Raw genomic sequence first — 55,922 nt, forward strand, 5'->3', positions numbered from 1 at the left:
CTACACGGCCAACTGGGCTGAAAATGAGGACGGCAGCCGCGACTTCGCCATGGCGATGCAGAAGGTCGAAGCCGCGCTTGCCGAAAAAGGAGCCGCGACATCCGCCGACCGGACCGCCCGTTTCGTCTCGGTCCTCTGCCTTGCCTGGCCGGACGGACACACAGAGATGTTTCGCGGCGAGATCGAAGGCACTGTCGTCTGGCCGCCGCGTGGCGAACAGGGCTTTGGCTACGACCCGGTGTTTCAACCGGAGAACCATGGCGTCACCTTCGGCGAGATGAGCGCGGAGGAAAAGCACGGCTGGAAGCCAGGAGACACGGAGGCGCTTTCGCACCGCGCCCGCGCCTTCAAGCGCTTCGTCGAAACCTGCCTGGAGGCGTGAGCCACTCATGACGGCGGTCACCGCGTTCGTACCGAAACAACCGATTGCCACTGATCCTTTGGATCCCGGCTTCGGCGTCTACGTGCACTGGCCCTTCTGTGCCGCCAAATGCCCCTATTGCGACTTCAACAGCCACGTGCGCCATCAGCCAGTGGACCAGGAGCGCTTCGTTTCGGCCTTCCTGAAGGAGATGGCCACAATGCGGGGGCTTTCGGGCTCACGCACCGTGACCAGCATCTTCATGGGCGGCGGCACGCCGTCCCTGATGACGCCGGCCACCGTCGACGCGATCCTCTCCGGCATCGCCCGCCACTGGCATGTGCCTGACGGCATCGAGATCACCATGGAGGCCAACCCCTCCAGCGTCGAGGCCGAGCGCTTCCGCGGCTATCGGGCTGCCGGCGTCAATCGTGTCTCGCTTGGTGTCCAGGCTCTGAATGACCGGGACCTGAAATTCTTAGGGCGGCTGCACGACGTCGACGATGCACTGAAGGCGATCCGCCTTGCCCGCGAGATCTTCCCGCGCATGTCCTTCGACCTGATCTATGCGCGGCCGAACCAGACCGTCGCCGACTGGGACGCCGAACTGAAGCAGGCCGTCTCCTACGCCGTCGACCACCTGTCGCTCTACCAGCTGACCCTTGAGGAAGGCACGCCCTTCTACGGCCTGCACAAGGCCGGCAAGCTCGTCGTTCCCGATGGCGAGCAGTCGGCCATCCTCTACGAGGCAACGCAGGAGATCACCGCACGCGAGGGCCTGCCGGCCTACGAGGTTTCCAACCACGCCCGCCCTGGCGCTGAGAGCCGGCACAATCTCACCTACTGGCGCTACGGCGACTATGCCGGTATTGGTCCGGGCGCGCATGGCCGTCTTTCGACGCAAGGGGTAAAGATCGCCACCGCCACGGAACGACATCCGGAAACCTGGCTGTCACTGGTCGAGGGAAATGGCCACGGCATGGTCGACCAGGAAGTGCTCGAGCGTTCGGAGCAGGCCGACGAGTTGCTGCTGATGGGCCTGCGCCTGACGGAAGGTGTTGACCTCGCCCGCTGGCAAGCTCTCTCCGGCCGCGACCCCGATCCTGACCGCGAGCAGTTTTTGATCGATCACGGCTTCATCGAGCGGCTCGGAAATTCGCGGCTGCGCTGCACACCCGCCGGCATGCTGATCCTCGATGCGGTGGTGGCGGATCTGGCCTGCTGAGGCAGTTCAGGCTTCTCGGTAATGATTGCTGACCCAGATTGCGGCCCCAATCAGCAATTCACTTCAAGTGCTTTGCCAGCACGAACTGCGCAAACATGAAGATCGAGACGACCACCAGGTAGTAGACCAGTGCCGCGCAGTACCATTCGACAAAGCGGAACGATGCGGCGATCGCATCATTCACGACGGCCATGATTTCCCGAAGCGAGATGACATAGGCAAGCGATGTCACTTTCAGGACATTGATGAACTCGTTTACTAGCGGAGGCAGCGCGATGCGCATGGCCTGTGGCAGGATGACGAGGCGGAAGCTCTGGATGCGCGACAACCCCAGTGCCCATCCCGCTTCGCTCTGGCCTTTCGGGATGGAGCGAAGCGCGCTCTTCATGATCTCCGCCATATAGGCGATCGTGACCAGCGTGAAGGAAACTGCGGCAGCAAAGAACGGCGTGAACCAGCCAGCCTTCAACAACGAGGGCAGCAGCTGGGGTGTCCCGTTCCAGACGATCAATAGAACCAGGATCATCGGCGCGGCCCTGAACACCCAGACATAGGCGAGCGCCGCCGTCCTACGGCCACGCCGATCCGAGTTCAGGCAAAGCGCCATCGGCAAGCAGCCGAGAAAGGAGGCCGCGAAGACGACAATCGAGAGCACCATCGCGATCAGCGCGCCGATCAGCATGGCCGGGGCGATCAGCGCGCTTAGGAAGAGGCTGAAGTCGAAGCTCATCGTCTCGCAGCCTCGCCGTCAGGCGTCATGGTCCACGTCGAACACGGAAGGATCCAGTCCGTACTTTTTCGCAAGCGCTTCGAAGAAGCCTTCCTGCCTCAGTTCCTTCAGAGCTTTGCGAACCGCACCCAGATCGTCGGCGCTGCGGCGCATGTAGATCCCGTAGGTGAAATCCGACTGCCAGGTGTAGGCAATCTTGAACTGGTTCTCCGTCGTAGCAACCCGGTAGGCACCTTCTGCCTCTTCCGTCAGGGTCGCGTCCGCACGGCCGACGAGAACCTGCTGATAGGCGGCTTGCTGGGTGGGATAGTCCTGGACCGACACTTCGGCACGGCCACCTGCCACAAACTCTTCGTTGAGCGGCTTGACGCGATCTTCCTTGTAGTAGGCCCCTGATTCCAGGGCGATCGTTCGCCCGCTCAGGTTCTCCGGCGTCGCGATTTCCGCATTGTCCGCCTTTGTTACCAAGACGGTCGCCGACTTCATGTAGCGGGCGCCGTCGTAGGTCTTGCGGCGTTCATCATTGATATAGATCCCGCTGATGATCAGACCGCACCGCCCACTCCCAAGCGTCGGCAAGAGGCCGGCGAAATCCGTCGTCGTGTAGGTTGTGGAAGCGTTCCACTTTTTTGCCAGTGCCTCGGCAATATCGATATCGATGCCGACCGGTATGGCATCACCGGCCTGCTGCTTGAAGGTCAACGGAGGAAAGGCCGCCGTCGTGCAGACACCGACGGTCCCGTCGGCCACGAAGCTCGGAGCTTCCGCAAGGGCGGGGTCGGCGAGAGCCAGCATCGACAAACTGAGGACGACAGGTACGGCTTTGCTCATTGTTGTTTCCCTCTTTGATTTTTCATTGAACGCGTTTGACGATCTCACCCCACATTCCGGCACTGAATGCCGGAAGGATCAGGGGCTCGACATGGCCATCACGACGTGCAGTCATGACGTACTGCATCATCGCCTCGTTGCTCGGCATCTCGAAAACCTGCACGAAATCGTAAGGCCCCATGACGGCAAAGAAGGCGATCGAACGCCCTCCAAGGGCTGCAACGCGTGCCTCGCTTATCTCCCGCCGCTTGGCACTGTCACCGAGTTCTGCAAGTCCCTTCTGCGTCAACTTCATCAGCGAGACGTAGGTTTGAGGCTCCACCGCCTCATGCGCATCCAGCCTGCTCATCGCCGGGTGATCCGCGCAATTGCGTCGAGCACGGCTGTGGAATCCGACAGGGTACCGAAAACGCCGTTCTCCACTGTCACCATGTGCAGGGCGGCTTCGTGCGCATACTGATCACCGCTTGCGCAGGCGTCTGTGATCGTCAGGCATTGAAAATTGCGGTCACAGGCCTCCCTCAACGTCGTGTGGACGCACACGTCGGTCGTGACACCGGTGAAGAGAAGATGCGTGATCCCTTGCGCCCGAAGAACATGCTCGAAGTCTGTGTAAGTGAAGGCACCGTTGCACGTCTTGTCGACGATGATGTCCTCTGCACGCACATCGATCTCGGGGACGATCTCAAATCCCGGGCTGGAGCGCAGCAGCACGTCCGTTCCCTCGAGACCCGAACGCTTGCGCCGCCATTTCTCATAAGGCGTCATGTCGGCCAGGTCCGCCCGATAGCCCTGACGCGTGTGGACGATCCGGATGCCCGCCGTGCGGCACCCGTCAATGAGCTTCGAAACAGTCGGCAGGATCGCCCGCAGCGGTGAAGGGTCGTATCCCTGCCGGGCGAAGTATCCGTCCGTTGACAGAAAATCCCGCTGCATGTCGATCACGATCAGTGCGGTTGTCGCCGGATCCAGTTTTCCGTCATACGGAAAGTCGAATGGTTGTGCCTTGATCATAGCTTCTTCCCTTTTCCTGCTGTCAGATAGCAGTTGCAAAGCTTGAAGAATATCGATTTGTTTTGACAACAATTGTTCGATACTGCTCAACGATCCGCTGGAGGCCGGCTTGGCGCGCACCTTGGCATTCCTGCACTACCTGCCAGCCTTCGAGGCGGTCTCCCGGCATGAAAGCGTGCGAGGTGCGGCGGAGGAGTTGAACCTCAGCCCCAGCGCCGTTTCGCTGCAAATGAAGAAACTGTCGGATGCGACCGGCATCAAGCTGTTCGAGAAGAATGGCAGAAACCTCACGCTCACAAGGGCGGGAAGCGACTTTGCCCAGGCCGTGATGGTATCGCTCGGCCAGATCGAAACCGCGACGAGGGCGGCCAAGGACGGCGGCAGCTCTGGGCAGCTGGATGCGCTGACCGTGTCAGTTCCAACCGCGCTTGGTGTCGCATGGCTCAGCGCAACCACCGTGGAATTTGCGGAAATGCGCGGAATTCCCAACCTGACCATAAAAGAGGCAGTCGCGGCGATCGATGTCGACTGGGACACATGCGATATTGCCGTGGTTTATGACAATCCGCCGTTCGCCGGTTACTATTGGCGCTCCTTGAGTGAAGTGCGGCTAAGGACGGTTTGTTCGCCGATCCTGTTCCCAAGGCTCGACCTTCAGCACCGGGAGCGAAAACTGAACGGCCTCACGCTGCTCCATGAGGACGATGGAAGGGAATGGACAAACTGGGCGATCGCCGCCCGCGTCAGCCTCGAGGGCAGTGCACGGGTTCGCGTGACCTCCGTCGCCCAGGCCATTGCCTCTGCCGTTCAGGGGCGTGGCATGGCACTGGTCTCGGACGTTCTGACCCGAACCTATTTGGCGGAAGGACGGCTTATTCAGCCCTTCGCAACGTCCATCAATGCAGGTCGCGCCTATTACATCCTCTGTCGGGAAGAGCGCTCCCGAGAGCCAGTGCTAGAGTCTTTCGTCGACCATATCATCGATCAACTGCGCTCACGCTAAAGACAGCGGAGCAGAGCCCGTCCCATAGCTTGTGAAGATTGGTAGCACCCCGACAGTAGCGCACGTCGGCAAGGAAGCGATAGCACCCGCGCCGGATGATCCGCAATGAGAATAACGGCTAATTTAGTCGGCATCGGCGGTCACCCTCACGACCGGGAAAGCTGCTTCCACGGCTGTGGTGACGGTGCGCACGCAGAGGCAGAATCTAATCGAGATCTCCTTTCAGTGAAAGACGACCACATAGATCCCGACAGCCTTTCGTCGCACCAATAGCCAGCTAGGCAACCAGAAGATAAAAAGAAGCCCGGGGCCTCGTATTCCCCGGGCTTAAGGGCCGCACCCCCAGGCGTGTTCGCCCTGTCTATTCGTTGATCAGGCGCTTTAGAAGCTCTACTTCATGGCTGAGCTTGGTATCGGAGGCGATCAAGTCCTCGATCTTGCGCACGGCGTGCAGCACAGTTGTGTGGTCACGTCCGCCGAAGCGCCGGCCGATTTCCGGGAAGGAGCGCGGAGTCAGCGTCTTTGACAGATACATGGCGATCTGGCGCGGCATCACCACAACACGCGTGCGCCGGCTCGATACCAGCTCCTGGCGCGAGACGTTGTAATGCTTGGCGACGACGCGCTGGATGTCCTCGATGCGCACACGGCGCGGCTCGCCGGCAGCTACCAGATGGGCCAGCAGCTCGTCCACCCGCTCGACCGACAGCTGCGGCTCGAAGGTGCGGCGGAAGAGCAGCTGGTTGAAGGCGCCCTCGAGTTCACGGCCGCTTGCCGTGATGTTGCGGGCGACATGGCTGAGAATCTCGGCCGGAATGTCGAGCGTGGCGTCCTCCTGGCGAGCGACGTCAAGGCGGCGCTTGAGGATATCGAGACGCATCTCGTAGTCCGGCGCTTCCATTTCGATGGCGACGCCACCCTGAAGGCGGGAGCGTACGCGCGGATCGAGGGATTCCAGCTCCCAGGGCGCGCGGTCAGCCGCGACGACAACCTGCTTGGCAGAGTCGAGCAGCATGTTGAGCAGGTGACAGAACTCGTTCTGGATCGAGTTCCCCTGCAGGAACTGCATGTCATCGATGACAAGGAGATCGATGTTGCGCAGCGTCTCCTTCAGCGACAGCGCATCGTTGTCGCGGATCGCGGTGGCAAAGCGCCACATGAAGTATTCGGCGGTCAGGTAGACGACGCGCGGGCTGCGGGAGCTCGAAAGCGCCGCGTTGGCGATCGCCTGCAGAAGATGCGTCTTGCCGAGGCCGACGCTGGAATGGATGAACAGCGGATTGAAACGCACAGCACCGGCGCCGGCTTCGGCGATCGTCTTGGCGGCGGCAAGCGCCACCCGGTTCGACGAACCCTCGACGAAACTCTCGAACGTGTAACGCTGGTCAAGCGGCGAACCGAAAAGCGTGCTTCCCTGCGCCGGCTGGCGCTGCGGGGCCGCCTGTGGTGCAAGACCTGCCGCGGCCTGCGCGATCTGCTGCGGGCCCAAGGAACGGCGAGGCTGGGCCGCCGGCGCGGTTTCGGTGGTGGCCGCCATTTCCTCGATGCTGCCGGGGCGGGCGCCGCGGGTCGCGGTACGCACCAGGATCTCCACCTTCAGGATTTCCGCATCTTCCTGCTGGAAGAGCGACGTAATGAGGTCGAGATAGCGGTTATTGATCCAGGATTTCAGGAAGGTCGTCGGCACGGACAGCCGCACGACGCTCTTGGACTGGGAGTGGAGCTTCAGCCGGCCGAACCAGCTTGCATAGACGTCTTGGCCGACTTGCGCCTTTAGACGCGCACTGACCCGCTCGAAGAGCGCGTCGTGCTTGATCTCGGTTTTGTCCCCCGGCTTCTCACTTCCTTCTGCGATCGCATTGAGTGCATGATCCCCATTCCCGAATGCACTTACAGACGTGGCCGTGTTCGTTTGCATTTTGCCGCCTTTCAAGTTCAGTCGACGCACCGGCATGTCATGCCGGCACCGTTCAGTTCTATCCGCCACCGCAATCTGCCGGAGCCATCGGCAGTGCGGTCTCGGTGCTGCCGGTCGCCTTCGTCCCCACTGCCGAACGCAACCAACATATTTGAGGCAAATCCAACGATCGCGGCCATCCGCCGCGCCGTCGTCCTGCCCCTTCCGTTCAACGCGCGAACTCCTCGTACAGATCGCGCGCCATTCCCCCATCTGGCCTCCTCGTGGCTGCCGTCCTCGCGGCAACACCGGGTGCGGCTGTTAACGGCACAAAAATACCGTTCCGGCTCACCTCATGTGCGGCGGCCAGTCAGCTTGATCCGGTGTCAGATGAGACGGAGCTATGCACTCCGCTACAGGGTCGAACCGTCTCCCACCACTCACCCGAGCAGTGTTTGGCGTTTCATATACGCTTGCGTGTGCGCCCCCTGTGGAAGGCATTTAGGCAGGATCAATCGGCAAGATCAATGCCCTATTTTACGCAAAATTAAGCGGCGGCCGTTGACTCCAGTCGAGCAATTTGACTCGGGAAACGGCCGTTTGAGAAGAATCTGTTATGAATCAATGGCTTTGTTTTTTTTGTCATTTCAACGAGCGCGCGAATCAAAAAAAATAATAATTTTCTTGACTCTCAAGCCGCCCCAATTGCCCCCACCCAAGGCGGCGCCCCTGCAAACATCCTCGCACAACGCATTGTTTCTAAAGGATATTTTCTGTCACAGGCCTGACATGCGGCAGCTTTGCACGTTAACCATAGCGGCGACAAAAAGGCAAAGAAAAAGCCCGGCGAAATCGCCGGGCTCCCTCAAAAATGCATAGCTCGCGATGCGATATCAGGCAGAGAGTGCCTTCACGCGGCTGGCGAGTCGCGAAACTTTGCGCGAGGCGGTGTTGGCATGAACCACACCCTTCGTGGCGGCGCGCATCAGTTCCGGCTGGGCTGCCTTCAATGCTGCAGCGGCTGCGGCCTGGTCACCGGAGGCGATTGCCTCTTCGACCTGACGAATGAAGGTGCGGACACGCGAACGGCGAGCCTTGTTGATTGCAGTGCGGCGAGCGATCTTGCGGGTCGCCTTTTTTGCCGAAGTCGTATTGGCCATGGATGCCTCTCTTCAGAAACCAGACACAAACTCCGCCTTCGCCGTGCCGGGTCACTGCGACCTGTCATCCAAGCAATTCGGGAGCAATATCGGAAAACCTTGAAGGGGCTTTCCAAACTGTGGGCCGGCGTATAGCGGGAATTGGCAGGCGCGTCAACGCGCAAATTGAAGAAATGCCACGCCGAATTTGGTTCGAACCGATTCAGAATGCGGGCTTTTCGCCCTTTCGGTCGAAAGGGCTAACTTGCCCCCGACGACCGCCTTCTTCTCGTTAGCGTGGCCCGATGCTTTCTGTCCTAGGCGCCCTACAGCCCCGCTTCTCCATGCACCGACATCGCCGCCTATTTCTGGCAGGCCGTGCATTGGAAGGTGGAGCGCCCGCCCTGGACGATGCGGCCGATGGTGCCGCCGCAGCCGGGCGTGCGGCAGGCCTGCCCTTCCCGATCATAAACTGAAAACGAATGCTGGAAATAACCCAGCGATCCATCGGCGCGAATGTGGTCGCGCAGCGTCGAACCGCCCGCCTCGATCGCCTCGGCGATCACCGTGCGGATCGCTTCCGTCAGAACCGAGAGTTCCTTCCTCGGCTTGCCCGCCGCCGTCACCAGCGTACCCGACGCCCGCTCCGGGGATAGGTGCGCCCGCCATAACGCCTCGCACACATATATATTGCCAAGGCCCGCGATGATCTTCTGGTCGAGCAGCGCCGTCTTCAACGGCTGCCCCCTGCCGCGGAAGCGATCGGCGAGATAGGCGGCGTCGAGCGCGTTGCCGGTTGGCTCCTCGCCGAGATCGCGCAGGTAGGGATGCTCGGCGAGCACCTCGCGCCGGGCCAGGTCCATGAAGCCGAAGCGGCGCGGGTCATTGTAGATCACGCGGCGCGGTCCACCACCGGTGTCGAGATGCAGCACCACGTGGTCGTGCCGCTCGTCCTTGCCCCGCGCCACATGGAAGTCGCCGGGCACCGCCTCAACCGCCCCGTCCGCCACGCGGAACGAACCGGACATGCCGAGATGGGCAATCACCACGTCACCGCCTTCGAGGTCGATCAGCAGGTATTTCGCCCGCCGCCCGAGCGAAAGCACCTTGCGACCGGAGACCGCCTCGGCGAAGCGGGCGGGAAAGGGAAAACGCAGGTCCGGCCGACGCAGTTCGGCGCGCGCGATCATCGCGCCTTCCATGACCGGCGCGAGCCCCCGCCTGACAGTCTCCACTTCCGGCAACTCCGGCATCGCCAACTCCTTGATGGATTTAACCGTGCGGCGCTTTTGCCGCAGACCGGCAATTCCCTATCGCCCATCTTTATCTTATATACCAGCGCGACAATGCCGCAGGCCGAAACGGACTCAGGCGGCAACCGCGGCGCGAGCGGACCTTGTTCGTACGTGCCCTTCAGGTGGAGACAGGAATGAGCGATCGGGACCGCACGTCGGCAAATGGCGGCATGGAAACCTCCTACGGCTTCCGCCAGGTGGCTGAGGGCGAGAAGCAGGCGCTCGTCAACGACGTCTTCCACAAGGTGGCCAAGCGCTACGACATCATGAACGACATCATGTCCGCCGGCCTGCACCGGGCCTGGAAGGACGCGATGATCGCCGCCCTCAACCCGCGCAAGGAGGCCGCCTACCGCGTGCTCGACGTCGCCGGCGGCACCGGCGACATTGCCTTTCGCATCGTCGAGGCCTCGGATCGCCTCGCCCACGCAACCGTCCTCGACATCAACGGCTCGATGCTTGGCGTCGGCGCCGACCGCGCGGCGAAGAAGGGGCTTTCGGCCAATCTCGATTTCGTCGAGGCCAATGCAGAGGAACTGCCCTTCGAGGCCAACTCTTTCGATGCCTACACGGTCGCCTTCGGCATCCGCAACGTGCCGCGCATCGACGTCGCTTTGTCGGAGGCCTATCGCGTGCTGAAACGTGGTGGCCGGCTGCTCGTGCTCGAATTCTCCGAAGTCGAGGTACCGCTGCTCGACCGGTTCTACGACGCCTGGTCGTTCAAGGCGATCCCGCAATTTGGCAAGATGGTCACCGGCGAGGCCGAACCCTACCAGTATTTGGTCGAATCCATCCGCAAGTTCCCGAACCAGGAGGACTTCGCGGCGATGATCCGCAAGGCCGGCTTCTCGCGCGTGAACTACACCAATTATACCGGTGGCATTGCAGCCCTTCATTCCGGCTGGAAGCTCTGATGCGGTCGAGCAGTGAGGCGTCAAACGCCGGACACCGTTACCTGCGCATTTCCAGCGCCAGCGCCAACCTCGCCCACGGTGGTCGGGCATGAGCACGCCAGCGGCCTATTTCCGCCTCGCCCGCGTCGGCTGGGTCCTGGTGCGCGAGGGCGTCGTCACGTCGCTGCCGCTGCAGGACATGCCGCCGTCGGCCCGCATGCTGGCCCGCTTCGCCGGGCTTTTTGCCCGCCGCCGCTCGTCCAAGGAAGGCCGCAGCGCCAGGCTGGCGCATGCGATCGAACGGCTTGGCCCCTCTTACGTGAAGATGGGCCAGTTCCTCGCCACGCGCCCCGACGTGGTGGGCGTTGCCATCGCCGACGACCTGTCGGCGCTGCAGGACCGGATGGCGACCTTCCCGATGGCCGAGGCCGTCGCCACCGTCGAGGGCTCGCTCGGCCGCACCGTGTCCGATCTTTATGTAAGCTTCGGCGAACCGATCGCCGCCGCCTCGATCGCCCAGGTGCACCCGGCGACCGTGCGCGATGCTGCTGGCGAGCGCCGCGTCGCCGTCAAGGTCATCCGCCCCGGCGTGCGCCAGCGCTTCACCCACGACCTGCAGGCGATGTACGCCGCCTCGCATCTGCAGGAACGCTTCCTGCCGCAGACGCGCCGGCTGAAGCCGGTCGAGGTGACGCGCACGCTGGAGCAGACGACCAGGGTCGAGATGGATCTGCGGCTCGAAGCGGCCGCCATCTCCGAGCTGGCAGAGAACACCAAGGACGATCCCGGCTTCCGCGTGCCTGTTGTCGACTGGGAGCGCACCGGGCGCGACGTCGTTACCATGGAATGGATCGACGGCGTGAAGATGTCCGACATCGAGGGGTTGCGCGCCGCCGGGCACGACCTCGACGCGCTCGCCGACACGCTGATCCAGTCGTTCCTGCGCCACACGCTGCGCGACGGCTTCTTCCACGCCGACATGCATCAGGGCAACCTGTTCGTTGACGCCCAGGGCCATATCGTCGCCGTCGATATGGGCATTGTCGGGCGGCTCGGGCGCAAGGAACGCCGTTTCCTCGCCGAGATCCTCTACGGCTTCATCACCCGCGACTATGTGCGCGTGGCGAACGTCCATTTCGAGGCCGGCTACGTGCCCGCGCACCATGACGTCGCAAGCTTTGCGCAGGCGATCCGCGCCATTGGCGAACCGATCCACGGCCAGCCGGCCGAGACGATCTCGATGGCGAAGCTGCTCACCCTCCTCTTCGAGGTCACCGAGCTGTTCGACATGGAGACACGCACCGAGCTCGTCATGCTGCAAAAGACGATGGTCGTCGTCGAGGGCGTGGCGCGAACGCTGAACCCGCGCTTCAACATGTGGAAGGCGTCGGAGCCGGTGGTCGGCGGCTGGATCCGCGACAATCTCGGCCCCAAGCGTATCCTCGCCGACCTGCGCGAAGGCGCACACGCCGCCCTGCGCCTGGCCGAAGCCGCCCCCGAGATCGCCGCCAAGACGGAAAAATTCTCCCGCGACCTCACCACCATGGCCGAGAACGGCCTGCGCTTCGACGCGGCCACGGCGGAAGCGATCGGAAAGTCGGAGGCCCGCCACGGCCGCTCGGGCCGCGTGGCGCTTTGGGTGATCGCCGCTGCGCTGGTCTATATTGCGTGGGCGGTGGCGTAGCGCCACCGTCCCGGTTACCAGAAGATCAGCATCGCCCCCGTCAGGAACAGCACGACAGTCCAGACGACATCGACATTGATCCAGGCGCTGCGCAAGATGCCGAGCCCGACGAAACGATAGACGGCCAGCGCGACCAGGCCCATGACGGTAAGCATCGTCGCGGTGTGGACGGCGACCGCCGCCAGCGGCGCAACGGTGCTCCCGCCGCCGAGCGACATCAGCGGGGAAGCGGCAGCGCAGATCGGCATCAGCGCCGGCAGTACCATGAGGCCGGCACCGTGCGCGCTCGCCATCAGGAAGGACCAAAGCGCAAGCCCCGCCAGCCCGGTCGTCATCCCGACGCGCACGCGCTGGCGATGCCCGAACAGATGATGCCAGACGGCCCAGGACATGAGCGCCGCCCCCGCTATCGTCCGTACGAGCGATGGGTCAACGTACAGGCCTGCCAGGACCATGGCTCCCGCCACCAGCCCGACCGAAGCGGCGTGGCCAAGCGCGATTGCCGGCACAGCGCTCACGACCGCCGCCGCGCTTTGCCGATGCACGCCGAGTGCGACGGCGAACAGCCAGCCCATCGCCGGGTTGAGACCGTGAAAGGCCCCGAGCCCCGCCAGCAGCAACCATGGCCACAGCTCGTTCATCGCCACATGCCCCCTTTCAGGGATAGCAATAGGAATCGGACGAGCAGTCGCCACCCTGCAGGCGAACCTGGTGCGGCCGGTGCGACTTCGGCCATTCGACGAAGAATTTCTCGTCGAAGGCGATGCCGCCGTCCGGCGCCGCGTCGAGCTTGACCATCCAGCCATCTATTCCCTCGGGATAGAACTGCTCGTCGATCGCGCCATAGAGCGAATTGGTGAAATAGACGCGCCGGCCATCGCGGCTGATCTCCACCATCTGCGGCCCACCGTTCAGCGCCCCGTTTTTGGCACCCGGATGAGAGGCACGCGAAACGATACCGCCGATCCGCACCTTGCCCGTCTGCTTCGGCTGGAACGGGTCGGAGACGTCATATTGCAGCAAGTCGCCGGTGCCCCAGCAGGAGACATAAAGGAACCGGTCATCCATCGACAGATCGATGTCGGTGACGAGCGGCGGCACGGCCTTGAACCCTTGCAGCATCAGCGGCAGTTCATCGGGATTCGCCGGCTCGGCGGGAATGTCGATCACCTTGGTGACGGCCCACTTGTCCCCGTCGCGATGCCAGACCCAGATCGAGGAGGAGAGATCCTCAAGGCACACCACGGAATTGACGAAGCCATAGGCCTTGGTCGGGTCGTGTGCCGGCCGCAGTTCGAACACCAGCTGGTATTTGTCGCCCAAATCGATCGTCTGCAGGTGCTTGCGCTTGTGCAGATCCCAGAAATGCAGCCGGCGGCCGTATTTCGAACCGAGCAGAATTTCCGGGACGAGGCCGTTCTCGAAGGTGTCGGGCGTGCCCCATTCGCTGGTGACGAGGGTGTCGTGGCCGAGGTGCCACCAGACATCGTAGGAAAGCTCCTGCGGCCCGCGGTCCATTTCCCATTGCCCCCGCACATCGAACGTCTCCTGATCCATCAGAAAGACGCCGCCCGGCGCCTTTCCCTCGCGGTTGCCAAGGGCCGCGACATAGATGCCTTCCGGGCCGCAGTGGATCGTGTGGGGTCGCGAATACCCGGCCCGCTCGGCCACCTCCTGTGGCTCGATCACCTTGACGATCGCCGGCTTGCGGCCGTCAGGCTTGGTGTCGAGGATGTGGATGCGCGACGATTTCAGCCCCGGGACCACCAGGTAACGCCGCTCCATATGCGGATGCGGGGCGTTGGGGCAGAGGCAGGACGAGCAGGCATTCCAGCCGAAATGGTGCAGTTCGTCGCCGGTATTGGGCATGGGAACAGTATGAACGATCTGCCCATAGGTCGACGAAGCGGGATCGACGTCGACGACGGCGAGCTCGTCTGGGACGGCCTGCCTTGGGTCGAACGCCGCGACATAGGCCAGCGTCTCGGGCGCGGCCTTCATCGCCATGCGCGGTGAGGGATAGAAGCTTGGATCGGGTTTCCACGTAACCATGTGAAGGGCTCCTCGTTCGCGATTGCGGAACAATTGGAATGCCGGCTGTCCGCCGCTCCGGCATGCGAGGCGACATGATCAGGAATGCTTCAACAGGATATCGGGGTGCGCGCCCAAAGCGCGATCGGGAGCGCCCGGGTTTCCCTTTGCAATTGTCTCAGATTGACGCGCCTTTGGACAACCTTTTTTGCTGATATGGCGGAATCTCGCAGCCCCGGCGCGGTCGAGGTTACGGCGTCGCCTCGACCTCAATTCATCCTTTCTGACCGGCTAACTTCGAACTCGCTAAAATTAGCGGATTCACATTATCTAATTGGTCGTGGTTTAAGTAGCAGGCTCTGGATCGTCACGGTTCGCCGCGCGCATTGCTCGGCCCGCCACAAATCCGGCCCAAAGCAGCCCCAATCGCCACCTGGGGGCTTGGAACACAATTGATTCGGAGGAATGTTCTATGCGCAAATTCGGTAGCCTAGCCCTCGCGGCTTGTATGTCCGCAACGCTTGCCGCCGTGCCGGTCAGCCTCGACCTGAAGGATCCGTCCAAGCTCACCACCTCGTCCGCTTTTGCCAAGAACGGCAATGGCGGCGGCAACGGGGGTGGCAACGGCGGCGGCGGTGGCGGCGGAAACGGCGGCGGTAAAGGCGGCGGCAGCGACAAGAGCGGCGGCGGCACTGACAAGGGTGGCGGCAAAGACAAGGACGGAAGCAAGAACACCTCCGGTCGTGGCAAGTCCGAAACCGCGCATGCAAAGGCCGACACGAAGGAAAAGAAGGATCCGATCGCCAAGGCCTTCGGTAAGCTCTTCGGCAAGGATGAGGCCAAGGGAAAGACCAAGGTAGCGTCGGTGGAAAAATCCAAGCCGGCCAGGAAGGTGACGAACACTGCCGCGACGACCGCCAAGCTCAAGCCGACCCCGCAAGAAAAGCCGCTCTCAGCCAAGCTCGGCAGCCTGAATTCGCTCAAGCGCAACTATCACGCCTACATGAATTCGCAGGATCCGCGCATGGCCGCGGTCCGCGCCTATGTCATGGCCTATGCGCAATTCGAGCTGGATAACGGCGTCGACGCCGTGCCAGTCGATCCGGCCCTTAGCGACGAGGCCCTGAGCGCCGCCCTGCTTGCGGCCACCAACAAGAACATCAATACGGCGCAGCCGGGCGAACCGGCGGTGGTTGATCAGGAAGTGATGGGCTGGGCGAAGGATGTTCTCGGCGTCGGCCCCTCGATCGGCAAGATCGATCAGGTGCGCGATGAACTGGCATCCCAGCAGCCGACGGATGTTGTTGAGCAGCCGGCCGAACCGGACACCGAGGAGCCGACAGACGTCGTCGAGCAACCGACCGAGCCGGACGCCGAGCAGCCGACCGAGCCTAGCACTGAAACCGAACAGGCCGCGGTGGTCGAATAGGCCCTTACAACCGCCCACCGCCCAGTCTGCCTGGGCGGTGGGCGTGTCTCTTGATCCGTCGCAGGCGGCCGAGGCCATATTCGGCAACAGCGAAACCCATCGACGAAATGGGCAGCGCATCGAGGCCAGGCAGAACCGAGCAGCATGAAGCCCGGCCATGCTGCTTCCGGCGCGAAGCAGGGTTCGGTGTTCGGCAGCTTCTGGCTTGAAGCAGAAGTTTAACAGGCGCTGCGGTGTGCAGCTCTTCAGGGACACCCGGCGCGATCCGCGCTATAGTTCCATCGAGCACCTATTCAGGGGAAGTTCGATGTCGACGTCCGTGAAATATCCGCCGGGCCTCGTTGCTCTCTTCTTTGTCGAGATGTGGGAACGCTTCAGCTACTATGGCATGCGAGCGATCCTGATCCTTTTCCTTGTGGACCAGGTGCAGAATGGTGGGCTTGGCCTGACAACGGCCGACGCAGCGGCAATCTACGGCCTGTATACTGCCTCGGCCTACATACTGGCGTTGCCGGGGGGCTGGATCGCCGACCGGTTCTGGGGGTGCAAGCGTGCGATCGTCGTTGGCGGCATCGCCATCATGCTAGGGCACATCCTGCTGGCAATATCCGGTTTCGCCGCCGCGATTTTCTTCCTCGGCCTCGTCTGCATCGCCGTCGGCACCGGGCTGCTGAAGCCTAACATCTCAACCCTCGTCGGCCAGCTTTACGACAAGAATGACATCGGCGGCCGCGACGCCGGCTTTTCCTTCTTCTACATGGGCATCAATATCGGTGCGATCCTTGGCGGACTGATCGCCGGCTATCTCGGTGAGAACTGGGGTTGGCACTGGGGCTTTGGTGCCGCCGCCGTCGCCATGCTGTTCGGCCTTGTCAACTTCCTGTACGCCGGCCGCAGGTCGCTGCGCGACAAAGGCGGCGTGCCCGCCGTCCACCACCACCCCGACTCGGCCACCGGACGTCGCGATCAAATCTTCACTGGTATCATCGGTGGCTTGGTTGTCGTACTAGTCGCTGCCGCCGCGGTGACCGGCCTGATCGATCTCGCCAGCGCCCCCGGTCTCGCCAAGGCCATGGGCCTGATCATCGTTACCGTGGCCATCGGCTTCTTCCTCAACATCTTCCTCGCCGGCGACCTGACCGGCCCCGAGAAATTGCGAATGATCGTGCTTGCGATCCTCTTCGTGGCGGCAGCGCTTTTCTGGTCGGGTTTCGAGCAGGCGGGGTCATCGCTCAACCTTTTCGCCAACGACCTCACCCAGCGCGAACTCGGCAGCTTCACCGTGCCCGCCTCGTGGTTCCAGAACCTCAATGCGCTTTTTATCATTCTGCTGACCCCGGCCTTCGCCGCGTTCTGGATCTATGCCGAACAGCGCTGGACCATTCCCGTTTTCGTAAAGTTCGGTGCGGCGCTCATCGCCATGGGCCTCGGCTATCTGATCCTCGTGCCCGCGGCGCAAACCGCAGCAACCGGCATGAAGGTCTCGGCGCTGTTTCTGATCGCCACCTATCTCCTTCACACCGTGGGCGAGCTGTTGCTGAGCCCCGTCGGCCTTTCCACCTTTTCCCGCCTGGCGCCAGAACGGTTCACCAGCCAGATGATGGGCTTCTGGTTCGTCGCTTCGTCACTTGGAAACCTGATGGCGGGGTTGCTCGCCGCCGGCATGGACACCGAGCATGCGGCCGGGCTGCAGGATGCGTTTATGCGCATCTTCATGACCAGCGCCGCCTTCGGGGTGGTGCTCATCCTTCTCGCCCGCCCGCTCACCCGTTGGGCACTTGGCGGCAGCGAGCGCCTCGAAGAGACGGCTCCGGCCCAATAGGCTCGTGCAGCTCGCCAGCCTTCACCGGCATTGCATCAGCGGCGTTCCCACGCGCCCTACGCCGCTTGACCCGCAAGAGGCGCGGGCTAGATTGTCGCAATGGCTGAGCGACGGAACATTGACGCGGCGTCCGTGCCCCTGATGGAGGCGCTGCGCCGCCGTCTGCGCAGCCTCTACTACGGCAGCCATCCGCAAGCGCTCGCCTTCCAGTTCGCCATGATGGTGGTCGACCTCGCCATCATCGTCTTCTTTCTGATGGGGCCGTACCTGCGCGCCGGCAACGCCTATCTGCTGGTCGACTACGTCGTCACCGTCATCATCGCCCTCGAACTTGTCGCGCGCATGCTGGTGGCGCCGACACTGCGCTATTGGCTCGGCCGGCCGATGACCTGGGTCGACCTCTTCATCCTTGCCACGCTGCTCTTTCCGAACCAGCTCGCCAACTTCGCCTTCCTCAGGGCGCTGCGAATCTGGGCGATCAGCCAGAGCCGGCTGTTCTCGCTGATCCTGAAGCGCCGGGGCTACAGCGCCTACGAGGACACGATCCAGGCCTGCATCAACTTCCTGATCTTCCTGTTCATCGTCACCGGCTTCGTCTACTCGACCTTCTTCTATGCCGAAAACGTCAGCGGCTTCATCGATGCGCTCTATTTCACTGTCGCCACGGTGACGACCACCGGCTTCGGCGACATCACGCTGCCCGGTCCGCTTGGGAAATTGACGTCGATTGCCACGATGATCATCGGCATCTCGCTGTTCGTGCGGCTGGCGCAGACGATCGTGCGCCCGCACAAGGTTATTTTCCCCTGCCCGCAATGCGGCCTGCGCCGCCACGATGTCGATGCCGTCCACTGCAAGGCCTGCGGCCATATCCTCAACATTCCGGATGAGGGCGCATGATCGGCATCTTGGAAAAGGGGCACAGAAACGCTACGGAATTGAACGCCTTGCCACGAGCGGCAGGGGAAGAATTGAAGTGCGGGACGGGCTCATGACCTTGAAGGACAAACGCATTCTTCTGATCATCTCGGGTGGGATTGCCGCCTACAAGAGCCTCGACCTGATCCGCAGGTTGCGCGAGCGCGGCGCGACGGTGGTGCCGCTCATGACAGCCGGCGCGCAGCAGTTCGTCACCCCGCTTGCGGTCGGCGCGCTGTCCTCCGGCCACGTCTTCACCGATCTTTTTTCCCGCGAGGACGAGCAGGATGTCGGTCATATCCGGCTGGCGCGCGACTGCGACCTCGTCGTCGTGGCACCGGCCACGGCCGACCTGATGGCGAAGATGGCGAATGGCCTAGCCGACGACCTCGCCTCGACCGTGCTGCTCGCCACCGACCGCCCGGTATTGATCGCACCGGCGATGAACCCGAAGATGTGGACGCATCCGGCCACGCTGCGCAACGCCGAGACGCTTGCCGGCGACGGTATCCGCTTCGTCGGTCCGAATGCCGGCGAGATGGCCGAGGGTGGGGAAGCCGGGCTTGGCCGCATGGCCGAGCCGCTGGAGATTGTGGCAGCCGTCGAGCGGATGCTCGATGGCGGGCCGAAACCGCTTGCCGGCCGGAAGGTCATCGTCACCTCCGGCCCCACCCACGAGCCGATCGATCCGGTGCGCTACATCGCCAACCGCTCCTCCGGCCGGCAGGGCCATGCGATCGCCGCAGCCCTTGCAAAGCTTGGCGCGGACGTCACCCTCGTTTCCGGCCCGGTCGAAATCCCTGACCCCGCCGGTGTCAGGACCGTGCATGTCGAGCGCGCCGAGGAGATGCTGGAGGCGGTCCTGAGGAACCTTCCCGCCGACATCGCCGTCATGGTCGCTGCCGTCGCAGATTGGCGCGTCGCCACGGCGGGTGCGCAGAAGATCAAGAAGAAGCCGGGCGAGGCACCGCCGCCGCTGCAACTCGCCGAGAACCCCGACATCCTCAAGACCATCGGCCATCATGCCCAGCGCCCGCAGCTGGTCGTCGGCTTTGCCGCCGAGACGCAGGATGTCGAGGCGAACGCCCGGGAGAAACTGAAGCGCAAGGGCGCGGACCTGATCGTCGCCAACGACGTCTCGCCGAAAACCGGCATCATGGGCGGCAGCCGCAACAGCGTGAAGATTGTTTCCAAGGACGGCATCGACGTCTGGCCGGACCTCTCCAAGGACGAGGTCGCCGCACGTCTGGCGGCGCTGATCGCTGAGAGGCTCGCTTCGCCGTCATGAGGCCTCGCGCCGGACGAACGGATCAGCCGCCCGCATCCAGGCGAGACGTGCTAGCGGACAACGGCCAGTTCCGGCTTGCACGGGACCGGCGCCGAGCGGCCGTCGGGCGCGAAAAGCCGCACGTCTATCCCATCCTCGCCGAGCACCACGGCGCTGCCGTCGGGGATCTCCACCCAGGCATCGGTGTCGTCGTTGAGCGGCTCGGAAACAAGGCAATAGCCGCCGGCCCGGTCCATCGGAGCGGCGTAAAGCGTCGGGGCGCGGTAATCGGTGGCGTATCGCACCGCATAAAGCGTGCGCCCGTCGGAAAAGGCGGCTGTGAAGCGGACAAGCACCCTGCGCCCCAGCTGCTCCGCCAGCCGCTCGACCAGGCCGATCGTCTCGGCCATGGCGGACAGCGGGTCGTGCTCCAGGCCGAACTGCTTGGCGAGCAGAAACAACAGCTCCGAGTCGGTCGCGCCGGTGCGCGCCGCATAGAGATCGTTGTCGAGCATCGACTCCATCGGCCGGCGCAGGTGCTCGAAATCGGCGATCTGGCCGTTGTGCATGAAGGACCAGATGCCGTGGACGAAGGGATGGCAATTGTCGCGCCGCGTCCCGCCGCCGGTCGCCGCGCGCACATGGGCGAGAAACAGCGGCGAGCGGATCTGGCGGGCGATGCTTTTCAGGTTACAGTCCGACCAGGCCGGCAGAATATCGCGATAGCGCCCCGGTTCCGGCCGATCACCGTACCAGGCGATCCCGAAACCGTCGCCGTTCGTGGCGGTCTTCGCCCGGGTCGCGCAGTGCGACTGCTCGATCAGCGAATGCGCTGGCGAGGACACGAGTTCCTCCAGATAGAGCGGTTCACCGCGATAGGCTGCCCATCGGCACATTGGCTAGACTCGCTTTCTGCCGGCCCCTCCGGCCGAAAGGATTACGAACGCATTGACCCAGTGCTCCGACCAGAATCATCGAAAGAAGGTAAAAATACGTTAACGAAAGTAAACGGGCCGGAAACCATGCGCGCCAATCTGGGGCGGCATTCCTGTTGATACAGTTCCCTGCGAGACAGGCATTGGTGAACACTGCGTTTCCATTGTCCACAATTTCTCACCGGTGCGGGCGGCACTATATTCGGCTGCAAGTGAACCATTGAAAGGACCCCTTGCATGTCCATCCGCCCCGTCAAGCACGAGAGCATCGCCCGGCCCGCCATGGAAGGCGCCGGCGTCAAGCTGCACCGCGTCTTCGGTTTCGGCGATCCGTCGATGACCGACCCCTTCCTGATGATGGATGATTTCCGCAACGACGATCCCAACGACTACATCCGCGGTTTTCCCTGGCATCCCCATCGCGGCATCGAGACGATCACCTATGTGCTGGCGGGAACCGTCGAGCATGGCGACAGCCTCGGTAACCACGGCACCATGGGCGCCGGCGATGTTCAATGGATGACGGCCGGCAGCGGTATCCTGCACCAGGAAATGCCGAAAGGCGATTTTGCCGGGCGCATGCACGGCTTCCAGCTTTGGGCCAACCTGCCCTCGTCGCTGAAGATGACGGCGCCGCGCCACCAGGACATCAAGTCCGCCGACATCCCCGTGGTTGTCGATGACGACGGCACGGCCGTGCGCATCATCAGCGGCGATTTCTGGGGCAAGAAAGGCCCCGTCGACGGCATCGCCGCCGAGCCGGTCTATCTCGATATCTCGGTTCCGCCCGGCAAGACGAAGACCATTCCGGTCGACACCTACCGGTCAGCCTTCGCTTACATATTTGCCGGCTCCGGCACCTTCCGTGACGCTTCCAAACCCTTCGGCGTCAAGGTCGAGAAGGAGTACCAGGGCGAGGAGCTGAACATCCGCGACCTGTCGGGAAACCGAACGCTGGTGGTGTTCGATACGGGCGACCGCGTCACCGTACAGGCGGGTGAAAAGGGTGTCCGCTTCCTGCTCGTGACCGGCAAGCCGATTCAGGAACCGGTCGCCTGGCACGGTCCGATCGTGATGAATACGCGCGAGGAACTGCAGCAGGCGATGCGCGAGCTGCAAAACGGCACCTTCATCAAGCCGGCGCACTAGCAGGACACCAATCGTGGAAACTGGGGCACCCGTGAACCTCGAAGGTTCAGGTTCAAGCAGAACACCTCGTGAGGGCCGCCAAAATGCGGCGCTCACGGTTACCTCCGCAATTGACCAGCCGGCGGCGCCACTGTAATCATCAAGTCATCCGATGACTTGATGAACACGGGCAATGGAAACGCTGAACAGAAACAACCTCGCCGAAAGCGCAGCCGAGGCAATCCGCAAGGAGATCCTCGCCAAGCAGTGGCGAGTCGGCGAAAAACTCCCCAACGAGGCATCCCTGGCGGCGATGCTGTCGGTCAGCCGCGGCACCGTGCGGGAGGCAGTGCGCGCCCTCGCGGTGCAGGGCTTCCTGGAGACCCGACAGGGTTCCGGCACTTATGTGCTGACGGCCGTCGATCCCGTTCCCCGCCTGACCATGGCCCGGCGTGCAAGCCTGCGCGACCAGTTCGAAGCACGCCTGGCGCTCGACGTGGAAGCGGCACGCCTTGCCGCCCGCCGGCAGACCCCTTCCACCATCGCCAGCCTGCGCGCCCTTCTCGCCAGCCGTGGAAACTACGATGGCTCGGACAGGGCTGGCTTCATCGAGCGCGATCTTGCGTTCCACAAGGCGATCATCACCGCATCCGGCAACCGAGCGATGATCGAGATCTACGCGTTCTTTTCGCAATCCATTGCCGAAACGATTGAAGCCACGCTGGGCGACGACCTGCCAGAACCCGACATGCAGGCGCATGCCGAGATCATCGACGCCATCGAAACGGGCGATCCAGAGAAGGCCGATGCCGCCGTGCGTCGCTTCATGGCGCCGATCATTGCCGCACTCGACGAAAAGCTCAAACAATGAACATGCATCCCAAGGATACCGCCGCCGCTGCGGAAGAATTCGATCAGCAACTGATCGACGCGGAAGCGGACAGCGTCCCGCAGCCCGCCCCGCCAGCCCCGATCACCGGTCTTGCCCGCATCGTTCTCGGGGCAAGCCTCGTCCTGATCGCGTTCAATCTGCGGCCGGTCTTTTCCAGCGCCTCGGCACTGCTGCCCGAACTGCGCAGTGCCTTGCAGCTTTCGCCGCTCGGGGTGAGCCTGCTGACGACCTTGCCGGTCGTCTGCCTCGGGCTGTTCTCACCGATCGCACCGCGCCTCGCGCAAAGGATAGGCAGCGAAAGGACCCTGCTTGCGGTCCTGTTTCTCCTGGCGCTCGGCACTGCGCTGCGGGGCCTTTCCTCTGTCCCGCTCCTTTTCGCCGGCACGGCGCTTGCGGGTGCTTGCATTGCCGTCGGCAACGTCTTGCTCCCCGGCCTGGTGAAGCGTGATTTCGCCGACCGCACAGCCCTGATGACAGGTCTCTATACGATGGCGCTCTGCGGGGGCGCGGCTGCCGCCGCCGGTCTTTCGATCCCCGTCGAGCAGGCATTCGGAGGCTCGCTGAATGCCGCGCTGTCCATATGGGCTTTGCCGGCCATCGGCGTTGGATTGATATGGCTTCCTCAAGCCCTGAGCGTCGATCGTGCCGCACGGCGCACCGGCTTTCGGGTCGAAGGACTGTGGCGCGATCGCCTGGCCTGGAAGATAACCCTTTTCATGGGGCTGCAGTCCGCCCTCGCCTACTGCGTGTTCGGCTGGCTGGTCCCGATCCTGCGCGAGCGCGGGCTCGACGGCGTGACGGCCGGCGCGATCGTCTCGATGTCCGTCATGGTTCAGGCGGCATCCTGCATCGTCGCACCACAGATCGCCGTCAGGAGCAAGGACCAACGGCTGATCCACGTGGCCCTTTGCGCCATTGCCGTGGTCGCGCTATTGGGCCTCCTGTTCGCCCCGCTGTCGACCGCGTGGTTCTGGGCCGCACTGCAGGGTGTGGGTCAGGGCGGACTGATTGCCGTGGCCATGACGGCGATCGTGCTTCGTTCACCTGATGCACATGTCGCCGCCCACCTTTCCGGCATGGCCCAATGCGTCGGCTATCTCCTGGCAGCCATCGGCCCGCTGATCGTTGGCCTCATACGCAGCTGGACGGGAAGCTTCCGCGCCAGCGCCGTTCTCTTCGTGCTTCTCGGGACCGGCGCCGCCATCAACGGCTGGGGCGCCGGGCGAAGGCTTCATGTCGGCGCAAGAACGGTGAGGATCGATGATTGAACGCTTGTCGATTTTCGGAACGGCACTTTCATCAGACCGGCGCATTGAACTGATCACACCTCGGCCTATCCTTCTTTCCAGAATTGGCGGGAGGATCCGATGCACATCGACGGCCAGTGCCATTGCGGCTACATCACCTACGAGGCGGAGATCGAACCCGGAGACGTTGCGATCTGTCACTGCACGGACTGCCAGCGACTGACAGGCTCCGCATATCGCGTCAGCACTTTTTCAAGGCGCGAGGATTTCCGCGTGACCGGCGGCGAGCCTTCGGTCTACGTGAAGATCGGCGAAAGCGGCAACAGGAGCATGCAGCACTTCTGCCCGAAATGCGGCTCACCATGTTTTCGCACGGGCGAAGGCGAAGGGCCGGACGAGGTCGCGATCCGTCTGGGAACGATCAGCCAGCGCCTGAACCTTGTGCCGACCAGCCAGCATTGGCGCCGCTCGGCATTGCCGTGGGTCGAGGACCTGCGGCACATCCCCAGTTGCGAAAAGGAATAGTCATCATTCCATCGCACGCAGAGCGTGCTAGCATGCCGCGTCGCTGTTCGAAGCTTGGTCACGGGTTATGGGAAACAACCGGTTCCGTATGCTCAAATCCCGCCTCCGCGGGATGGAGGTCGTCCTTGCCGACTCCGCGCACAGCTTCTCCCGCCATACGCACGACCGTTTCGGTATTGGCGTCATCGACCGAGGCGCACAAAATTCATTAAGCGGACGCGGGATTGTGGAAGCCACGGCCGGCGACGTGATCACGGTCAACCGGGGCGAAGTGCATGACGGCACGCCGTTCGATGCCAAGGGTCGGGCTTGGCGCATGCTCTACATCGACTGCGCCACCATCTCCGCCGCGCTTTCCGACATCAGCGAAGGCAAGTTGTCGCAGCACGAATTCCCCCTCCCCGTCACGGGCGACGACAGGCTTCGCCAGCGATTTGACATGCTGTTCGATGCCATTACGTCCAGCACCGAGACTTCGCCCCTTCTTTGCGAAGATAGGCTGCTGCGCCTAGTGGAGGCGGCCATGCGGGAGAGCCCCGCAAGCAAAGGCAGCCTATCCGCGACCGGAGCAATCGGCCGCGCGCGCGACCTCATCGATGACGATCCGGCACGGGCGCTGACGCTTGGCGACCTCGCCCGGGAATGCGGCCTGAGCCGGTTCCAACTGGTGCGTGCCTTTGCCGAGGTAACAGGCATGACACCGCACGCCTACCTGATCCAGCGTCGTGTCGCCCTGGCCCGCCGACTGATCGCGGGCGGACAACAACTTGCCGAGGTTGCGCTGGCCTGCGGGTTTTCCGACCAAAGCCATATGACGCGGCTGTTCATCAGGCAGAACGGCATATCGCCGGGCGTCTATGCCGAGGCGACGCGCTGAGCCCCAAGGCTGCAATTTTCTTCAAGACGCAGTTTCCTCCGGCTGGTTTGATGGCGCCGATCGCGCACCACTCGGGAGGCCCTCGTGTCCGTTGAATATCTGCTGACCTCGATCGTTGTCATTCTGCTGCCCGGAACCGGCGTGCTCTACACGCTGACGCTCGGGCTCAACAGCGGCTGGCGCGCCAGCATTCTCGCCGCATTCGGCTGCACGCTTGGCATTCTGCCTCACATCGCCGCCAGCATTGCCGGGCTTGCGGCGCTGCTGCATGCCAGCGCTCTCGCCTTTCACATTTTGAAGTACCTGGGCGTCGCCTACCTGCTCTACATGGCATGGAGCGTCCTGCGCGAAGACGGGGGCTTGCAGATCAACGACCGACCCGTCGCGGCATCCGCAGCAAGGATTGTCGCCAACGGATTCCTGCTGAACATCCTGAACCCCAAGCTTTCGTTCTTCTTTCTGGCGTTCCTGCCGCAGTTCGTTCCGGCCAGTGATCCGGATCCGACCGGGTCGATGCTCGTCCTCGCAGCGGTATTCATGGTGCTGACGTTCGTCGTCTTCCTCGGCTACGGCGCATTCGCCGTCGCAGCACGCAGGTATGTCATTTCGCGGCCCGCCGTGCTCTTCTGGTTCCGGCGCGGGTTTGCAGGTGCCTTCGCGGTGCTGGGCCTGCGTCTTGCACTACCCGACTGGTAAGCTTCATGGGGACTTTTCTGGACAAGCCAAAGCTGCAGGGAGTACATTAGCAACCAGTGAAATTCTTATTCCCACGAATTTGGAGGGCGTCATGCCGAACGTCAAATGGTCACTCCAGGGACGGGAGTTCATTCACTGCAACTGCGCCTATGGATGCCCCTGCCAGTTCAATGCCCTTCCCACGCAGGGCAAGTGCCACGCAATCGGCGCAGTCGACATCGAAGACGGATATCACGGAGATATCCGGCTCGATGGTTTGCGTATAGCCGTGATCGTCGCCTGGCCAGGGGCGATCCACGAGGGCCACGGCCAATGCGTTCCGATCGTCGACGAGCGCGCGACGCCTGAACAGCGAGACGCCCTTCTGCGCATCATGAGCGGGCAGGACACCGAGCCGGGCGCCACCTTCTTTGCCGTCTTCGCCACCACCTTCGACACCGTGCACGACCCCGTGTTCGCGCAGATCGACTTCGACCTCGATGTCGACAAGCGGACCGCAAGGGTCGGCATCCCAGGCTGGATCGACGCACGCGGCGAACCGATCCTCAATCCGGTGACTGGCGACGAGCATCGCGCGCGCATCAACCTGCCGCACGGCTTCGAGTACGATGTCTGCGAAGTCGGCCGCGGATGGGCGGAGACGAAGGGACCGATCCAGCTTTCGCTTGCGGACTCGCACGCCCATTTCGGCCGCCTGCACATGACGGAAACCGGCGTCGTCCACTAGGGTCGGAAGCACCATGGCGGACCCGGCCCTCGACTCCATCCTCAAACGGGATCGCACCGTCATCGCCGCAAGCATTGCGGCGATGACGGTGCTCGCTTGGCTCTACCTGCTTTCGCTGGCACGAACCATGGCTGTCCGCCACACGTCCATGGATGGCATGAGCGGGATGCAGGGGATGCCCGGCATGGAAGGTATGGATATGCCGGGCATGGCGCAGACGATGACGGCGCTACCCTGGAGCGCCGGTGACGCGGCTCTCGTCCTTGCCATGTGGTGCGTGATGATGGTGGGGATGATGCTGCCGTCGGCAAGCCCGATGATTTTGCTTTACGCCCGCGTTGGGCGACATGCGGAGAAGCAAGGCTCCCCCTTCGCCGCAACCGGCATCTTCTGTGCCGGCTACCTTGTGGTTTGGTTTCTGTTTTCGCTCGTCGCCACCCTCGGTCAGTGGCTGCTCGATCGGGCGCTTCTGCTGACACCGATGATGGAGAGCGCAAGTATGGTGCTGAGCGGTGCGCTCCTGATCGTTGCCGGCCTCTATCAGTGGACGCCGCTCAAGCATGCGTGCCTGAGCAAATGCCGGGCGCCCGTTGCCTTCCTGCAGGCCGCCGGAGGTTTCCGGCGCGATCCCGTGGGCGCCTTTGCCATGGGCATGCGACACGGCGCCTATTGCGTCGGCTGCTGCTGGCCGCTGATGCTGCTTCTCTTCGTCGGCGGTGTGATGAACATCCTCTGGATCGCCTTGATCGCGATCCTTGTTCTTGCCGAGAAGGTATTTCCCGGCGGGGACAAAATCGGCAGGATAGCCGGCGCGCTTCTGGTCGCCGCCGGCGTCTGGTTCATCGTGATGGGGCTTCGATGAGTCTGAACGTCACGCCGCCTTGGCGACGTGGTACTCCTTGATCGCGGCCATCTTGATTGCCGGATAGCGCTCAGCTTCATAGCGCAGCGAGAATGCGTCCTGCGCCAGAAACACCGGATCGCCGTCGAGGTCGCGGGCGATATCACCCCGCCGCGCGGTGACAAACTTTTCCAGATCGGCCGGATTGTCGGCGGAGATCCAGCGGCAGACCGAAAAGCGCGACATCTCGAAGGAAACGGGCAAGCCGTATTCCTGCTGCAGGCGCTCCTTCAAGACGTCGAGCTGTAGCGCGCCGACGACGCCGACGATCGCCGGCGAACCGTCCTCGGGCGAGAACAGCTGCACGACGCCTTCTTCCGCCATCTGATGCAGCGCTTCCTTCAGCTTCTTCGCCTTCATCGCGTCCTCAAGCCGGACGCGGCGGAGGATTTCCGGCGAGAAGTTCGGAACGCCTTCGAAGACGAGCGCCTCGCCTTCTGTCAGCGTATCGCCGATACGCAGGGTGCCGTGGTTCGGAATGCCGACGACGTCGCCTGCGTAGGCCGTGTCGGCGAGCTGGCGCTGGGAGGCGAAGAAGAACTGCGGCGCGGTGAGGCCGAGCTGCTTGCCGGTGCGCGCGAGCCGCGCCTTCATGCCGCGCTCCAGCTTGCCGGAGCAGACGCGGGCAAAGGCGATGCGGTCGCGATGGTTCGGGTCCATGTTCGCCTGGATCTTGAAGACGAAGGCCGTCATCTTGTCTTCCGCCGCATGCACCGTGCGGGTGTCAGCGACCTGGTCACGCGGCGGCGGGGCAAAGGCGCCAAGCGCATTGATCAGGTCGCGCACGCCGAAATTGCGCAGTGCGGAGCCGAAGAAAACCGGTGTCAGATGACCCTCGAGGAACGCCTTCCTGTCGAAGGGCTTGCAGGCCTCGATCGCCAGCGTCAGCTCGTCGATGAAGGCTTCGCGCTCGTTCTCCGGCAGGCGGTGGGAGGCCATTTCCGGCTCGCTGACCTTCGTTAGCCGTTCCTGCGTATCCGCGCCGCGCACTTCGTTGGTGGCAAGATGGTAGGAGCCGCAGAAGGTCTTCGAGCGGCCGATCGGCCAGGTGACGGGCGCGCAGTCGAGCGCGAGCTTCTCCTCCACTTCGTCGAGGATCTCGAAGGGGTCGCGGCTCTCGCGGTCCATCTTGTTGATGAAGGTGATGATCGGGATGTCGCGCATGCGGCATACCTCGAACAGCTTCAACGTTCGCGGCTCGATACCCTTGGCGGCGTCGATCACCATGACCGCCGCGTCGACCGCCGTCAGCGTCCGGTAGGTGTCGTCGGCGAAGTCCTCGTGGCCGGGCGTATCGAGGATATTGAAGACATTGCCCTCGTACTCGAAGGTCATCACCGAGGTGACGACCGAAATGCCGCGCTCGCGCTCGATCTTCATCCAGTCCGAGCGGGTCTGAATCCTGTCCTTCTTCGCCTTCACCTCGCCGGCGAGCTGGATCGCGCCGCCGAACAGCAGCAGCTTTTCGGTGAGCGTCGTCTTGCCCGCGTCCGGGTGAGCGATAATAGCGAATGTGCGGCGGCGGGAGACCGCCTCGGCGAGACTTTCGGCCATGCGTGTGAAAATCCTGTTGGTCGCGCGCTATGTAACGGTTCCGTGGAAAACTTTCAATTCGCGTTTCGTGGCGTTGACCGGCAGCGCGGCCGATCCGCTAATGGGGAATGAACTTGCTACACGATCCCCACCCGATCCTGAAACTCGTCCGCCTGCCGCATGGCGCAGGCCTCGATCTTCCCGCTTACGAGACCGCCGGCGCGGCCGGCATGGACCTGCGCGCGGCAATCGGCGCAGGCGAAACGCAGGTGCTCGCGCCGGGCAAGCGCACCCTGGTGCCGACCGGCTTCGTCTTCGAGGTTCCCGCTGGCTACGAGGCGCAGGTGCGGCCACGCTCCGGGCTTGCCTTCAAGCACGGGATCACCTGTCTCAACACGCCCGGCACCATCGACAGCGACTATCGCGGCGAAGTGAAGGTGCTGCTCGTCAACCTCGGCGAAGAAGATTTTGCGATCGAACGCGGCATGCGCATCGCCCAGATGGTGATCGCACCCGTGGTGCAGGCTGCGGTACAGGAGGTTGGCATGGCCGGCGAAACCGATCGCGGCGCCGGCGGCTTCGGCTCGACCGGCGTGAAATGAACGATCGCGCCGGGCTGACCTATCGCGAAGACTATTTCGGCGATCCCGCCGGGTGGGCTGCGCTGAAGGATCTGCTACTAGATGTGTTCGGACTCGACATCAGCCCGGTCGACGGGCTCGGCGGTCCCGACCCCAGCAGCCTGCCATCGGCCTATTTCGACGCCGCCGGGCGGTGTGTCGCCAACTTCACCGCCTTTTCCATGCCGCTGATGATTGATGGGCGGATGGTGAAGGCTGCCGGCCTGCAATCCGGCGCCGTGCGGACCGAACATCGCGGGCGCGGGCTTTTTAGGGATCTCATTCGGCGAACTCTCGAGCGCTGTGACGAAGGGGGATTCGAGGCGATTGCGCTCTACACCGACAAGCCCGCCCTCTACGAGCCCTATGGTTTTGCGATCGTGCCGGCGTATCGCTTTCGCGGCGCCGCGCCGCAGGTTCCGACGGGTTCCCCTTCCGCGCGGCGGATCGACCTCAACGATCAGGATGACCTAACGCTGGTGCAGCGCCTGTTGAATGCACGCATGCCGGTTTCGCAACGGTTCGCGGTTGCACAGCAGGCGACGATGTTCCTGATGAACGCGTTCTTTTCGGAGGACGTCACACTAAGCCACCTGCCGGATCAAGATGCGGTCATCGTCTGGCGTGGCGGCGAAGACGGCTCCCTTGAACTGCTCGATGTCGTTGCGGCAAAAATTCCCTCGCTCGCTGCGATTCTGCGGGCGCTTGGCGTTCCACCGCCAACGGTCGACGTTGCGTTTCCGCCGGACCGGCTGGGATGGCATGGTGAGCCTCAGGCCGAACAGGGCGAACTGAGCTTCATGATGCGTTCGGACCGGGACTTCCCGTCTATTGGCCCGGCAAGGCTTTCACCCATGGCTGAGTTCTGAACCGACAAGGTCCAACCACGATGTGACGGCGCGGGAAGCGCGGCATCACCGGCACTACATTTGCAAGCCAAGCGACAATGGCACCGGCGAAACCGCCGATGGCGTTCGCGATGGGTCACTTCGCCTGCCGCGTCGACTCGAACAGGAACCAGGTGCGCCGCTCGGCCTCGTCGATCCAGTTTTCGAGCAGGCTCGCGGTCGCGACATCGTTGTGTTCGTCGCACAGAACATGCGTCTCGCGCAAAAGCGAGATGAGATGCTTGTTGTCCTCTAAGAGTTCGGCCAGCATGTCCTCTGGAGTGACATAGTCGTCGTCGTTGTCCGGGATGCGCTGGAGGCGTGTCGCATGGCCGATCGAGCGCAGGGTCGTACCGCCGATCTTGCGGGCGCGCTCGGCGATGTCATCGGTTGCCTCGAAGATCTGCTCGGCCTGCTCGTCCAAAAGCAGGTGATAATCCCGGAAATGCGGCCCCGACACGTGCCAGTGAAAATTCTTGGTCTTCAGGTAGAGCGCAAACATGTCGGCGAGCAGCGCAGTCAAAGCGGCCGAAATGTCGGTGATTGCATTCGACGCCAGACCGGACGGGGTCTTGAGGGGGGCTAGCCTGCGTTTTTCGGCTGTACTGGGCGACATGCGTTCTCTCCTTTGAGCGCGAAGGAAAAGACCTGGATCAGCGCCGGACGCCTATTTGGCATAGCCGTGCACGCCAACGAGCACAAGAATTTCGGCATGCCCAAAAGCTAGAGCGCCCGGCCGGATCGTCAACCACCGCGTTCCAGAGACGCTTTGCGTGTGATGCGAAGCAATCGGCAGCAGGCCGTTACTTCCTGCCTCTGGGCGGATCGAGGCACCGGCTTGAAAGCAGAACCGCGCGGGCGTAAAAAGCGCAAAACGCGAGATCGCTTCATGACACTTGCCGCATTGCTTGCCTATAGCGGAGCGCTGTTCATTGCCGGCGTGATCCCGGGTCCGGGCATCACCGCCATCGTCGCACGCGCACTCGGCTCCGGGTTCCGCGAAACCTTCTTCATGGGGCTTGGCCTCATCCTCGGCGACATGATCTACCTGACGGCGGTGATCCTGGGTCTTGCTTTCATCGCCCAGACCTTCACCACGGCCTTCATGGCAATCAAGATCGCCGGTGCGCTTTATCTTTGCTACATAGCCTGGAAGCTCTGGACCACCGGATTGGTACCGCAGGAGATTGAGGCGCGCGGCTCCTCCAACATGGCCATGTCGTTCCTGTCCGGATTGCTTGTGACGCTCGGCAACCCAAAGACCATGCTCTTCTATGTGGCGCTTGTCCCGACATTGATCGACCTCGGTGCGATCGGTCTCGACGACTATGGCCTGCTGCTCGGCGCGACCTTCATCGTGCTCCTGGTCGTGCTCATTCCCTACATCGCGCTGGCCTCCCGCGCCCGCACACTGTTGAAAAAGCCGACCGCTCTACGCGCGCTTAATCGCGTAGCAGCAGGCATTCTCGCAAGCACCGCGGCCTACATCGCAACGCGCGCAGCGTGAAATAAAGATCTGCCTTCAACCGGATTGGGGCGCAATTTTTCCAATCCGAGGACAATCCATGGGCGATACGGCACTGGCTTCCGCACGCCCAGGGACCTATTCTCTCCGCGACACTCAAAGCTTGAAGGAAGCCTGAAATGCCCGAACCCCGCAAGCCCGGCCGCGGCCGCGTCTACGCTTCGATCATCGAAACGATCGGCGACACCCCGATCGTGCGGCTAGACAAGCTGGCCAGGGAAAAGGGTGTGAAGGCAAACCTCCTGGCAAAGCTCGAGTTCTTCAATCCGATCGCCTCCGTCAAGGATCGTATCGGAGTGGCCATGATCGAGTCGCTCGAGGCGCAGGGAAAGATCACCCCCGGCAAGTCGACACTGGTCGAGCCGACCTCAGGCAACACCGGCATCGCGCTTGCCTTTGCCGCGGCTGCCAAGGGCTACCGGCTGATTCTTACCATGCCAGAGACGATGTCGGTCGAGCGCCGCAAGATGCTGGCGCTGCTCGGTGCGGAGCTGGTTCTGACCGAAGGTCCGACGGGGATGAAAGGCGCGATCGCCAAGGCTGAGGAATTGGCGGCAACTATTCCCGGCGCGATAATCCCGCAACAGTTCGAAAACCCTGCCAACCCTGAAATCCACCGCCAGACGACCGCAGAAGAGATCTGGAACGACACAGACGGCCAGGTGGACTTCCTCGTCTCGGGCATCGGCACCGGCGGCACGATCACCGGCGCAGGGCAGGTTCTCAAGGCTAAGAAGCCGAGCGTAAAAGTGGTGGCGGTCGAGCCGGCGGACAGCCCGGTGTTGTCAGGCGGCAATCCCGGCCCGCACAAGATTCAGGGCATCGGCGCCGGTTTCGCACCGGCCATCCTGGATACCAAGATCTACGACGAGATCGTGACTGTGACCAACGACGAGGCGTTCGAGAACGCCCGTCTGGTAGCGAGGCTCGAGGGCGTGCCGGTCGGCATTTCCGCGGGTGCTGCGCTCACGGCCGCAATCAAGGTCGGCAGCCGACCGGAGAACGAGGGCAAGGTCATCGTCGTCATCATCCCTTCGTTCGCCGAACGCTATCTCTCGACTGCGCTTTTTGACGGCCTGACGGGCTGACCGCCACGCGCATCGACGACTAAACCCCGGGGGGCGCGGCCATCGCTGCGCCCTTTGGCTATCTGCAGGCAAACACTGCGCTAAACGCGTCGCGATCGTTCTGATTCGCGTGCTGTGCTTTGTTTTTACCTATGCGTTTTTATGTATGCCTTTGTGAAACCGGTTCCCACTCTCCGGAGACATGCTTTAGCGTGTTGCTACTCGTCGGGTCCGCTTGCCACGCTGTAGTTCTTTGATTCTCACATCTTGTTGTCGCCACGCCGCTGCACACTCTTGCGCAATATGCGTTAACGCCGGCGCAAGCGCGCCCCTCTGGTTAGGCCCTCGGCTTTCCTCCTGCTTTCGCGGCTCAGGCCGCCGCAGCCAACCGCTCGCCGGCAATGCGGTATGAGATTGCTTCCGCCAGATGAATGCGACCGACGATGTCCTTTCCGTCGAGATCGGCGAGCGTGCGGGCGACCTTGAGAACGCGATGATAGCCGCGGGCAGAGAACCGCATCTTCTCTGCGGCATCCCGCAAGAGCTGCAGCCCGCCCGGATCCGGCTCGACAATCCGCTCGATCAACGCCGTAGACGCGCGCGCGTTGGTGGCGACCTCCGGGCACCCAAGGGCGATGAAGCGATCGCGCTGGGCCTCGCGGGCACGCGCTACGCGGCCTGCCACGACCGCGCTGGGCTCTGCCGGCCTTGGCCGGATGAGATCGGTTGCCGACACTGCGGGCACGTCGATGCGGATATCGATCCGGTCCATCAGGGGGCCGGAAATCCGCCCCTGGTAGTCGGTCATGCAGCGCGGGCCGCGGGCGCAGACCTGTCCCGGCTCGCCAGCCATACCGCACCGGCACGGGTTCATGGCGGCAACCAGCTGGATCGCCGCCGGATAGCTAACCCGGTGATTGGCCCGCGCAATCACGCATTCGCTCGTCTCCAGCGGCTGGCGGAGCGCATCGAGCGCCTGGGGTGAGAATTCGGGGAACTCATCAAGGAAGAGGACACCGTGATGGGCGAGCGACGCCTCGCCGGGGCGGGCGCGCAACCCTCCGCCGACGAGTGCGGCCATTGTCGCCGAATGATGCGGCGCGCGATAGGGACGGCGATCCGACAACTTGCCGCCGGCAAGCTGCCCGGCAATCGAATGGATCATCGAGACTTCCAAGAGCTCCGCCGGTAGTAACGGCGGCAGGATAGAAGGCAAGCGGGCGGCGAGCATCGACTTGCCGGAACCGGGCGGACCGACCATCAGGAGATTGTGTCCACCCGCAGCGGCGACTTCCAGCGCGCGCTTGGCGCTCTCCTGCCCCTTGATGTCCGCGAGGTCCGGCATGTTCGCGGGTGTGGCTCGGACCGCCGGCTCCGGGCGCGTCAATACTTGCGTGCCGCGAAAGTGATTGGCGAGCGCAATCAGGCTGCGCGGCGCCAGGATATCGATCTCCGCACCGGCCCAGGCAGCTTCCGCGCCGCTGTCAGCGGGGCAGATCAACCCCTTGCCGAGCGCATTGGCGCCGATGGCCGCCGGCAGGGCGCCGGCGATCGCGGCGATCGTCCCGTCGAGGTTGAGCTCGCCGATGACGACATAGCCCTCCAAGGCATCGGCCGGGATGGCACCGAGCGCCGCCATCAGGCCGAGCGCGATCGGGAGGTCGAAGTGGCTTCCTTCCTTCGGTAGGTCGGCCGGCGCCAGATTTACTGTTACGCGCTTTGCCGGCAGGGACAGACCTGTCGCGTGTAGCGCCGCCTGAACCCGCTCGCGGCTTTCCGCGACGGCCTTATCGGGGAGCCCGACGATCTGCATGCCAATCTTGCCGGGCGCAACCATCACCTGCACATCGACAGGAACACCGTCAATGCCGTGAAACGCCACCGTGCTTACCCGTGCCACCATGACCGCCCCCTCAAACAGCCTGCTCGCCTGCCGTGTATCCGACGGCAACACAATCTGGCACAGAAACCAGAATGGAACAAGAACATTAAAGGAACAATTTTCAGCTACGCCGTGTACTGAAGTTGCATCCGGTTGCAGCCGCCGCAAACATGAGAACAAACTCCAGGCACCGCTCTCTGCCGGCTCGACTTTGCCGACTCGACTTGGAGCGATTGCGACCGAAATTTTCGGGAACGAGATTGTTTGGTCGAAACGGTTCCACCTTCAACCTGTTCGTCGAGACCGGCGATATCGCAGGGATCAACGCCTCCCGGGATTGCGACGCATAGCGGGCAGGGCAGGTGCCGACGTCCATTTTCGTCGGGCGCCGACATCACTACGAGATGATCAGGCTCGCTTGCCTTCGATCGCATCCCACAGGAGGCTCGCGACATCGGCGCCACCAAATTTCCTCACCTCGCGGATACCGGTCGGCGAGGTGACGTTGATCTCGGTCATGTAGTCACCGATGACGTCGATGCCGACGAACAGGAACCCGCGTTCGCGCAACGACGGACCGATGCGCTTGCAGATCTCGATTTCACGGGCGGTCAGTTCGGTTGCCTCGGCGCGGCCGCCGACATGCATGTTGGAGCGAGCGTCGTGTTCAGCCGGCACGCGGTTGATTGCGCCGACCGGCTCGCCATCCACGAGCAGGATCCGCTTGTCGCCCTTGCGCACGTCCGGCAGGTAGGCTTGCGCAATGAAGGGCTCGCGGAACATCTGGCCGAACATTTCAAGAAGCGACGAAAGGTTGCGATCGTCCCGCGTGGAGTGGAAGACACCGGCGCCGCCGTTGCCATAGAGCGGCTTGAGGATGATGTCGCCCATCTCCTCGCGGAAGCGGCGGATCTCGGCCGGATCGCGGCTGATCAAGGTTGCCGGCATCAGGTCGGCGAACTCGGTGACGAAGATTTTTTCGGGCGAGTTGCGCACCCAGGCCGGATCATTGACCACCAGCGTCTTGGGATGAACCCGCTCCAGGAGATGGGTGGAGGTGATGTAGGCCATGTCGAAGGGCGGATCCTGACGCAACAACACCACGTCCATGGTGGAGAGATCGACCCGCTCGGGCTCGCCCAGTTCGTAGTGATCGCCCTTCACGTCGCGAAGCGCCATCGGCTCGACGGTGGCAAAAACCTTACCGTCGCGAAGGCTGAGCTTCTCGGGCGTATAGTGGAAGAGCTGATAGCCGCGGGCCTGGGCCTCGAGGCTCATGGCGAATGTGGAATCGCCGCCAATGTTGATGGTGGACACATGGTCCATCTGGACCGCGACGTTCTTGATCTTTGCCATGGATGTTCCTCACGGATTGCCGGACTCATTTAGGCTTGCGGCCTCACAAACGCAACGGGCGGCGCATGCGCGCCGCGCCCTGTACATCTGCAACCGGCAGACGACGGCCGAAGCACTCCATTCGTTCTTCGTGGCCGCCTCAGCGAGAGGAGATCGGGCGCAGTGCGGAGTGTATCCGGCCGGCCTTCAGAAGGCATCCGGCAAGTGCCGTGGAATACGCCAGGGCAGCACTGCGATGATGTCGTATCGAACGGAAAGACGGTGGGCGTCGCGCTGGCGGGCGAGCCAGAGGTCGCTTGCAGCTCGGATGCGCTGCTGCGCCGTGCTGGTGACCGCGAAGACTGCGCTCTCCTCGCTCCCCCGCGCCTTCACCTCGGCACAAATAACGAGGTCGCGCTTGCGGACGATGAGGTCAATCTCGCCCAGCTTCGTGCGATAGCGGATGGCAAGGACCCGATAGCCCTTGGCGATGAGGTAGAGGGCGGCGACATATTCGGCGATATGACCGCGCCGATAGGCCTTCCGGCGAAGCTTGTTTGCCGCTTCAGTCGCCATTTGTCCCCTTCATCTCGATCAGGCGCTGGTACAGATCGCGACGCGGCAGTCCGGTCTGGCGCGCGGCCTCTGTCGCGGCCTTGCCGGCCGGCATTTCGCCGGCCAGCGCAGTCAGCAGCGCATCCACGTCGGCAATCGCGGGGACTGCGTCCTCCGCCGGCGGGCCGATCACCAGCACAATCTCGCCCTTGACTTGCGGGTTCGCCTCATAGTGCGCGGCAAGTTCGGAAAGCGATCCGCGACGAAATTCCTCAAAAGTCTTCGTCAACTCTCTACAAACTGCGGCCGGTCTCAGTTCGCCGAGAACTGCGGACGCAGCCGCAAGCGTCGCCCCGATGCGGTGTGGGGATTCGAAGAAGATCAAAGTCGCCGGCACGCGCGCAAGGTCACCGAGCCGGTCGCGGCGTGCCTTGTCCTTGACCGGCAGGAAGCCGGCGAAGAGAAAAGCGTCGTTTGGCAGGCCGGATCCGACAAGTGCAGCCAATGGTGCGGATGGACCGGGGATAGGAACGACCTTGCAGCCAGCCGAGAGTGCAAGCTGACCGAGACGATAGCCGGGATCCGAAACCAGCGGCGTGCCAGCATCAGAAACGAGCGCCACCGATTTCCCCTGTTCCAGAGCTGCAACCAGCTTCGGACCGACCTCACCGGCGTTGTGTTCGTGATAGGCGTAAGGGCGTGTCACAATGCCGTAACGGTCAAGCAGGACGCGGGTCACGCGCGTATCCTCGCAGGCCAGCACATCGGCGCCGGCAAGCGTTTCCAGCGCGCGCAGCGTGATGTCGCCGAGATTGCCGATCGGCGTCGCCACCAGATAGAGCGCCGGCTCAAGCGGGCGGGCCGGCACCATCGCGCCATGGAGGCGATAATGTCGGGCCGCGGAGGCGGCACCCTTGTGTGGCTCTTCCTGCATCTTAAACGTTCATTCCTGCTGTCGCCCGAGGCTCTTTGACGCTATCTCGTCTCCTTATGGGGGAGCCCGGGGCAGTCGGCAAGTCCGCAAGCTGTGCGCACAGCCCCGGTTTCCCCCTGTGGTAATCGCCATGCCTCTTGCATTCTGTCGACAAAATCTGCCAATTTGCCCGTCCACATCCTCCCGGCTCAAGCCGGCAAACAAGAATGACGTCGCGCCGGCCATGCCGGCGGACAGGGGTCGAAAGCGGTACGTCCATGCGCATCACCATCGAACGGTCCAACCTTCTGAAATCGCTGAACCACGTCCACCGTGTGGTCGAGCGGCGCAACACGATCCCGATCCTTTCGAACGTGCTCTTGCGTGCCGACGGGGCTAGCCTTGAGATGAAGGCGACCGACCTCGATCTGGAGATCACCGAGGCGACGCCGGCGCAGATCGAACAGGCCGGCGCCACGACAGTACCCGCCCATCTTCTCTACGACATCGTGCGCAAGCTACCGGATGGCTCGGAAGTGTTGCTGGCAAACACGCCCGACGGCGGCGCTATGACGGTTGCCTCCGGCCGCTCCAAGTTCTCGTTGCAGTGCTTGCCGCAATCCGATTTCCCGGATTTGACCGCCGGCAGCTTCAGCCACACGTTCCGTCTCAAGGCGACCGATCTGAAGATGCTGATCGACCGCACGCAGTTCGCGATCTCGACGGAGGAAACCCGCTACTATCTGAACGGCATCTTCATCCACACGATCGAGAACGCCGGCCAGCTCAAGCTGCGGGCCGTCGCCACCGACGGTCACCGGCTGGCGCGCGCCGACGTCGAGGCGCCGTCGGGCTCGGAGGGCATGCCGGGCATCATCATCCCGCGCAAGACGGTCGGCGAACTGCAGAAGCTGGTCGACAATCCGGATCTGGTCGTAACTGTCGAGGTCTCGGACGCGAAGATCCGCTTCACCATCGGTTCGGTCGTCCTGACCTCGAAGCTGATCGACGGCACGTTCCCGGACTATCAGCGCGTCATCCCGACGAGCAACGACAAGGAGCTGAAGATCGACTGCCAGTCGTTTGCCCAGGCGGTCGACCGCGTTTCGACGATTTCGTCCGAGCGTGGCCGCGCGGTGAAGCTCTCGCTCGCCGAAGGCCAGATGACACTGACCGTCAACAATCCGGATTCGGGCAGCGCCACGGAAGAAGTGCCGGTCGGCTACGATAGCGACCCGCTGGAGATTGGCTTCAACGCAAAGTATCTGCTCGACATCACCGCCCAGCTTTCCGGCGAAGAGGCCGTATTCCTGTTGGCGGACCCCGGCTCGCCGACGCTGGTACGCGACCTCGCCGGCGACGACGCGCTCTACGTTCTCATGCCGATGCGCGTGTGATTTCCCGCTTGGCCGATCGCCCGCGGAACGAATGCCCATCCAACCCGTTCCTATCGCACAATGCGTAGAAGGTGTGCGCAGGGGGAGGCGCGGTTCGCATCGGCATTTAGGGATGAACCGGCGCGCTCGGGGCCGGCGAGTGAGCGATCTTCTCCCTTACGGGAGCAAAGAGGCTGCATGAGCGATTGCATGGGACGTGACGTAAAAAGACTTGTTTTTGCCGCAAGTGGAAACAAATACTGAGGCAACACGCTTCCGAATCGCTTCGGAGGGTTGCAGCGTTGCGAGATTGGGAGGGAACATGAATCTGCGCGGGAAGGTCAAGGAACACCTCGGCAAGAAGTTCGACGAGGAGATCCGCTTCTTCAAGGGCTGGATCAGCAACACGCGCGCCGTCGGCTCCATTATCCCCACATCCTCGGTGACCGCGCGGCGGATGGCGAGCGTGATCAATCCCAACTCCGGCCTCCCGGTTTTGGAACTCGGTCCGGGCACAGGCGCGATTACGAAGGCGATCCTGGATACAGGCGTTGCACCGGGGAAGATCGTCTCGGTCGAGTTTTCGACAGAGTTCTACAATCACCTGATCGAGCGGTTCGAAGGCGTTAGGTTTATCAATGGCGACGCCTTCGATCTCGACAGTACGCTTGGCGCGCTGAAAGACCAGCAATTCGACAGCGTGGTCTCCGCGGTTCCGCTGCTCAATTTCCCCATGCATCGGCGCGTGGCGTTGATCGAAGACCTGCTGCGGCGCATTCCGCCTGGGCGCCCGGTCGTGCAGATTTCCTACGGTCCGGTCTCGCCGGTCACGGCCATGCCCGACCGCTATCAGATCAGCCATCTCGATTTCGTCGTGCGCAACATCCCGCCGGCTCAGCTTTGGACCTACCGAAGGACGCACTGAGACGCGGCGCCGATGTTCGCTGTCTATATCACCCATCCGCAGGTAAGGATCGACCCTAACATCGCCGTCCCCGAATGGGGGCTGTCCGAGATCGGCCAGCAGCGGGCGATCCGGAGCGCGAAAGCATCCTGGGTGGCGTCGCTCACCCGGATCGTGTCGAGCGACGAGAAGAAGGCGATCGAGACTGCCGAGATCCTGGCCAAAGCGGCCAAGGTGCCCATAGAGACCATGGCGGGCATGGGAGAGAACGATCGTTCCGCCACCGGCTTCCTGCCTCCCGATCGGTTCGAGGAGGCTGCCGACTGGTTCTTCGCCCACCCAACGGAGAGCTTCCGGGGCTGGGAACGGGCGATCGATGCGCAAGCCCGGATCAGTTCGAATGTCTCCAAGATTCTCGACTCGCATGATCCCGCCAAACCCATCGCTTTCATTGGGCATGGTGGCGTCGGGACGCTGCTGAAGTGCCACCTGCAAGGCCACCCGATCGCCCGGAGCCATGACCAGCCCGCCGGCGGCGGCAATCTTTTCGCCTTCCGGCTTGCGGATCGCCTCGTCACATGCGACTGGACGGCGATGGAGTACTGGAAAGGCATGTGACCATGAACGCACGCGAGCGCCTGATCGTCGGGCTGGACGTCCCGACCGTCGCCGAAGCCGAGGAGAAGGTCCGCGCACTCGGTGACAGCGTGCTGTTCTACAAGATCGGCTACCAGCTCGTCTTTGCCGGCGGACTGGAGTTCGCGCGCGACCTGGCCAGCGATGGCAAGAAGGTCTTCCTCGACATGAAGCTGCTCGACATCGACAACACGGTGGCGAAGGGCGTGGAGAACATCGCAAAAATGGGAATGTCGATGCTGACGTTGCACGCCTATCCGAAGGCGATGCGCGCGGCCGTCGCGGCCGCAAAGGGTTCCGACCTCTGCCTGCTGGGCGTTACGGTACTGACCTCGATGGATGCAAGCGATGTCCATGAAGCCGGCTACGAACTCGATCCGCGTACGCTCGTGCTGCGCCGCGCGGAGCAGGCGCGCGCGGCAGGCATGGGCGGCATTGTCTGCTCCGCGGAAGAAGCGTCCGCCGTCCGCAAGATTGCCGGAGCCGACATGGCGATCGTCACGCCGGGCATCCGCCCCGCCGGAGCCGAGAAGGGCGACCAGAAGCGCGTGATGACGCCGGCGGAGGCGCTAAAGGCCGGCTCCAGCCATCTGGTCGTGGCTCGACCGATTGTGCAGGCCGCTGATCCGCGCGCCGCCGCAGAAGCGATCCTCGCCGAGATGGCGGGCGAACTGAAATCCTAGACGACAGAAAAGGGAGAGGAACCATGGCCAAGGGATACTGGATCGCGCGCGTCGATGTTCGCGACACAGAGCGTTACAAGGACTATGTTGCGGCGGCGAAACCTGCCTTCGAAAAATATGGCGCCATCTTCCTGGCTCGCGGTGGGGCTTTCCAGAAACTGGAGGGCGAGGTCCGCGCCCGCAACGTGGTGATCGAATTTCCGTCGCTCCAGGCGGCACTCGACTGCTACAACTCGCCAGAATACCAGATCGCCGCCGCCATCCGCCAGGAAGTCGCCGACGCCGAAATGGTCGTGGTCGAGGGGGTCTGAAACACTGCAGCAGCCATCACCGGATGATCCGAAAGGTGTGTGACGACAAGCCTTCACCTGCCGGTTTCTTTGGGCTATGTAGGCCACATCTACCTCGCCTATTCCAGGAGCTTCCCGCATGACCCTCTCCAACCTTCCGCCGCAGGTCACCGTTTTCGGTGGTTCCGGATTCGTCGGGCGTCATGTGGTGCGAGCGTTGGCGAAGCGTGGCTATCGCATTCGGGTGGCCGTGCGTCGGCCGGATCTGGCTGGTTTCCTCCAGCCGATCGGCGGTCTCGGGCAAATTTCCTTCGTGCAGGCAAATCTACGCTATCGGGATTCCATCGACCGGGCGGTTCAGGACGCGGACCACGTCGTCAACTGCGTCGGCATCCTCTTTGAAAGCGGGCGCAACCGCTTCAACGCCGTGCAGGATTTCGGCGCCCGCGCGGTAGCCGAAGCCGCCCGCGCCCGCGGTGCCACGCTCACCCATATCTCGGCAATCGGCGCGGACGCGAATTCGGCATCTGACTATGCCAGGTCCAAGGGTCGCGGTGAGCTCGGCATCCGCCAAGTGCTGCCGGATGCGGTTGTCCTGCGCCCGTCGATCATCTTCGGGCCGGAGGACAGCTTCTTCAACAAGTTTGCCGAAATGTCGCGTTTTGCGCCAGCACTCCCCTTGATTGGCGGCGGACACACCAAATTCCAGCCGATCTATGTCGCGGATGTCGCGGAAGCCGTTGCGCTTTCCGTCGATGGCAAGGCGGCAAAGGGAGCGACCTACGAGCTCGGCGGCCCTGAAATTCTGACGTTCCGCCAGTGTCTCGAACTGATGCTTCAGGTTATCGATCGCAAGCGGCCGCTGGTCTCCATTCCCTTCGGCATCGCCTCGCTGATTGGCTCCCTTTCTTCGCTCGTTCCCTTCGTCGATCCGCCGCTGACCGCCGACCAGGTGAAGCTCCTTCGGTCGGACAACATCGTATCGGACGCTGCGAAGAAGGACGGCCGCACTATTCAGCAACTCGGCATTACGCCGGCGCTCGCCGAAGCGATCCTGCCTTCCTATCTCGTGCGTTATCGCCCGCAGGGGCAGTTTACGCGCGGGACGCTCTAGGCCGTCCCTGACAGCCAGGATCGGCGGAGCCGGAATGGCAGCCGCCGATGCAACGTCTTGGCCCTCCGCAGGTGATCGGGTCGTTTCGACGACGTACGACTATCCGGCAAGGGCATCACCATTTGGGTGATCGGCAGAACGTTGCAGTTCTGCCGCAGTAAAAAAATCCGTACTTTATTTACGCGACATTCAGCATGTTCCCTTATTGATGTTTTGCGGGGCGGCGCATACACACCGCCTCGCGCTACGGGCCAGACGGGCCAAAACGGCGCACATCTTTCCTTAAGGACCTCTTCGACATGGGCAAGGCAATTGCACTCTTCTTCGGCTGCGCAGCGCTGGTAATCCTGGCGGGCTCTTTCATGGCCCCGACCACGGTCGCTGCAGGCAAGCATGGCTGTGCGCCTGCCTACGGTGTCGATCCCTGCACGACCGCCTCGATCGCTCGCTGAGCCGACAAAAAAAGCCGGACGATCACGCCCGGCTTCCTGTTTCGCATTGTCAGACTGAGCCCTGCCGCAAGGGCGAACCTCACCCCCAGAGCGCCAGACCGATCAAGCCGGCCACGCCGATGATGATCCGCCAGATCGCGAAGGGTGCAAAGCCGCGCCGCGATACGAAATCGAGCAGCGAGCGCACCACGATGAGTGCCGCTACGAACGCGGCGGCGAAGCCAACGACGATCAGCATCCCATCATCGAAGCTCAATGCATCCCTGTTCTTGTAGAGATCGAGCGTAAAGGCGCCGAGCATCGTCGGCATGGCGAGGAAGAACGAAAACTCCGCGGCCGAACGCTTGTCCGTGCCCATCAGCAGCGCACCGGCGATCGTCGCGCCCGAGCGCGAGGTGCCAGGTACCATCGCCAGGCACTGAAACAGCCCAATCTTGAGGGCCAGGGACGGTGGGTAGTCCATCACGTCCTTGTAGCGCGGCGTCAGCGGCAGCCGGTCGATCGCATAAAGCACGACACCGCCGACGATCAGCACGATGCAGATCAACTGCGGCGTCTCGAACAGTACCGTCTTGATGAAGTCGTGCGCGACCACGCCGATCAGCGCCGCCGGCAGGAAGGCGATCAGGACGCAAAGCACGAAACGCCGCGCCTTCGCGCTCGAGGGCAATGCCAGTGCGATGTGGATAAGCTTCGTTGCATAGACGGCCAGAATGGCGAGGATGGCGCCAAGCTGAATCAAGACCGCGAACGTGTTACCGGGTGACTTGAAGCCGAGAAAATGCCCGGCCAGGAGCACATGGGCCGTTGAGGAAACTGGGATAAACTCCGTCAGCCCTTCGATCAATCCGAGAACGAGGGCGCTGACAATCGACTGGTCGGCCATGAAGAATCCTTGAAGAGATGGTGTCGCAGGCGGACACGGGAATACTGATTCGCTTGTGTTTGCTTAACCATGTTCCTATAGCTTTGTGTCAAGAGTCGTGACCAGTGCAAACCGCCGCTATGCCATTTGGCCGGTCCGCGTCCTCCGACAATCATCAAAAGAAACGCCAGAATGCCGACCCTTTACCATCACCCGATGTCCTCCACTTCACGCTTTGTTCGGCTGATCCTATCCGAATACGGCTACCAGACCGATTTCGCGGAGGAACAGCCCTGGGAAAACCGGCGCGATTTCCTGGCGCTGAACCCGGCCGGAACGCTGCCCGTCTATGTCGACGACAGCATGCGCGCGCTCTGCGGCGCCACCGTCATTTCCGAATATCTCGACGAGACGCATGGCGTTCTGAAGCGCGACCGCCGGCTTCTGGCGGAGGATCCCTTCCAGCGGGCGGAGATACGCCGACTGGTCGAGTGGTTCCTGCAGAAGCTGGAGCAGGACGTGACGCGGCCGCTGGTGCGCGAGCGCATCTTCAAGCTGCAGATGACGCCCGACCAGGGCGGCGGGCCACCCGACAGCAAGGTCCTGCGCAACTCGCGTGCGAACATCCGCCAGCACATGAAGTATCTTTCCTGGCTCGCCGGCTCGCGCACCTATCTCGCCGGCGACCGGCTGAGTTATGCGGACCTTGCCGCAGCCGCCGCGATTTCCGTGCTGGACTATCTCGGCGAGATCAACTGGCTGGACGCCCCCCAGGCCAAGGACTGGTATCAGCGCATCAAGTCGCGCCCCTCCTTCCGTCCCCTGCTGGGTGAGCGTGTGCGCGGCGTAACCCCGGTCTCGCATTACGCGGACCTTGACTTTTAGGGCCGAAGCCATGCCCGGCGTCGTCGTCAGCACGGAGCGCTCCAGCAGAGCGCGGGACAAGCTCAAGGCGTTCCTGCTCTCCGAAGCCGCGGACAAGGGTTTCGACATCTGCCGCATTGCACGGCCGGACTCGATTCCCGACGCACCGCAGCGGCTCAAGGAGTTCATTGATGCCGGCCGCCAGGGGACGATGGACTGGATGGCAGAAACGCGCGACCGTCGGGCTGATCCGCGCGTGCTCTGGGGCGACGTACGCTCGGTGATCCTTTTCGGGATGAACTACGGACCCGACGAGGATCCCCGTGTCGTGCTTGCCATGCCCGACCGGGCGGCAATCTCGGTCTACGCCCGCAATCGCGACTATCACGACGTCATCAAGGGCAGACTGAAGGAGATCGCCACCAGATTTGCCGCGCGTGCCGGCGAGGACGTGAAGGTGTTCGTGGACACGGCGCCCGTTATGGAGAAGCCGCTTTCCATGCAGGCCGGACTCGGTTGGCAGGGCAAGCACACAAACCTCGTCAGCCGCGAATTTGGCTCCTGGCTTTTTCTCGGAAGCATGTTCACCACCGCCGAGCTCGCGCCGGATGAGCCGGAGCGCGACCATTGCGGCTCCTGCCGGGCCTGTCTTGACGCCTGCCCGACGAACGCCTTTCCGGCACCCTACAAGATCGACGCACGCCGCTGCATTTCCTATCTCACCATCGAGCATAAGGGCGTCATCGACCGGGAACTGCGCCCGCTGATCGGCAACCGCATCTACGGCTGCGACGACTGTCTTGCCGCTTGTCCCTGGAACAAATTCGCCGCATCGGCTTCCGAAATGAAGTTTCACGCCCGCGAAGATCTGAAGGCACCGCGTATCGCCGAATTGCTCGAGTTAGACGACTCAGCCTTCAGGACGCTGTTTTCCGGCTCCCCGGTCAAGCGGATCGGTCGCGACCGGTTCGTGCGCAACCTCTTGATTGCGGCTGGAAACAGCGGCGATGCGGCATTGATACCGACCTGCGAGAGCCTGACGAACGACGCCTCTCCCACCGTGCGCGGCATGGCGGTGTGGGCACTTGCACGGCTCATGTGTAAAGAGGACTTTCACCGGCTTGCCGCGAGGATAGCCGACGAGGCCGACCCGGAGGTGCGGGCGGAGTATGAAGTTGCGATGGAGGTCGTCTGATGCGTTTGCTGGTGTTGGGAGCGGGGTTTTCCGGTCGGGCGATCGCCCAGGCGTTCATGCTCGCCGGCTTTTCGGCGGTGGGCACGACGCGCTCGCCGGACAAGCAGGTGGCGCTCGCCGTCCTTGGTATCGAGCCCTTGCTCTTTGACGGCGAAGCCATCTCCGCTGAACTGGCAAGCGTGATGGAGGGGGCCACGCATCTCGTCCAGTCGATCGCGCCGGGAAAGAACGGTGATCCGCTGTTCCGGCCCGGCACGAAGCCGGTTGGCGATCTGATGCCGAACCTGCAATGGGTCGGCTACCTATCGACGGTCGGCGTCTATGGCGACCACAAGGGGGCGTGGGTTGATGAAGACACGCCAATCCACCCGGCCTCCACACGCTCGGTCGAGCGGGTCGAGGCGGAAGAGCGCTGGCTCGCCTTCTCTGAGCAATGTGGCCTGCCCGTCGCCGTTCTGCGGCTGGCCGGCATCTATGGTCCTGGCCGCAATGCGCTGCGCAACGTCGAAGAGGGCACGGCTCGACGGCTGATCAAGAAGGATCAGGTCTTCAATCGTATCCGGGTCGAGGATATCGGCGGCTCGGCGCTGTTTCTGGCGCGCGGCGGGCACAGCGGCGTCTTCAACATCACCGATGATGAGCCCGGCCCGCCGCAGGATGTCGTGGCGGAGGCCGCCCGGCTCATGGGTGCCGAAATGCCGCCGGAAGTTCCCTTCGAGACGGCCGAACTTTCGCCCATGGCGCGATCGTTCTACGGTGAAAACAAGCGCGTTTCGAACGCCAGAATTCGCTCGCTCGGCTTCTTCTTCCGATACCCGAATTACCGCATGTCACTGGCGCAGATGTGGAGTGACAACGACTGGCGCGGTTGAGGTCGCCGATCGGTTAACAGAAGGTTGCCAAATGCGGCTCACACCCGCCCAAGTTTCGTCAACATTGCGCAACCTTAACGAGATATAGCCCCTCAATAGATTCGGTTTAGGGTACTCTTTTCGGCGTATGTGCAATTTTTTTTCACTGCCTCCAGGCGGTCGAGGCGGATTTTTCTAAGTATGTCAACACTTCAAGATTATCACTGATTCTAAACGACTTTTCCTGACCAAACAGTGGTTAAACGGACGACGTCGGCATTTTATTCAAATTATTTCCAACTTATTAACGAAGTAACCCGCCCCAGGGCGAGCGATTTTTCGCCATTTTTCGCCCGAATACACAGAGCTGTCGAAAGAAACCGGACACCAGCTCTGAGGGGTTCATCATGTCTGTCAAATCCTCTGCTGCGGCACTTGCTGCCATCATCATCGCTGCGCCCGTTACCTTCGCATCTGTCGCCGAAGCTGCCGGCTGCGGCGGCGCCTCCTGGTACGCCCTGACATCGAAGACCGCCTCCGGCGAGCGCATGAACCCGGCCAAGCTGACAGCGGCCCACAAGACCCTGCGCTTCGGCACCAAGGTCAAGGTCACCAATGCCAAGAACGGCAAGAGCGTCGTCGTGCGCATCAACGACCGTGGTCCGTTCATCCGCGGCCGCGTGCTCGACCTTTCCAAGGCGGCGGCCTCTGAGATCGGCATGATCAGCTCTGGCCACGCAAAGGTCTGCTATCAGATCATCAGCAGCTGACGCTGCCACGGCAAATCGACGCCCATCGGCTTGCTCTTGCCGGCCATCGCCGTTACCACGGCGAAAAACGGAGTTGAGCAATGCGATTGGGTGGACGGCTCGCAGGAGCCATCGAGGTTCTGGCGGATATCGAGGCGCGCAAGCGTCCGGTCGCCGACGCGCTGAAGGACTGGGGCCTCGCCCACCGTTTCGCCGGTTCCGGAGACCGGGCGGCGATCGGCAACATCGTCTACGATGCGCTGCGCATGAAACTCTCGCACGCCTACCTGATGGACGACGATAGCGCGGCTTCCCTTGCCCTTGGTGTGATGCTGCGCCAATGGGGCCTGACAGCCGAGACGCTGACCAAGGAACTGGACGGCGACAAGTTTGCTCCGGACATTCCCACCGAACGGCTCGCGGCGTTTGCCGCCCGCCGTCTGGAAAATGCGCCGCTACATGTGCAGGGCGACATTCCCGAGTGGGTGCAGCCTTCCTTCGCAGAGAATTTCTCCGACGACTGGCTCGCCGAAGCCAAGGCGCTGACCGGGCGTCCGACGCTCGACCTCAGGGCCAATACTCTGAAGGCCTCGCGCGAGAAAGTGCTCAAAGCATTGGAACGCAGCGGTGCGGCGCCGACGACGATCGCGCGCAACGGCATCCGCATTCCTGCCGGCGTAGGTCCATCGCGGCTTCCGAACGTCACCGCCGAGCTCTCGTTCCAGAAGGGTTGGTTCGAGGTGCAGGACGAAGGATCGCAGATCGTCGCCGATCTGGTCTTCCCGCGGGAAGGCGAGCAGGTGCTCGATTTCTGCGCCGGCGGCGGCGGCAAGACGCTCGCCATGTCGGCTGCTATGAACAACAAGGGACAGGTGCACGCCTACGACGCTGACCGCAAGCGGCTGGCACCGATCATCGAGCGGCTCAAGCGCGCCGGCACGCGCAATGTCCAGGTGCATGAGGATCTCACCAGCCTGTCGCCGCTTGCCGGCCGGTTCGATCGCGTGCTGGTCGACGCACCATGCACCGGCACCGGCACCTGGCGCCGCCGGCCCGACACGAAGTGGCGACTCACGGAAAAAAACCTTGAGGAGCGGCTCGCGCAACAGGAAGAGGCGCTGGCGAGTGCTGCAAACTTCGTGCGCCCGGGCGGCTATCTGCTCTACGTGACCTGCTCGGTGCTGCCTGAGGAAAACGAAAACCAGGTCTACGGCTTCTGCGAAGACAACCCGGCCTTCGAAATCCTTTCCGCGGCGGAAGTGTGGGAAGACCTGTTCGGTACGGACAAGCCGCAGCCCTGGTCGGCAGACATGAAGACGGTGACTCTGACGCCGGCTTCGACCGACACCGACGGCTTTTTCTTCTGCGCCATGGTCCGAAATTCCTGAATTTCTGCGTCAGGCGGCAATGCCTGCGGCTCAAACCGTCGAACGGTTCTAAACTATACACTTTGACACCAGTTTAATTTTGCGCGAAGAGACTCCGGCCTGAACGCCCGGCTCCGGGCGATGTCCCGGCACGTCGTTCGCCCGCATGGGGAGGGGCGCCGGGAAGGAACGAAACTCGAATGGGACCCCAGGAGAAATCATGAAGACGTCCTTCCTTCGCACGGCCGCACTGGCGCTTCTGACCGCCACTTCCGCGTTCGCCGTCCAGCCCGCTTCCGCCGCGACCGATGCGGCTGCCGTCGTGAAACACTACAGCGAGATCGCGCACGCGAAATTTTCCGACTCGCTTTCCACTGCCAAGGACCTTGCAGCCGCCGTCGACGCGCTGATTGCCGCGCCCACCGAAGAAACGCTGAAGGCGGCGCGCGCCGCCTGGATCAAGTCCCGCGTTCCCTATCAGCAGACGGAAGTCTACCGTTTCGGCAATGCGGCCGTCGACGAATGGGAGGGCAAGGTCAACGCCTGGCCGCTCGACGAGGGGCTGATCGACTACGTCGACGCGAGCTACGGGACCGAGAGCGACGAGAATGCGCTGTTCGTCGCCAACGTAATTGCCAATGCCAAGATCAAGATCGACGGCAAGGATGTGGACGCAAGCAATGTCACGCCCGAATTCCTTGCGGGCACGCTACAGGAAGCCGGCGGCGTGGAAGCGAACGTTGCGACCGGCTATCATGCGATCGAATTCCTGCTGTGGGGTCAGGATCTCAACGGTACCGGCCCGGGCGCCGGCAGCCGCCCGGCATCCGACTTCGACACGAAGAGCTGCACGGGTGGCAATTGCGACCGCCGCGTCGCCTATCTGAAGGCTGCGACCGATCTGCTGGTCACTGATCTGGAGGAAATGGTCGCCGCATGGGCACCGGAAGGCGCGGCTGCGAAGAATGTCAACGCCGATCCGAAAGCCGGCCTCTCGACCATCCTCACCGGCATGGGCTCGCTCTCCTATGGCGAACTGGCCGGCGAACGCATGAAGCTGGGCGTCCTGCTGCACGATCCGGAAGAGGAGCATGACTGCTTCTCCGACAACACCCATAACTCGCATTACTACGACGCGGTCGGCATCCAGAGCGCCTATACGGGCGAATACACCCGCCCTGACGGCACGAAGATGGCCGGCCCTTCCCTTGCGGAACTGGTGGCAGCGAAGGACGCGGCTCTCGACACCGAGATGAAGGCGAAGCTCGACACGACGATTACCGCGATGCAGGCGATGGTGAAGCGCGCTGAGACGGTCGAGGCCTACGACCAGATGATCGGCGAAGGCAATGCCGAGGGCAATGCGGTGGTGCAGGCGGCGATCGACGGGCTGGTGACCCAGACCAAGACGATCGAGCGCGTCATCTCCGCACTTGACCTGGGCAAGATCGAGCTTGAAGGTTCCGACAGCCTGGATAATCCTAACGCCGTCTTCCAATAAGAAATGCAAAGGCGGGCCGCGCTTCTTCGTGACGCGGCCCGATCTCGAACATGAGGCCAACCAACGCCTATCGTCTTCTGCCTGCGCTCGGCGCGTTACTACTGTCGCTCGTGGGCGCCGCGCCTGCCGGCTCGAACGAGCTGCCTGGCAGCGAAGGCCGCACCGATCTGACCGACAAGGACAAGGCAAGGGTCGAAGCCATAACGACGCCGACGGCCGACTTCTCCAAGGCGGAAAAATATGAGGCGATGTCGGGCGGCGCGGCAACCTCGACGGCTGCGATCAACGCCGACAGCTTTTCTCATTTTTCCGAGAACCTGACCTTCCAGCAGGAGGAAGGTTTCAAGCTCGGCAATGCGCTGTTCCGCAAGGTCTGGGTGTCCTCCCCCTCCTCGACGCAGGCCTCGGACGGCCTCGGACCGCTGTTCAATTCGCGGGCCTGCCAGAACTGCCATCTGAAAGATGGGCGCGGCCACCCGCCGGAACCCGGCGACAGCACGAGCACCACCTTTCTCCGCCTCGCCCGCCCGCCGGCAGACGACGCCGAACGGGCAAGGCTCGACAAGCTTGAAGTCCTCAATTTTCCCGACCCTATCTACGGCGGGCAGTTTCAGGACTTCGCCGTTCCGGGTCTGGCGGCCGAGGGGCGGATGCAGGTCGAGTACGCGGAAGAACCGGTGGAGCTTCGTGGCGGCGAGACGGCTTCCTTGCGCAGGCCACGCTACTTCGTGACGGATCTTGCTTATGGCGACCTCGATCCGGCGACGACGTTGTCCCCCCGCATGACGCCGCCGATGATCGGCCTCGGCCTGATCGAAGCCATCCACGAAGCCGATGTCCTGGCGCTCGCCGACCCGGACGATGCGGATGGAGACGGCATCAGCGGCAAGGCCGCACGGGTGCGCGATGCAAAGACTGGAAAGCTCGCGCTCGGCCGCTTTGGCTGGAAGGCGCAGAACCCCACCGTCCGCCAGCAGAGCGCCGAAGCCTTCGTGAACGACATCGGCATTTCAACGCCGGACACCCCTGCTAGCCAGGGCGGCTGCACGTCGGCGCAGAAGGCTTGCCTTGCCATGCCCGATGGCGTGCAGAAGCGACTGGGCGACACCGAGGCGCCGGATCCGGTGCTGGACCTTGTAACCTTCTACGCCGAGAACCTCGCCGTTCCGGCGCGCCGCAAGGCGAGCTTTGCCGAAACGCTGGCCGGTAAGAAGGTGTTTTACGACACCGGCTGCACCGCCTGCCACAATCCGAAATTCGTCACCCGCCGCGACGCACGCGACAAGGCGCTGTCCTTCCAGCTCATCTGGCCCTATTCGGACTTCCTGCTGCACGATATGGGCGACGGGCTGGCGGACGGGCAAGAGGTGGGTCTCGCCGATGGGCGGGAATGGCGCACACCGCCGCTTTGGGGTATCGGCCTTACCGAGACCGTCAGCGGCCACACATACTTTCTCCACGACGGACGAGCACGTAACCTGACCGAGGCCATCCTCTGGCACGGCGGCGAGGCGGAAGCCGCCCGAAACCGCTTTGCCGACCTGGAAAAGGCCGACCGCGACGCCCTGCTGAGCTTCCTGGAGTCCCTCTGATGCCCCTGCCGCACCGTTCCAGCCTTCGCCGGTTCCTCCTTGCCGGCCTTGCCCTTGCCGCACTGGCGCTGCCTGCACGCGCACAGGATGCCAATCCGCTGCCGTCGGCCGTCCTGACCGACGAAGCGGTCTCCGCCGTCATGACGCGGGCAGTCGACGACGTCATCCGGCCCGGCTATCGCGATCTGCACGCCTCCGCATCGGCACTCGCGAAATCCGTATCGGCCTATTGCGCGGCTCCGTCCGCGGGCACGAAGGCAGCTGCCCATGCCGCCTTCGACGACACTGTGGCGAAGTGGTCGTTCATCGAAATCGTCCGCGACGGCCCGGTGCTGCAGCAGAATCGCTTCGAGCGGATCCTCTTCTATCCGGACCGCAAAAGCACCGGGCTGAAGCAGGTGCAGGCGCTGCTGGCCAAGGCGGACGAGAAGGATGCGGACGCCGCAGCCCTGCCCGGAAAGAGCGTCGCCGTGCAGGGCCTCGGCGCGCTGGAATTCGTGCTCTACGGCACGGGCGCCGAAACGCTGGACGAAACGAAAGACAGCTTTCGCTGCCGCTATGGTGCGGCTGTGGCCGAAAGCATCACTGCGACGACGGGGGCGCTCAGCGCCGAATGGGAGAAGACCGACGGCGTCCAGAAGGACTGGAAGCACCCAGGTCCCGACAACCCGGTGTTCCGCGACAGCAAGGAGGCTATCACTGCCCTCCTCGGCATTCTCGTGCACGGCGCCGAAATGGTGCGCGACCAGCGGATCGAAGCCTTTTACAAGCGAGAGGGCACCGCAGCCAAGCCGAAGTCGGCCGTCTATTGGCGATCGGGCAACACCTGGCGTTCTATCCAAGGCAATCTCAAGGGGCTGCGCGCGCTGTTCACTAAATCTGGGATGGAAGAACTTCTTGATCCCGCACATGCTTCTGTCGGCGACTCAATCGAGTTCGTGATCGCGTCGCTCGAGCGCGTTACGCCAAAGATCGATCCCAATATTGAGAAAGCGGTCAATGATCCGGCCGAGCGCCAGAAGATGGACTTTCTGATCATCAACGCCCGCGACCTCGTGCTGCGGCTGAGCAACGACTACGGCGGCGCGATCGGCCTGGGTGCCGGGTTCTCGTTTTCCGACGGGGACTGATCAGAGGAACTCTGCCTCTTATGAGGCGAATGCAGGGAAAAGCCCTCGTGCGGACACCGCTTCTCGATCGCAGGCATTTCATGAAGGCGGCAGGTGCTGCCTGGGCGGCGACGCTTGCGCCCTCCTCGCTCTTTGCCCTGGAACGCGCTGAGGCCGTGTTTGCCTCCGGCTTCATGACGCGCGACGGCAGCTTCGGCGTCGCGACGCTTGCCGAAGACGGGACAATCATCGAGCGCGTGCCGCTGCCGGCCCGCAGCCACGGCATGGCGTACAGTCCGGCAACCGGCCATGCCGTTGCCTTTGCCCGGCGTCCGGGCACATTCGCCCTGATCTTCGATACGCGACGAAGATCGGAACCGGTCGTCATCCATGCCGGGGAGGACCGGCATTTCTTCGGCCATGGCAGTTTCTCGCCGGACGGGCGGCTGCTCTATGCCAGCGAGAACGATTTCGAAGCCAACCGCGGCGTCATCGGCCTCTACGATGCAACGAACAAGTATCGCCGCATCGGCGAATTCAGGACCTACGGCATCGGCACGCACGACATGACCGTTTCCGACGACGGCCGCATCTTGGTCATCGCCAATGGCGGGATCGAGACGCATCCGGATTTCGGCCGCACAAAGCTGAACCTCGACCACATGGAGCCGTCTCTAGCTCTGATCGATGCCGCGACCGGTACACTGATCGAACGGCATGCATTGCCGCCGGCGCTGCGCCAGTTGTCCACCCGGCATGTCGATATCGATGCGCAAGGGCGCGTCTGGTTCGCCTGCCAGTATGAGGGGCCGCGCAACGACCTTCCCCCGCTCGCCGGGCATTTCGCCAAGGGCGAGGACATCCGCTTCCTCAACCTGCCTGAGGAGACGACAACGCGGCTTGCCAACTATGTCGGTGCGATCGCCGTCAATCGCGGGCAGGGACTGGTCGGGCTAACCTCGCCGAAGGGCGGGGTGGCGGTCACGATCGAGGCCGCGACCGGGCGAATCTTGCGCGAAGAGCTTGTCGCTGACGCGGCTGGTATCGCCCCGTCGCGGCACGGGTTTGCGGTCTCCTCCTACGACGGCCGGTTCGAGGGAACGAGCGCGGAACTCGCCTGGGACCAGCATATCATCCGCTTCGAGCGGACATAGAAACGGTTAGGCAGCGCCTGCGTCCCTCGAAATCAAGACGTGCAGGTCACGCCAGGCGTAGGCGACCTGTTCGTACCGGTGGCCACCCAGGCCGATGGTGCCCGTCTCGACCGGCGTCGCCCCCAGGCGCTCGTAGAAGGCGCGATTGGGATTGGTCGAAAGCACCCAGACATACAGCGTCATCGTTCCGCGCTCGACCATCCGCCGCGCCACGGCCCGCACCAGAGCATCACCGATACCGCGTCCCTGATAGGCCGGCAGGACATAGAGCGCGTAGATCTCGCCGACGGGCGTGGGCGCCGAATAGCGGGCAGGACCATAGTTGGCGAAACCGACCAAGGCGCCACTCCTGCGGTTGATCGCGACGAAATGGCCGACGCCAATTGCGCTGCGACGGGACATGTGCCGCACCGCCTGCTCGGCCGGCGACATGCGGTCGAGATAGGCATCGTCGAGCAGGCCGCGGAACGTCGCCCTCCAGGTCTCCACGAGCACCCGGCCGATCGCAAACACATCTGCTGTCCGGCCCGGCCGGATCTCGATCGCATCGTCCATGATGAAAATGTAGGGCGCCAGGCCGCACATGCAATTCTCCGCACCGGCCGGTGCACGTGCCATCGCGCGCAATTGACGCCTTGCGATGCTAAGGCACGCGTGCGAGGGTTTCGGCGCCGGGCCAGTCCGGCGAGACGAAACGAGCGACATGACAGATCTTCCACCCGCGGATTTCCGCGAACGCATCACCTCGAGTTTCCAGCGGCAGGCGGCCATGCGCCTGATCGGGGCGCAGTTGACGCGCATCGAGCACGGCACCGTCGAGATCGAACTTCCCTTTGACGAAAAACTGACACAGCAGCACGGTTTCCTGCATGCCGGCATCATCTCGGCCGCACTCGATTCCGCTTGCGGCTACGCCGCCTATTCGGTGATTGACCCTGACGCCTCCATCCTCACGATCGAGTTCAAGGTGAACCTGATGTCGCCCGGGCGCGGCGACTGGTTCCTGTTCCGCGGCGAGGTGACGAAGCCAGGATCCAACATCATCGTTGCGGACGGGCGGGGATATGCCGTCAGTGACGGGCCGGCCAAGCTGATCGCCTCGATGACCGGGACGATGATGGTGGTGCGCGGCCGCGAGGACGTCGCCGGATGATGCCCGGGGCCAAGATGGTCGCAGGGCGTAGGCTGCTCTATGTGATGGCGGCCGAGGCCGAATACGGGCCGCATCTGCAAAGCCGCATCACGCCGGTCATCACCGGCGTCGGGCCGGTCGAGGCGGCCGTCCAGGTTACGCGCGCCCTCGCCCGCTTGGAGGCCTCCAGTGCGCTCCCGCATCTCGTGATCTCGCTCGGTTCGGCCGGGTCGGCGACGTTGGAACAGACGGAAATCTACCAGGCGACCAGTGTCTCCTACCGCGACATGGATGCCTCGCCGCT

General features: G+C 63.0%; 57 protein-coding genes (2 of these 57 cut by a window edge). 39 read left to right on the top strand and 18 right to left on the bottom strand.

Features of this window, described 5'->3' with window-relative positions; genetic code table 11:
• A protein-coding gene (gene rdgB / locus IB238_RS15765; protein WP_192248717.1) for an RdgB/HAM1 family non-canonical purine NTP pyrophosphatase crosses the window boundary here: on the top strand, positions 1–382 show its 3' portion. Its footprint begins 263 nt before the window's first position; only the last 382 of its 645 coding nucleotides appear in the window; its start codon lies off the left edge, out of view; it ends in the stop codon at positions 380–382.
• Between the two features lie 7 nt (positions 383–389).
• Complete coding sequence (hemW, locus tag IB238_RS15770) at positions 390–1,586, top strand: radical SAM family heme chaperone HemW (protein WP_192248720.1); 1,197 nt, start codon at positions 390–392, stop codon at positions 1,584–1,586.
• A 58-nt stretch (positions 1,587–1,644) separates the two neighbouring features.
• Here hemW and IB238_RS15775 read toward each other — a convergent pair whose 3' ends face one another.
• Genes IB238_RS15775 through IB238_RS15790 form a run of 4 tightly spaced genes read right to left on the bottom strand, consistent with a single transcriptional unit; the run spans position 1,645 to position 4,161 of the window.
• Positions 1,645–2,316: an amino acid ABC transporter permease gene (locus IB238_RS15775; protein WP_192248723.1), complete on the bottom strand. Its 672-nt coding sequence runs from the start codon at positions 2,314–2,316 to the stop codon at positions 1,645–1,647.
• 18 nt (positions 2,317–2,334) lie between these two features.
• On the bottom strand, positions 2,335–3,147 hold the full coding sequence (locus tag IB238_RS15780; RefSeq protein ID WP_192248725.1) for a transporter substrate-binding domain-containing protein: 813 nt from the start codon (positions 3,145–3,147) through the stop codon (positions 2,335–2,337).
• Between the two features lie 22 nt (positions 3,148–3,169).
• Positions 3,170–3,496 carry a GYD domain-containing protein gene (locus IB238_RS15785; protein WP_192248727.1) on the bottom strand — a complete coding sequence of 109 codons (327 nt, stop codon included), beginning with the start codon at positions 3,494–3,496 and terminating at the stop codon, positions 3,170–3,172.
• A complete protein-coding gene (locus IB238_RS15790; protein ID WP_192249711.1) occupies positions 3,493–4,161 on the bottom strand; it encodes an isochorismatase family cysteine hydrolase in 669 nt (222 codons plus the stop codon). The genes IB238_RS15785 and IB238_RS15790 overlap by 4 nt, the downstream gene beginning before the upstream one ends.
• 109 nt (positions 4,162–4,270) lie before the next feature.
• On the opposite strand from IB238_RS15790, the gene IB238_RS15795 reads away from it, so the two are divergent.
• Positions 4,271–5,164, top strand: coding sequence for a LysR substrate-binding domain-containing protein (locus tag IB238_RS15795; protein WP_246723680.1), 894 nt, complete (start codon positions 4,271–4,273; stop codon positions 5,162–5,164).
• A 361-nt stretch (positions 5,165–5,525) separates the two neighbouring features.
• Here the strand turns inward: IB238_RS15795 and dnaA are convergent, their stop codons facing one another.
• From dnaA to mutM, 3 genes are all read right to left on the bottom strand, one after another.
• Positions 5,526–6,980 carry a chromosomal replication initiator protein DnaA gene (dnaA, locus tag IB238_RS15800; RefSeq protein WP_348648264.1) on the bottom strand — a complete coding sequence of 485 codons (1,455 nt, stop codon included), beginning with the start codon at positions 6,978–6,980 and terminating at the stop codon, positions 5,526–5,528.
• Between the two features lie 974 nt (positions 6,981–7,954).
• Positions 7,955–8,221 carry a 30S ribosomal protein S20 gene (gene rpsT, locus IB238_RS15805; RefSeq protein WP_192248730.1) on the bottom strand — a complete coding sequence of 89 codons (267 nt, stop codon included), beginning with the start codon at positions 8,219–8,221 and terminating at the stop codon, positions 7,955–7,957.
• 341 nt (positions 8,222–8,562) lie between these two features.
• A complete protein-coding gene (mutM, locus tag IB238_RS15810) occupies positions 8,563–9,453 on the bottom strand; it encodes a bifunctional DNA-formamidopyrimidine glycosylase/DNA-(apurinic or apyrimidinic site) lyase (RefSeq protein ID WP_192248732.1) in 891 nt (296 codons plus the stop codon).
• A 176-nt stretch (positions 9,454–9,629) separates the two neighbouring features.
• Between mutM and ubiE the strand changes: the two genes are divergently transcribed.
• Together ubiE and ubiB are read left to right on the top strand one after the other, a co-directional pair.
• The gene (ubiE, locus tag IB238_RS15815) at positions 9,630–10,409 is read left to right on the top strand and encodes a bifunctional demethylmenaquinone methyltransferase/2-methoxy-6-polyprenyl-1,4-benzoquinol methylase UbiE (protein WP_192248734.1); all 780 of its coding nucleotides are present in this window, start codon (positions 9,630–9,632) and stop codon (positions 10,407–10,409) included.
• A gap of 88 nt (positions 10,410–10,497) precedes the next feature.
• Positions 10,498–12,072, top strand: coding sequence for a 2-polyprenylphenol 6-hydroxylase (ubiB, locus tag IB238_RS15820; RefSeq protein WP_192248737.1), 1,575 nt, complete (start codon positions 10,498–10,500; stop codon positions 12,070–12,072).
• 14 nt (positions 12,073–12,086) lie between these two features.
• On the opposite strand, the gene IB238_RS15825 is transcribed toward ubiB, so the two are convergent.
• Together IB238_RS15825 and IB238_RS15830 are read right to left on the bottom strand one after the other, a co-directional pair.
• On the bottom strand, positions 12,087–12,713 hold the full coding sequence (locus IB238_RS15825; RefSeq protein ID WP_192248740.1) for a hypothetical protein: 627 nt from the start codon (positions 12,711–12,713) through the stop codon (positions 12,087–12,089).
• A gap of 16 nt (positions 12,714–12,729) precedes the next feature.
• Positions 12,730–14,124: a selenium-binding family protein gene (locus IB238_RS15830; RefSeq protein WP_192248743.1), complete on the bottom strand. Its 1,395-nt coding sequence runs from the start codon at positions 14,122–14,124 to the stop codon at positions 12,730–12,732.
• A 451-nt stretch (positions 14,125–14,575) separates the two neighbouring features.
• Here IB238_RS15830 and IB238_RS15835 point away from each other — a divergent pair, with 451 nt between their 5' ends.
• The 4 genes from IB238_RS15835 (at position 14,576) to coaBC (ending at position 19,560) form a co-directional block, all read left to right on the top strand.
• A complete protein-coding gene (locus IB238_RS15835; protein WP_192248746.1) occupies positions 14,576–15,532 on the top strand; it encodes a hypothetical protein in 957 nt (318 codons plus the stop codon).
• 307 nt (positions 15,533–15,839) lie between these two features.
• Positions 15,840–17,354, top strand: coding sequence for a peptide MFS transporter (locus tag IB238_RS15840; RefSeq protein WP_192248749.1), 1,515 nt, complete (start codon positions 15,840–15,842; stop codon positions 17,352–17,354).
• A 99-nt stretch (positions 17,355–17,453) separates the two neighbouring features.
• Positions 17,454–18,254, top strand: coding sequence for a potassium channel family protein (locus IB238_RS15845; protein WP_192248752.1), 801 nt, complete (start codon positions 17,454–17,456; stop codon positions 18,252–18,254).
• A gap of 91 nt (positions 18,255–18,345) precedes the next feature.
• Positions 18,346–19,560 carry a bifunctional phosphopantothenoylcysteine decarboxylase/phosphopantothenate--cysteine ligase CoaBC gene (gene coaBC / locus IB238_RS15850; protein ID WP_192248755.1) on the top strand — a complete coding sequence of 405 codons (1,215 nt, stop codon included), beginning with the start codon at positions 18,346–18,348 and terminating at the stop codon, positions 19,558–19,560.
• A gap of 50 nt (positions 19,561–19,610) precedes the next feature.
• Here coaBC and IB238_RS15855 read toward each other — a convergent pair whose 3' ends face one another.
• Positions 19,611–20,435: a class II glutamine amidotransferase gene (locus tag IB238_RS15855; RefSeq protein ID WP_192248758.1), complete on the bottom strand. Its 825-nt coding sequence runs from the start codon at positions 20,433–20,435 to the stop codon at positions 19,611–19,613.
• Positions 20,436–20,711: 276 nt separating this feature from the next.
• Between IB238_RS15855 and IB238_RS15860 the strand changes: the two genes are divergently transcribed.
• From IB238_RS15860 to IB238_RS15895, 8 genes are all read left to right on the top strand, one after another.
• Positions 20,712–21,623, top strand: a complete 912-nt coding sequence (locus IB238_RS15860) for a pirin family protein (protein WP_192248761.1) — start codon at positions 20,712–20,714, stop codon at positions 21,621–21,623.
• Between the two features lie 172 nt (positions 21,624–21,795).
• On the top strand, positions 21,796–22,473 hold the full coding sequence (locus tag IB238_RS15865; protein WP_192248764.1) for a FadR/GntR family transcriptional regulator: 678 nt from the start codon (positions 21,796–21,798) through the stop codon (positions 22,471–22,473).
• Positions 22,470–23,762, top strand: coding sequence for an MFS transporter (locus IB238_RS15870; RefSeq protein ID WP_192248767.1), 1,293 nt, complete (start codon positions 22,470–22,472; stop codon positions 23,760–23,762). Before IB238_RS15865 ends, IB238_RS15870 begins: the two co-directional genes overlap by 4 nt.
• A 99-nt stretch (positions 23,763–23,861) precedes the next feature.
• The gene (locus IB238_RS15875) at positions 23,862–24,266 is read left to right on the top strand and encodes a GFA family protein (RefSeq protein ID WP_192248770.1); all 405 of its coding nucleotides are present in this window, start codon (positions 23,862–23,864) and stop codon (positions 24,264–24,266) included.
• Between the two features lie 67 nt (positions 24,267–24,333).
• Complete coding sequence (locus IB238_RS15880; RefSeq protein WP_192248773.1) at positions 24,334–25,143, top strand: AraC family transcriptional regulator; 810 nt, start codon at positions 24,334–24,336, stop codon at positions 25,141–25,143.
• A gap of 84 nt (positions 25,144–25,227) precedes the next feature.
• Positions 25,228–25,839, top strand: coding sequence for a LysE family translocator (locus tag IB238_RS15885; protein ID WP_192248776.1), 612 nt, complete (start codon positions 25,228–25,230; stop codon positions 25,837–25,839).
• 91 nt (positions 25,840–25,930) lie between these two features.
• On the top strand, positions 25,931–26,566 hold the full coding sequence (locus tag IB238_RS15890) for a DUF1326 domain-containing protein (protein WP_192248779.1): 636 nt from the start codon (positions 25,931–25,933) through the stop codon (positions 26,564–26,566).
• Between the two features lie 13 nt (positions 26,567–26,579).
• On the top strand, positions 26,580–27,428 hold the full coding sequence (locus tag IB238_RS15895) for a DUF2182 domain-containing protein (protein ID WP_192248782.1): 849 nt from the start codon (positions 26,580–26,582) through the stop codon (positions 27,426–27,428).
• A 9-nt stretch (positions 27,429–27,437) separates the two neighbouring features.
• Here IB238_RS15895 and IB238_RS15900 read toward each other — a convergent pair whose 3' ends face one another.
• On the bottom strand, positions 27,438–29,021 hold the full coding sequence (locus tag IB238_RS15900; RefSeq protein WP_192248785.1) for a peptide chain release factor 3: 1,584 nt from the start codon (positions 29,019–29,021) through the stop codon (positions 27,438–27,440).
• A 107-nt stretch (positions 29,022–29,128) separates the two neighbouring features.
• Here IB238_RS15900 and dut point away from each other — a divergent pair, with 107 nt between their 5' ends.
• On the top strand, positions 29,129–29,602 hold the full coding sequence (gene dut, locus IB238_RS15905) for a dUTP diphosphatase (RefSeq protein ID WP_192248788.1): 474 nt from the start codon (positions 29,129–29,131) through the stop codon (positions 29,600–29,602).
• Complete coding sequence (locus tag IB238_RS15910; RefSeq protein ID WP_192248791.1) at positions 29,599–30,489, top strand: GNAT family N-acetyltransferase; 891 nt, start codon at positions 29,599–29,601, stop codon at positions 30,487–30,489. The genes dut and IB238_RS15910 overlap by 4 nt, the downstream gene beginning before the upstream one ends.
• 115 nt (positions 30,490–30,604) lie before the next feature.
• Here the strand turns inward: IB238_RS15910 and IB238_RS15915 are convergent, their stop codons facing one another.
• Positions 30,605–31,123 carry a DNA starvation/stationary phase protection protein gene (locus IB238_RS15915; protein ID WP_192248794.1) on the bottom strand — a complete coding sequence of 173 codons (519 nt, stop codon included), beginning with the start codon at positions 31,121–31,123 and terminating at the stop codon, positions 30,605–30,607.
• A gap of 273 nt (positions 31,124–31,396) precedes the next feature.
• Between IB238_RS15915 and IB238_RS15920 the strand changes: the two genes are divergently transcribed.
• Both IB238_RS15920 and cysK read left to right on the top strand, forming a co-directional pair.
• Positions 31,397–32,014 carry a LysE family translocator gene (locus IB238_RS15920; protein ID WP_192248797.1) on the top strand — a complete coding sequence of 206 codons (618 nt, stop codon included), beginning with the start codon at positions 31,397–31,399 and terminating at the stop codon, positions 32,012–32,014.
• A 137-nt stretch (positions 32,015–32,151) separates the two neighbouring features.
• On the top strand, positions 32,152–33,120 hold the full coding sequence (gene cysK / locus IB238_RS15925; RefSeq protein WP_192248800.1) for a cysteine synthase A: 969 nt from the start codon (positions 32,152–32,154) through the stop codon (positions 33,118–33,120).
• Positions 33,121–33,469: 349 nt separating this feature from the next.
• On the opposite strand, the gene IB238_RS15930 is transcribed toward cysK, so the two are convergent.
• From IB238_RS15930 to rsmI, 4 genes are all read right to left on the bottom strand, one after another.
• Positions 33,470–35,002: a YifB family Mg chelatase-like AAA ATPase gene (locus IB238_RS15930; protein ID WP_192248804.1), complete on the bottom strand. Its 1,533-nt coding sequence runs from the start codon at positions 35,000–35,002 to the stop codon at positions 33,470–33,472.
• Between the two features lie 387 nt (positions 35,003–35,389).
• Positions 35,390–36,337: a glutathione synthase gene (gene gshB / locus IB238_RS15935; RefSeq protein ID WP_192248806.1), complete on the bottom strand. Its 948-nt coding sequence runs from the start codon at positions 36,335–36,337 to the stop codon at positions 35,390–35,392.
• A 186-nt stretch (positions 36,338–36,523) separates the two neighbouring features.
• Positions 36,524–36,892, bottom strand: a complete 369-nt coding sequence (locus IB238_RS15940) for a YraN family protein (RefSeq protein ID WP_192248809.1) — start codon at positions 36,890–36,892, stop codon at positions 36,524–36,526.
• A complete protein-coding gene (gene rsmI, locus IB238_RS15945) occupies positions 36,882–37,805 on the bottom strand; it encodes a 16S rRNA (cytidine(1402)-2'-O)-methyltransferase (RefSeq protein WP_192248811.1) in 924 nt (307 codons plus the stop codon). The genes IB238_RS15940 and rsmI overlap by 11 nt, the downstream gene beginning before the upstream one ends.
• Positions 37,806–38,062: 257 nt before the next feature.
• Here rsmI and dnaN point away from each other — a divergent pair, with 257 nt between their 5' ends.
• From dnaN to IB238_RS15980, 7 genes are all read left to right on the top strand, one after another.
• The gene (gene dnaN, locus IB238_RS15950; RefSeq protein WP_192249724.1) at positions 38,063–39,181 is read left to right on the top strand and encodes a DNA polymerase III subunit beta; all 1,119 of its coding nucleotides are present in this window, start codon (positions 38,063–38,065) and stop codon (positions 39,179–39,181) included.
• Positions 39,182–39,482: 301 nt separating this feature from the next.
• A complete protein-coding gene (gene pmtA / locus IB238_RS15955) occupies positions 39,483–40,085 on the top strand; it encodes a phospholipid N-methyltransferase PmtA (RefSeq protein WP_192248813.1) in 603 nt (200 codons plus the stop codon).
• A 12-nt stretch (positions 40,086–40,097) separates the two neighbouring features.
• Positions 40,098–40,682, top strand: a complete 585-nt coding sequence (locus IB238_RS15960; RefSeq protein ID WP_192248816.1) for a histidine phosphatase family protein — start codon at positions 40,098–40,100, stop codon at positions 40,680–40,682.
• Between the two features lie 2 nt (positions 40,683–40,684).
• The gene (pyrF, locus tag IB238_RS15965; RefSeq protein WP_192249725.1) at positions 40,685–41,383 is read left to right on the top strand and encodes an orotidine-5'-phosphate decarboxylase; all 699 of its coding nucleotides are present in this window, start codon (positions 40,685–40,687) and stop codon (positions 41,381–41,383) included.
• Between the two features lie 23 nt (positions 41,384–41,406).
• Positions 41,407–41,694: a DUF1330 domain-containing protein gene (locus IB238_RS15970; RefSeq protein WP_192248819.1), complete on the top strand. Its 288-nt coding sequence runs from the start codon at positions 41,407–41,409 to the stop codon at positions 41,692–41,694.
• Between the two features lie 118 nt (positions 41,695–41,812).
• On the top strand, positions 41,813–42,787 hold the full coding sequence (locus IB238_RS15975) for a complex I NDUFA9 subunit family protein (protein ID WP_192248822.1): 975 nt from the start codon (positions 41,813–41,815) through the stop codon (positions 42,785–42,787).
• Positions 42,788–43,086: 299 nt separating this feature from the next.
• Complete coding sequence (locus IB238_RS15980) at positions 43,087–43,239, top strand: hypothetical protein (protein WP_192248825.1); 153 nt, start codon at positions 43,087–43,089, stop codon at positions 43,237–43,239.
• Positions 43,240–43,318: 79 nt separating this feature from the next.
• Here the strand turns inward: IB238_RS15980 and IB238_RS15985 are convergent, their stop codons facing one another.
• Positions 43,319–44,125 carry an undecaprenyl-diphosphate phosphatase gene (locus IB238_RS15985; RefSeq protein WP_192248828.1) on the bottom strand — a complete coding sequence of 269 codons (807 nt, stop codon included), beginning with the start codon at positions 44,123–44,125 and terminating at the stop codon, positions 43,319–43,321.
• Between the two features lie 171 nt (positions 44,126–44,296).
• Here IB238_RS15985 and IB238_RS15990 point away from each other — a divergent pair, with 171 nt between their 5' ends.
• The 9 genes from IB238_RS15990 (at position 44,297) to IB238_RS16030 (ending at position 54,486) form a co-directional block, all read left to right on the top strand.
• Positions 44,297–44,989, top strand: a complete 693-nt coding sequence (locus tag IB238_RS15990; RefSeq protein WP_192248832.1) for a glutathione S-transferase family protein — start codon at positions 44,297–44,299, stop codon at positions 44,987–44,989.
• A gap of 10 nt (positions 44,990–44,999) precedes the next feature.
• Positions 45,000–46,163, top strand: coding sequence for a tRNA epoxyqueuosine(34) reductase QueG (queG, locus tag IB238_RS15995; protein ID WP_192248835.1), 1,164 nt, complete (start codon positions 45,000–45,002; stop codon positions 46,161–46,163).
• The gene (locus IB238_RS16000; RefSeq protein ID WP_192248838.1) at positions 46,163–47,035 is read left to right on the top strand and encodes an SDR family oxidoreductase; all 873 of its coding nucleotides are present in this window, start codon (positions 46,163–46,165) and stop codon (positions 47,033–47,035) included. The genes queG and IB238_RS16000 overlap by 1 nt, the downstream gene beginning before the upstream one ends.
• Positions 47,036–47,421: 386 nt before the next feature.
• A complete protein-coding gene (locus IB238_RS16005; protein WP_192248841.1) occupies positions 47,422–47,784 on the top strand; it encodes a septal ring lytic transglycosylase RlpA family protein in 363 nt (120 codons plus the stop codon).
• A gap of 80 nt (positions 47,785–47,864) precedes the next feature.
• Positions 47,865–49,151 carry an RsmB/NOP family class I SAM-dependent RNA methyltransferase gene (locus IB238_RS16010; RefSeq protein WP_192248844.1) on the top strand — a complete coding sequence of 429 codons (1,287 nt, stop codon included), beginning with the start codon at positions 47,865–47,867 and terminating at the stop codon, positions 49,149–49,151.
• 199 nt (positions 49,152–49,350) lie between these two features.
• Positions 49,351–50,631, top strand: a complete 1,281-nt coding sequence (locus IB238_RS16015) for an imelysin family protein (protein WP_192248847.1) — start codon at positions 49,351–49,353, stop codon at positions 50,629–50,631.
• A gap of 50 nt (positions 50,632–50,681) precedes the next feature.
• Positions 50,682–52,223, top strand: a complete 1,542-nt coding sequence (locus tag IB238_RS16020) for a di-heme oxidoredictase family protein (RefSeq protein ID WP_192248850.1) — start codon at positions 50,682–50,684, stop codon at positions 52,221–52,223.
• The gene (locus tag IB238_RS16025; protein WP_192248853.1) at positions 52,223–53,353 is read left to right on the top strand and encodes an imelysin family protein; all 1,131 of its coding nucleotides are present in this window, start codon (positions 52,223–52,225) and stop codon (positions 53,351–53,353) included. Before IB238_RS16020 ends, IB238_RS16025 begins: the two co-directional genes overlap by 1 nt.
• Positions 53,354–53,382: 29 nt before the next feature.
• Complete coding sequence (locus IB238_RS16030) at positions 53,383–54,486, top strand: DUF1513 domain-containing protein (protein WP_192248856.1); 1,104 nt, start codon at positions 53,383–53,385, stop codon at positions 54,484–54,486.
• 6 nt (positions 54,487–54,492) lie between these two features.
• Here the strand turns inward: IB238_RS16030 and IB238_RS16035 are convergent, their stop codons facing one another.
• Positions 54,493–55,071, bottom strand: coding sequence for a GNAT family N-acetyltransferase (locus IB238_RS16035; RefSeq protein WP_192248858.1), 579 nt, complete (start codon positions 55,069–55,071; stop codon positions 54,493–54,495).
• Between the two features lie 118 nt (positions 55,072–55,189).
• Here IB238_RS16035 and IB238_RS16040 point away from each other — a divergent pair, with 118 nt between their 5' ends.
• Both IB238_RS16040 and IB238_RS16045 read left to right on the top strand, forming a co-directional pair.
• Positions 55,190–55,639 (top strand): PaaI family thioesterase, encoded by a 450-nt coding sequence (locus tag IB238_RS16040; protein ID WP_192248862.1) that lies wholly within the window; start codon positions 55,190–55,192, stop codon positions 55,637–55,639.
• Positions 55,636–55,922: the beginning of a 5'-methylthioadenosine/S-adenosylhomocysteine nucleosidase gene (locus IB238_RS16045; RefSeq protein ID WP_192248866.1), read on the top strand. It continues 352 nt past the right edge of the window; the window shows 287 of its 639 coding nt (coding positions 1–287); its start codon is at positions 55,636–55,638; its stop codon lies beyond the right edge, outside the window. The genes IB238_RS16040 and IB238_RS16045 overlap by 4 nt, the downstream gene beginning before the upstream one ends.

It is taken from the genome of Rhizobium sp. ARZ01 (assembly GCF_014851675.1).
Taxonomy (GTDB): Bacteria; Pseudomonadota; Alphaproteobacteria; order Rhizobiales; family Rhizobiaceae; genus Mycoplana.

Coding starts and splice junctions, on each gene's coding strand:
- IB238_RS16030 (WP_192248856.1), top strand. CDS start 53,383: ATGCAGGGAAAAGCCCTCGTGCGGACACCGCTTCTCGATCGCAGGCAT.
- IB238_RS15875 (WP_192248770.1), top strand. CDS start 23,862: ATGCACATCGACGGCCAGTGCCATTGCGGCTACATCACCTACGAGGCG.
- IB238_RS15855 (WP_192248758.1), bottom strand. CDS start 20,435: ATGTGCCGATGGGCAGCCTATCGCGGTGAACCGCTCTATCTGGAGGAA.
- IB238_RS16025 (WP_192248853.1), top strand. CDS start 52,223: ATGCCCCTGCCGCACCGTTCCAGCCTTCGCCGGTTCCTCCTTGCCGGC.
- IB238_RS16010 (WP_192248844.1), top strand. CDS start 47,865: ATGCGATTGGGTGGACGGCTCGCAGGAGCCATCGAGGTTCTGGCGGAT.
- IB238_RS15835 (WP_192248746.1), top strand. CDS start 14,576: ATGCGCAAATTCGGTAGCCTAGCCCTCGCGGCTTGTATGTCCGCAACG.
- IB238_RS16005 (WP_192248841.1), top strand. CDS start 47,422: ATGTCTGTCAAATCCTCTGCTGCGGCACTTGCTGCCATCATCATCGCT.
- IB238_RS15890 (WP_192248779.1), top strand. CDS start 25,931: ATGCCGAACGTCAAATGGTCACTCCAGGGACGGGAGTTCATTCACTGC.
- IB238_RS16040 (WP_192248862.1), top strand. CDS start 55,190: ATGACAGATCTTCCACCCGCGGATTTCCGCGAACGCATCACCTCGAGT.
- dut (WP_192248788.1), top strand. CDS start 29,129: ATGAACTTGCTACACGATCCCCACCCGATCCTGAAACTCGTCCGCCTG.
- pmtA (WP_192248813.1), top strand. CDS start 39,483: ATGAATCTGCGCGGGAAGGTCAAGGAACACCTCGGCAAGAAGTTCGAC.
- IB238_RS16020 (WP_192248850.1), top strand. CDS start 50,682: ATGAGGCCAACCAACGCCTATCGTCTTCTGCCTGCGCTCGGCGCGTTA.
- cysK (WP_192248800.1), top strand. CDS start 32,152: ATGCCCGAACCCCGCAAGCCCGGCCGCGGCCGCGTCTACGCTTCGATC.
- IB238_RS15780 (WP_192248725.1), bottom strand. CDS start 3,147: ATGAGCAAAGCCGTACCTGTCGTCCTCAGTTTGTCGATGCTGGCTCTC.
- IB238_RS15910 (WP_192248791.1), top strand. CDS start 29,599: ATGAACGATCGCGCCGGGCTGACCTATCGCGAAGACTATTTCGGCGAT.
- IB238_RS15865 (WP_192248764.1), top strand. CDS start 21,796: ATGGAAACGCTGAACAGAAACAACCTCGCCGAAAGCGCAGCCGAGGCA.
- ubiE (WP_192248734.1), top strand. CDS start 9,630: ATGAGCGATCGGGACCGCACGTCGGCAAATGGCGGCATGGAAACCTCC.
- IB238_RS15895 (WP_192248782.1), top strand. CDS start 26,580: ATGGCGGACCCGGCCCTCGACTCCATCCTCAAACGGGATCGCACCGTC.
- mutM (WP_192248732.1), bottom strand. CDS start 9,453: ATGCCGGAGTTGCCGGAAGTGGAGACTGTCAGGCGGGGGCTCGCGCCG.
- IB238_RS15785 (WP_192248727.1), bottom strand. CDS start 3,496: ATGAGCAGGCTGGATGCGCATGAGGCGGTGGAGCCTCAAACCTACGTC.
- IB238_RS15825 (WP_192248740.1), bottom strand. CDS start 12,713: ATGAACGAGCTGTGGCCATGGTTGCTGCTGGCGGGGCTCGGGGCCTTT.
- pyrF (WP_192249725.1), top strand. CDS start 40,685: ATGAACGCACGCGAGCGCCTGATCGTCGGGCTGGACGTCCCGACCGTC.
- IB238_RS15980 (WP_192248825.1), top strand. CDS start 43,087: ATGGGCAAGGCAATTGCACTCTTCTTCGGCTGCGCAGCGCTGGTAATC.
- IB238_RS15790 (WP_192249711.1), bottom strand. CDS start 4,161: ATGATCAAGGCACAACCATTCGACTTTCCGTATGACGGAAAACTGGAT.
- IB238_RS15860 (WP_192248761.1), top strand. CDS start 20,712: ATGTCCATCCGCCCCGTCAAGCACGAGAGCATCGCCCGGCCCGCCATG.
- coaBC (WP_192248755.1), top strand. CDS start 18,346: ATGACCTTGAAGGACAAACGCATTCTTCTGATCATCTCGGGTGGGATT.
- queG (WP_192248835.1), top strand. CDS start 45,000: ATGCCCGGCGTCGTCGTCAGCACGGAGCGCTCCAGCAGAGCGCGGGAC.
- IB238_RS16035 (WP_192248858.1), bottom strand. CDS start 55,071: ATGTGCGGCCTGGCGCCCTACATTTTCATCATGGACGATGCGATCGAG.
- gshB (WP_192248806.1), bottom strand. CDS start 36,337: ATGGCAAAGATCAAGAACGTCGCGGTCCAGATGGACCATGTGTCCACC.
- IB238_RS15985 (WP_192248828.1), bottom strand. CDS start 44,125: ATGGCCGACCAGTCGATTGTCAGCGCCCTCGTTCTCGGATTGATCGAA.
- IB238_RS15975 (WP_192248822.1), top strand. CDS start 41,813: ATGACCCTCTCCAACCTTCCGCCGCAGGTCACCGTTTTCGGTGGTTCC.
- ubiB (WP_192248737.1), top strand. CDS start 10,498: ATGAGCACGCCAGCGGCCTATTTCCGCCTCGCCCGCGTCGGCTGGGTC.
- IB238_RS15845 (WP_192248752.1), top strand. CDS start 17,454: ATGGCTGAGCGACGGAACATTGACGCGGCGTCCGTGCCCCTGATGGAG.
- IB238_RS15940 (WP_192248809.1), bottom strand. CDS start 36,892: ATGGCGACTGAAGCGGCAAACAAGCTTCGCCGGAAGGCCTATCGGCGC.
- IB238_RS15930 (WP_192248804.1), bottom strand. CDS start 35,002: ATGGTGGCACGGGTAAGCACGGTGGCGTTTCACGGCATTGACGGTGTT.
- IB238_RS15960 (WP_192248816.1), top strand. CDS start 40,098: ATGTTCGCTGTCTATATCACCCATCCGCAGGTAAGGATCGACCCTAAC.
- IB238_RS15900 (WP_192248785.1), bottom strand. CDS start 29,021: ATGGCCGAAAGTCTCGCCGAGGCGGTCTCCCGCCGCCGCACATTCGCT.
- IB238_RS16015 (WP_192248847.1), top strand. CDS start 49,351: ATGAAGACGTCCTTCCTTCGCACGGCCGCACTGGCGCTTCTGACCGCC.
- IB238_RS15830 (WP_192248743.1), bottom strand. CDS start 14,124: ATGGTTACGTGGAAACCCGATCCAAGCTTCTATCCCTCACCGCGCATG.
- IB238_RS15880 (WP_192248773.1), top strand. CDS start 24,334: ATGGGAAACAACCGGTTCCGTATGCTCAAATCCCGCCTCCGCGGGATG.
- rpsT (WP_192248730.1), bottom strand. CDS start 8,221: ATGGCCAATACGACTTCGGCAAAAAAGGCGACCCGCAAGATCGCTCGC.
- IB238_RS15840 (WP_192248749.1), top strand. CDS start 15,840: ATGTCGACGTCCGTGAAATATCCGCCGGGCCTCGTTGCTCTCTTCTTT.
- IB238_RS15990 (WP_192248832.1), top strand. CDS start 44,297: ATGCCGACCCTTTACCATCACCCGATGTCCTCCACTTCACGCTTTGTT.
- IB238_RS15775 (WP_192248723.1), bottom strand. CDS start 2,316: ATGAGCTTCGACTTCAGCCTCTTCCTAAGCGCGCTGATCGCCCCGGCC.
- IB238_RS15970 (WP_192248819.1), top strand. CDS start 41,407: ATGGCCAAGGGATACTGGATCGCGCGCGTCGATGTTCGCGACACAGAG.
- rsmI (WP_192248811.1), bottom strand. CDS start 37,805: ATGCAGGAAGAGCCACACAAGGGTGCCGCCTCCGCGGCCCGACATTAT.
- hemW (WP_192248720.1), top strand. CDS start 390: ATGACGGCGGTCACCGCGTTCGTACCGAAACAACCGATTGCCACTGAT.
- IB238_RS15870 (WP_192248767.1), top strand. CDS start 22,470: ATGAACATGCATCCCAAGGATACCGCCGCCGCTGCGGAAGAATTCGAT.
- IB238_RS15920 (WP_192248797.1), top strand. CDS start 31,397: ATGACACTTGCCGCATTGCTTGCCTATAGCGGAGCGCTGTTCATTGCC.
- IB238_RS16000 (WP_192248838.1), top strand. CDS start 46,163: ATGCGTTTGCTGGTGTTGGGAGCGGGGTTTTCCGGTCGGGCGATCGCC.
- IB238_RS15915 (WP_192248794.1), bottom strand. CDS start 31,123: ATGTCGCCCAGTACAGCCGAAAAACGCAGGCTAGCCCCCCTCAAGACC.
- dnaN (WP_192249724.1), top strand. CDS start 38,063: ATGCGCATCACCATCGAACGGTCCAACCTTCTGAAATCGCTGAACCAC.